The sequence below is a fragment of the Oxynema mangrovii CENA135 genome, assembly GCF_016632315.1.
GTDB lineage: Bacteria > Cyanobacteriota > Cyanobacteriia > Cyanobacteriales > Laspinemataceae > Oxynema > Oxynema aestuarii.
In genome coordinates this window covers 1412935-1465536 of record NZ_JAEOXH010000002.1, presented here as the reverse complement: position 1 = coordinate 1465536, position 52602 = coordinate 1412935, and the positions used below count along the sequence as shown (strand labels likewise).

Genomic DNA, 52602 nt, shown 5'->3' with positions numbered 1-52602 from the left:
CATTGGTCGTCTCGTAAAGCGTAACGCCGTTTCATCCCGGTTTTGAGCTATCTTGAGTGAACGGGTAGCAGGCTACACACATTTCACTATTTTTGTCAATTTTCTTAATTGATGACAGACCCTAAGTAAGATAGCCGATCTAAATTGGATGAATATGGACGATAATGTCAAAATAGAGGTAGAAAACTAAAAAAAAGAAATTATTCTTTCAAACTCAAACCTCGATTTTGATGGAGAACCGATCCAAATTACCCATATAAACCGATTACCAATAGAGCAAGCAAGGTGTTTGTCCGTGAACTCCCTCCATTCAGAGCGTTCTAAAATACTAGTCGTCGATGACCATCAAGCCAGTCGCATGACCGCAGTCGCATTATTATCTGTCGAAGGTTATGAAATGCTCGAAGCAGATAGCGGTCCGGCGGCCCTTGAGTGCATCAAAAAAACCAACCCCGATCTGATCCTCTTAGACGTGATGATGCCAGGAATGGACGGGTTTGAAGTTTGTCGTCATCTCAAACAAGACGAATCGACGCGGTTAATTCCAATTATTTTCATTACCGCCCTCAACGATCGCCGATCGCGGATCCGAGGCATCGAAGCAGGCGGCGATGACTTCCTCACCAAACCCTTCGACCACCTCGAACTCTCGGCGCGGGTTAAATCCCTAGTGCGCCAAAAGCGACTCAACGAAGACCTCGACCACGCCGAAAAAGTCCTCTTTTCGATTGCCAAAACCGTCGAAACCCGCGATCCCAACACCGGAGACCACTGCGAACGACTCGTCGCCCTCGGTCGCGCCTTCGGCACGTATCTCAACCTGTCACGACCGCAAATTCGCAATTTAGAATGGGCCGGATACCTGCACGACATCGGTAAAATCGGCATTCCCGATGCAGTGTTGCTCAAAAAAGGCAAATTCGACGCCGAAGAATGGGCGATCATGAAACAACACGTACTCATTGGCGAAAAAATCTGCCAACCCCTGCGAACCATGAGCGGCGTCCGACCGATCGTGCGCCATCACCACGAACGCTGGGACGGAAGCGGCTATCCCGACGGACTCGTAGGCGATGCGATTCCCTATATGGCCCAAGTCTTTCAACTGCTCGATATTTACGACGCCCTCACCAGCGAACGGCCTTATAAACAAGCCTTTTCCCCCGAAAAAGCCTTAGAAATTCTCGACGAAGAAGTCGAACGCGGCTGGCGCAACCCGAAACTAGTTGAAAGTTTTAAAGATTTTATTTGCAATATCCACTTGCAAAACGCCGCCGCAATTCCCGAGTCCGAACGCAGTCCACTGGTTGCCACCGGGTAAAGTATTCGACCCGATTGCCCCTGACGGTCACCCCCACCGGAACCCGCCCAGAATAGTTTAGCTGGGATCCGCCTTGGGCGCGGATGGATCCTAGAGCGCGATCGCCTCGGCAGCGAGAAACATCCTAGAGGCAAGAAATTCTTGGGGAGAGGAAACCGCTACGGTTGTTGGCGAAAACCTGCTTCACTAGGTTCTATCGTAGAACTAAGAATCCCCCGTACTTGAGGCGGGGGAGTGTCAATCATAAGTAGATCGGCTCAGAAAAGAATGGTAGCAGTAGCGATTTTAGCCGCCGGACGCGGAACTCGTATGAAGTCTAACTTACCTAAAGTCTTGCATTCTTTAGGTGGGCGATCGCTAGTCGAACGAGTGCTAGACAGCTTATCCCAAATCCAACCTTCCCGGCGATTAATCGTAGTCGGTTATCGTAGCGAGTCCATCCAAAGCGCCCTCGCACCGATTGCCAACCTCGAATTTGTCGAACAACGAGAACAGTTGGGAACGGGTCACGCCATCCAACAAATCATTCCCCATTTACAAGACTTTCAAGGCGACTTACTCGTCTTGAACGGCGACGTACCCCTATTGCGACCGAGTACGATCGCCTCGTTACTCGCCACCCACAAACAGCAGAAAAACGCCTGTACCCTGCTGACCGCCCAAATGCCCGATCCCCAAGGATACGGGCGCGTTTTTTGCGACAGCCAAAATCACCTGCAGCAAATCGTCGAAGATCGAGACTGTACCGACGCGCAAAAGCAAAATCGGCGGATTAACGCTGGAGTGTACTGTTTCCACTGGCCCGATTTGGCCGACGTACTGCCCAAACTGAAAGCAGAAAACGACCAACAGGAATATTATTTAACCGATGCGGTCAATTACTTAAAGCCCGTGCGCGTCGTCGAAGTCGAAGACTATCAAGAAATTCTCGGGATTAACAACCGCAAACAACTCGCCACCGCTTACGAAATCCTGCAAACCCGGATTAAAGATAAGTGGATGGCGGCTGGCGTCACCCTCGTCGATCCCCACAGCATCACCATTGACGATCCCGTAGAAATCGGCACCGACGTCACCATCGAACCGCAAACCCACTTGCGCGGTCAGACCAAAATCGGTTCCGGGAGTCGCATCGGTCCGGGCAGTTTAATCGAAAACAGCACCATCGGCGAAAACGTTACCGTTCTCTATTCCGTAATTGCCGACAGCGAGGTCGGCGATGGAACGCGGGTCGGTCCTTACGGACACTTGCGCGGTCGCGCCCAAATCGGGGGCGAATGTCGGGTCGGCAATTTTGTCGAGATTAAAAATACCACCCTCGGAGATCGCAGTAACGTCGCCCACCTGTCCTATCTCGGGGATACCACGACGGGCGATCGCGTCAACGTCGGCGCCGGAACGATTACCGCCAACTACGACGGCTATCAAAAACACCGAACCGAAATCGGAAGCGGCACCAAAACAGGCTCCAACAGCGTCTTAGTCGCCCCGGTTCGCATCGGCGAAAACGTAACGATCGCCGCCGGATCCACCATCGTCGAAGACGTTCCCGACGATTCCCTCGTCATCGCCCGTCCCCGTCAAATCGTCAAACCGGACTGGCAGCCCAAATCCGCCCAACCTCAAGGGGAATAAGCTGCCGAACCCGGCATTTAACGGGCACTCGACTGCCAAAACGTTTCCACAGTCCCGTCCGGCTTGAGAACCAGGCGCAACTGCCCGCTTGGGGCGCCCTCCCACGGCGATACAAATGGTTCTCCGAGTAAGGGAATCCCGGTAATATCGATATGAGTTTTCGAGGCTTCCCCCAGGGGGTCGATCGCCGCGATCGAGCCGTCGGCATTGAGCTTGAGCCGATATTCTAACGTCGGCTCGAACCCGGACGGCGGTTGCCAGCGTTCTTGAAAATACTGCTGGGCTTCGCGGACGGAAGAGGGTTCGTTAAAGACCGGGGGCGGCCCCGAGGGCGATCGCGCCGGAGGGAAAGCGGCGGCGTCATTCGGGGCATTTTCCTCCGCAGACCCAGCCTCACTCGTCGCTTCAAACTCTTCCGGCGGAACCGCCGCCACATCCTCGCTCAAATCGGGGACGGGAGGAGGCTCCTCCCGGACTGGTGACGGCGAGGCGCTGGTGGGCGTTGGCGGCGCACTGCCGATCTGGTCTACCGTCGGGTCCCCTGAAATTCGAGGGGGATTGGGAGGCGAACTTTGCCCCTGGCTTTGCCCTTGGCGCGATTCCGAGGTCGAGGCATTCCCCCTGTCGGACTCCGGTGCGGGTTCGATGCGTAACTCCACCCCCCCGCCATTTTGAGGCGTTCCCGTAGCGTCTGGAGGCGGTGTAGGCGATCCTCCTGGGGAGTCGCTGCGCGAACGCCCTTCCCGAGGAGCCGGACGGGTGGCCAAGTTTTCCGGCGGTGCTGCCGCTTCTGGGGTTCTCTCCAGTTGGGGCGCGGGTTGAGGCATGGCGATCGGCGGAGGCGGTGGGGCGCTCGGTTGCTCCGAAGGCACCGGAATCGGACTGGAAAAGGTCGTCGGCGGTTGAGTCTGCTCGGGTGTCGTCCCCGGGGACGCGGGAGGTGAGGGCAGGGAAGAAATCGTTTCCGAACTCGCGGGTTCTTCGGCGTCCTGGACGGGAGATCCGGCGGTTTCCCCGACGGGATCGAAGGGACGTTCGATCGCGTACCACGTCGCGGAGCCGACGCCGACCGTTAGTAAGGCGATCGCCGCGACCCTCAACCAGACGGGGGACGGGCGCCGTCGGCTCGTGTCTCCCCAGTCCGGTAGCGCCGTTAATTCGCTGGCATAACTGTCTAAAGCACTGGCTAAATCGAATAGTTGTAAGGTGCCGAGATGAACCACCGCACCGGATTCTTCCGTCGCCAATTCTCCCAAATGCAATTCGTGGGCGACCAAGCCCTTGGGATGTAAGGAAATCTGCGATCGCTCGGCCACTCCAAAGGAGGATCGCCGCTCCTCCGGGAGTTCGCTCGGGGACTGCAAAGGAGGATCGCCGCTCCCTGACCCCTCCGGGACGAGTTCCAAATGGCGATCGGCGGCTTCCTCCTCGGTCGGGGGCGCCGCACTCCCCTGGGCGATCGCCTCTCGTGAGGGATCTTCTCCCGCATCCCCCCGCACTAAATCCGCAATCCCATCGCCACCTTGGGCGGGGACGGGCGATCGCCCTATGAAGTCGCGCACGTAAGTCGATACTGCTTCATAAAGATCTTGGAGACTGTCGCCGTCGCCGCGCAAGGTGACTTGTTGCTCTTCGGGGATTTGCGGGGCGTCGAAGCGCAATTGAAAGTGCACATTCTTGACAACAGGTTGACCGACCCACCGCGACAACGGCGAACTCGTCGCCCGAATTTCCAACGTACACGTCGGGGGGGTGTACCGTCGCAAGACCGAATTAAACGAAGGCATAAATTAGGATAGGTTGGAGAACGAATAACGAATCGATCGGGGAACTAGACTCAAGACTCGTTCGATGTTTAGGGAGGCACGACTTTCTACGGTAAAAAACAGGTCAGTCATCTCTTGAAGGTTGTTATAGCAATTCTCACTCGCGATCGGGGACGCCCCTCAAGCTCTCAAGTCCCCCCTGCCAACCCCGGATACAGCCCTCGGGGACGGTCTTGGCCGCCATTGAGGGCGGAGATATTCTCGAAATCCAAGGAAGAATTGCAAAGGAACTGGGGATAAAAACACGCTCGGTTAACTGTTATCTCGATCGTCGATTTGAGAAGGTTTTTGATATTTTTGATTCTCAAAATTCTCAAAATTTTCAAGATTTTCAAGATTTTCAAGATTTTTAATCTGTTATTTCGATCGCGATCGAAAATCGCCTTGTTTTAAAAGAAAAAAACACAAAAGACACCCAACCCACACGAAACCCACTTATTTGACGGGCAACGAGGGATCGATCAAGGCCAGCCAAAGATGGCGATGGCCGTTAGAGCCACTGTAAAACAGCAGGTCGATTAATAATTTTAAAGCTAAATGACTTAAATAATCCGGGGAAGTTTCTTCTCCATCTTCCATCCGTTCTTGATAGGTATTGCAAAACTTATCGAGATAGTCACCGAGCAGGGAAGCTTCGTGGGGTTCACGGTTGAGCTCGGTGAGTTGTTCGAGTAAGGCAACGGCGCGGCGGATCAATTCTTGATGTTCCCGGGCCAGATGGCAGATCGCCAAAACGAGCGATCGCGCCTCCTCGACATCTAATTTCTTGCGTCCTCCCTGACTTTTGCGTAAGGGATTGGACTGGCGCAGCCGCCACAGGGAAACCCGATCCATCAACATCGCTTCGAGTTTTAATTCCACGGCGGCACGCAGGATCGCCTCGGACCCGATCCCGGCCAAAGATTCCAACGTCAGCAGGATCAGGTCTAAATGGGTTTTAATATTGTCGAGTTCGGAGGCGGACGGAGGCTGGGCGTGCGCCAATTCCTCCCGTTGGATCGCGGAAGTTGCAGACAATTGACCGGGCGTTTTCTGGCCGTTTTTGCCGTTCGCCGCCCCTTTTAAAATTGAGCGCATCGCGTCTAACTCCCCTCAAAACAGTCTCCAGCACCCTCGCACTTCCTCTATCTTCCTCGGCTCGCCTCTCATTTGAGATAAGCCACCGTCACCCCACTGCCGCCTTCTTTTTGGTCGGCCAACTCGTAGCGATCGATCGCGCCGTGTTGTTTCAAGAACTCGTGGACTCCCTGACGGAGTTTGCCCGTCCCTTTGCCGTGGACGATCCACAATGCTCCGCCGATAGGGATCTGTTCGGCGATCGCCCGTTCGAGTTCGAGTTCGGCGTCGGCGACCCGAGATCCGCGCAGATCGAGGGTATTGCGACTCGTTCTCACCGTCGGGGCGCTCGGCGACGGTGCGGGCGGCGCCGAGCGGGTGCGATCTGCGGGGGGTTTCGTTTTTGGCGGGGCTTCTACCTTTTCTCCGTCCAGAGATTCGATTTCCGCAAAGGAAACATTCATTTTCATGATCCCAAAGCGAACGCTCACTTCGCGATCGCCCTCTTCGACTGCGAGCACTTCTCCGGTTTGCCCGATTTGGGGAATGCGGACGCGATCGCCCACTTGGGGACGAAATCCCGGTTTCGGACGGCGGGCGCTCTGCTGTCGCGACGGCAAATAGCGCCGCGCCACCTCATCGACTTCCGCAGTAGCGGCGTTCGCCTCTTGTCCGGTCGGGGTGCCTTGTTGCAGGCGGCGGATCGTGCGGGCGATCTGAGCTTTTGCTTCGGCGATCGCCGCTCGTACGGCCTCTTCTTGCGACTGTTGCAATTGTCGTTCCCGATCTTGGAGCGACTGGGCCCGGGCGGACACTTCGCGATAGAGACGCTCGGTTTCGGCGAGCAGTTCCCCAGCTTCTTCCGCTTTGGTTTCCTGGCGTCGCCGTTCGTCTTCCAACCCGGCGATCGCCCGGTCGATCTCTTGGCTGCCCGTCGGCGCGATCCGGGCCGAAGCGCGATCGATAATCTCTGCGGCGAGTCCCAAGCGGCGGGCGACGGAGAGCGCGTTCGAGCGTCCCGGAATCCCCCATAACAAGCGGTAGGTCGGCTGCAAGGTGCGATCGTCGAATTCCACCGAGGCATTCTCGAAGCGCTCGTCTTCGTATTTGAGAACTTTGAGTTCGCCGTAGTGGGTCGTGGCGACGCACAGACGGACGCGATCGGCCAGGGACTGGAGTAAGGCGATCGCCAAGGCACTCCCTTCCGACGGATCCGTACCCGCCCCCACTTCATCGAGCAACACCAGGGAGCGATCGCTCATCGCTTCCCAAATACGAGTAATCCGACGGATGTGACCGGAAAAGGTGGATAAACTCTGTTCCAGGGATTGCTCGTCTCCGATATCGGCGAGAACTGCATCGAACCACGGCAATTCTACAGGTTCGCGCGCGGGGACGAATAGCCCCACTTTCGCCATCAGCGCCACCAGTCCCAGGGTTTTCAAGGTCACCGTTTTCCCCCCGGTATTCGGTCCGGTAATGGCGACGACGCGCACCTTCGGGTCAATTTTGACATCGATCGCCACCACCGGATCCCCGTGTTCGTGTCGGTGTTGCCAGACGAGCAAGGGATGGCGCAGTTGGCGCAGCACGATCGCCTCCCCCGCTTCCGGGCCGTCTTCGTCGATAAAGCGCGGCGGATTGCCTTCCAGCCATAAAGAATAACGCGCCCGGGCGCTGGCTAAATCGATCGCCGTCACCACGGCGAGCAACCGTTCGAGATCTTCTTGGACTTCGCCGACTCGTTCGGTCAGATGGCGCAAGATTTTTTCTTCTTCCGCTTGTTCCTGGCGGCGCAGTTGTCGTGCTTGGTTGTTCAGTTCTACGGTGGCGTGGGGTTCCACGTAGAGGGTCGCGCCACTGGTGGAACTGTCGTGAACGATGCCGGGAATTGCATCTTTTTGCGGTGCTTTGACGGGAATCACGAAGCGATCGCCCCGTTGGGTGACGATCGACTCTTGCACCGCATGACTTTGCCGTTGCAAAATCCTTTGCAAGGTTTCGTAAATTCGGTTGCGAACTTGCCGCGCCGCGCTGCGAATTCCCGCCAGTTTGGGGCTGGCGCGATCGGCCACGGTGCCGCGTTCGTCGATACAGTGGTTGATCTCTTGTTCGATTTCCGGATAAGTCCGCAACGGTGCCACCAAGGCTTGCAAAAGCGGCACCTCATCCGCACTCTCGATCGCCCGTCGCAGTTGTCTGGCCCCGGATAGGGTCGTGGCGATCTCCAGCAACTCTTCTCCAGAGAGCATTCCGTGAATAGCGGCGCGTTCTAACGATTCGCCGATATCCTCGATGCCCTCAAAAGACAAGCCATTACCGAGGCGACTTTCGAGGTCGTAAACTTCTTGGGTTTGGGCGAGCAGTTCTCGGGAACGCTCTCGATTATCGGGTATGGGTAACTGTTTGGCCGCCAGCGCGCCCAGTTTGGTCGCCGCAAAGGTTGCCAAATGCTGGCACAGGCGCGCCCACCCCAACAGTTCTAAGGTCTCGGACTGAATCAAAGCTAAAAGACTGAATTGCAGTTGAATGAACTGACCCACTTCGCGATCGGCGATCGAACTCGACCTGGGCGATCGCAAGAGTGGCTTCCTACTCTCAGACCAGGACTGAGATCTGGGCGATCGGCTCGCCCCGGGGTCGCGCAGGTCAAGCGTCTTAGTCCCTCTTCTCTGAGGTGGCCCGAACAATATTGCTCAACCCACTTGGCCGATCGCTTCGGACAGATTGCAATTCCTTAATATAGCAGAAGTCCCTGCTGCGAGAATCGGGCAAACGAAGGGATGCGGACACCCCGTCCTCAGTTGAGGCGTCTGTCCGCATCCCTTCGGCGATCGAAACTTTCCAACTCGATGCCACGGTAAATGACGCTTTACCGTGGCGTCGATGCTCTTCAGTTCCCGCGATTATGGCTCTGGCACGTTACAGCCTTCGATTTCGACCGAGGCTGACTCGATCCTCTCCCCTGAATTAACCTGCACGAATCGTGCAAGTGACGTGCGTCCGACTCCCCTGGATGCCCTGTCGCCCTAGGTGATTTGGCCTTAGTGTTAAGGCTTGACCGTTCCTGTAAAGGCTTTGTGGCGAGGAGCGACGTAACGGTGTAGGAAGGCTTCAATTTCTCCAATTTCGCGCCCGTCACATTCGGCAAACATTGCTTCGAGGGCTTGAGTGTCTCGCTCGTTGAATGATGCAACGAGTGGGTTTGAAGACTGGCAGGTCATGGTAGACATACTCGATTTCCTCGCAGACGGACATGAAGTTTTCGTGAAATATGAGCCGACCTTTTTTAAAGATAAGGTAAAGCAGACGGCGATCGCCTCAGTGTAAGCACCCAAGTTTGTGCGATCGGTAAAATTGCTCAAAATCTCCGAGATAATACGGATGTCGCTAAAAAATAAGCCGTTTTCCGGGTGGACAGCCTTGGGAGCGGGGGCGATCGCCCCGGCGCGGGTCGAGAGAGCGGAGCGGGGAGGGGTGATTCTCCTGGGGAGACCCGACGCGATCGCAGCGTGGCAGCGCTCAACTCCTTTGTGGGTCTGCTTTTGGCGATCCGTTCCCCCGCCCTTGTCTCCAACTCTATTTGCCTTCCCGGCAATTTTGTTGCAAATTTGATAGTCTAGCTTAAATAGTCTTGGGAAAGCGAGTAGAAGCAGTGGATATTCAAATTGGTCGGGGCAAAACAGCTCGCAGAGCATACGGAATTGATGAAATTGCCCTGGTTCCCGGCAACCGAACCCTCGATCCGGCGTTGGCAGAAACGACCTGGGAAATTGGCGGTATCCGCCGGGAAATTCCCATCATCGCCAGTGCGATGGATGGTGTCGTTGACGTCCGCATGGCGGTTCGACTCTCGCAACTGGGCGCCCTGGGGGTACTCAATCTCGAAGGCATTCAAACCCGCTACGCCGATCCCAACCCGGTTCTCGATCGCATTGCCTCGGTGAGCAAAGACGAGTTTGTCACCCTGATGCAAGAACTCTACGCCGAACCGATTAAGCCGGAGTTAATCGAGAAGCGCATTCACGAAATCAAAAGCCAAGGCGCCATCGCTGCGGTCAGTGCCACCCCGGCTGGAGCGATTCAATACGGGTCGGCGGTCGCCAAAGCCGGAGCGGATTTATTTTTCGTACAAGCGACGGTGGTTTCGACGGCGCACCTCTCTCCGGAATCGGTCGATCCCCTCGATTTAGGCAAATTCTGCCAAGATATGCCCGTTCCGGTGATTTTAGGCAACTGCGTCACTTATGAGGTTGCCCTTAATTTAATGAAAGCCGGAGCCTCCGGTATCCTCGTCGGCATCGGACCGGGAGCAGCCTGCACCTCTCGCGGGGTCTTGGGAATTGGCGTTCCCCAAGCGACCGCCGTCGCGGACTGCGCGGCAGCACGAGAAGATTTCCATCGCGAAACGGGTCGCTACGTCCCGGTGATCGCCGACGGCGGCTTGATTACTGGGGGCGATATTTGCAAATGTATTGCTTCCGGCGCCGATGGCGTCATGATCGGCTCTCCCTTTGCTAGAGCGGCTGAAGCCCCCGGACGCGGCTATCACTGGGGGATGGCCACCCCGAGTCCGGTTCTGCCTCGCGGGACGCGAATTCGGGTCGGAACCACCGGAACCCTCGAAGAAATCTTGCGCGGTCCGGCGCGACTCGACGACGGCACCCACAATCTCCTCGGCGCCCTCAAAACGAGCATGGGAACCTTGGGTGCGAAAAACTTGCGGGAAATGCAGCAAGTTGAAGTTGCGATCGCCCCTTCGCTACTCACGGAAGGGAAGGTCTATCAGAAAGCCCAACAATTAGGAATGGGTAAATAAATGTCGGGCAAATGTCGGGCAAATGTCAAGCAAATGTCAGGCAAATGTCAGGCGATCGCCGATTCTTTCAAAAAGTTTAAGGCGAATTCCAAGCATGACAGCGATCTGTAGCTTAGAATAGAATATAGCGGAGACGCATGTTTCCGTTCACTCCTCACACCACACTCCGCCCGGACTTTTGTTCGGGCGGTTCCTTTTGTGGCCGTCGGCGATCGCCGTGTCCGACGACTCGCCGCCATTTTGGAAGCCAATGCCTGATATCAGAAGGCTTTGCTCGCAGAGATGGTAAAATTACGAAGTGCAGGCGTAAAGCCCTCGTTTAGAAAACGGGGGATGTCAGCGCGAGACTGAATCAATTCAGTCGCCCGATGGCACTATAGTTCTTATCAAGGCGGTTGGGGCATCAACCGCCGGACCGGGAGGCAACGTAAGACGGGCTTTGCCTGCGGTTGCTGTTTGACCGGAGAGTCCCCCGTTTTCTAAGCGGGGGAATATGTCAAGGGAGAAAGAACGGGAGCTTGAAGTCCTTGTAGCGCCAGCTCGCGGATGGAAGGCAAAACCGGGGGGTAGTTCGACCTGCCGATTGTCAAAGCTCGTATCCGTCACGGTAGTATCGAGATCTCAACCGCGCCCGTCTGCGGTGGGTTGAAGCTAGACCCGAACCCTTCCTCGCAGAAGAACCTTTCGGGCGATCGCGTGCGACCCACCCCCTCATAAGGAAGTAGGGCCGGGATTCGTCTACATTCACCCGGGGTGAGATCTCGCCTCAACGGCGGTCAGACATCACCCGTCCGAGCTAGTGAAATCCGCGAACCCACAATCCCCGTCTCTTGAGGCCAGGGAGTGTCAATCTCTTAGAAACCCTATAGTAAAGGATTCAAAGGCATGTCAGCAGCCGCACAAGTTACAGACTCTACTTTTAAACAAGAAGTGCTTGAGAGCAACGTACCTGTTTTGGTCGATTTTTGGGCGCCCTGGTGCGGTCCGTGTAGGATGGTAGCTCCAGTGGTCGATGAAATCGCCCAACAGTACGACGGTCAGGTGAAGGTTGTCAAAGTCAATACCGATGAAAATCCCAATGTCGCCAGTCAGTACGGGATCCGGAGTATTCCGACCCTGATGATTTTCAAAGGCGGTCAACGGGTCGATATGGTCGTCGGTGCCGTTCCAAAAACCACGCTGGCCAATACTCTAGAAAAATATCTCGATAAATAGAGTTCTATCCCTGTTTGTCAATGAGTACACTCTACCCAACTCAGCCTGTCGGGCGTATTGGCGAGCCATTTAAGTTTCCAGGGATCGCTCGCCCCACGGACATTCCCCTTCTCAGGAAGATTTTCCTGTAGACCCCGGCTCAGTTTGGTATGGTGGGCGTCTCCTCGGGGATCGCCATTGGTTCTCCCGCCCTGGCGTGCGTGCTAGGACGGGATTTTTTATGGACGACAGCGAGGCGATCGCCCGCTCCCAAGCCGACCGATCCCCGTTGGGGATCGCTTTTCGCTAAAATCAAAATGCAGCCTCGGACAGGTTTATGGCTCAATCGCTTTATTTTGACGAACTCGACACCCTTGAGGCAGATCTCAAACGCTTAATCGAAGATCTGCCCAGTTTGAAGCATAAAAAATGGATCGGGCGATCGCTCGCCAGCCTCGTCCGCATCGCCTCGGAAGACATCGATCGCCTCGACTGGAAAATTCTGAGTGCTTCGATCCAAGACCTCGAAAGCGGTTTCCAGATTTTTTACCCCTACCGTCACGTTCGTAAAATCACCGTATTCGGATCGGCTCGCATCGAACCAAATACCCCGGAATACCAGATGGCTCGCGATTTTGCCCGCCGTCTGGTCGGACAGGGATTCATGGTGATGACCGGAGCCGGAGGCGGCATCATGCAAGCGGGGAACGAAGGGGCCGGAAAAGGTCACTCCTTCGGACTCAACATCCAATTACCCTTCGAGCAAGATGCCAATCCTTATATCGACACGGACAACAAACTGATCGAATTCAAGTATTTCTTTACCCGCAAGCTCTTTTTCCTGCGCGAGAGCGACGCGATCGCCCTGTTTCCCGGCGGGTTCGGCACCCAAGACGAAGCCTTTGAATGCTTGACGTTGGGGCAAACCGGACGCTACGGCCCTTCTCCCATCTTACTGATCGACGCCCCCGGCGGGGACTATTGGAAAGATTGGGATGCCTATATCCGCAAGCACCTCTTAAAACGGGGCTTGATCGGCTCCGAAGACTGCAACATCTACACCGTCACCGACGATTTAGACGTGGCGTGCGACACGATTCGCAAGTTTTACCGCGTCTACCATTCCAGTCGCTACGTTAAAGATTTATTCGTGATCCGTCTCAAATCCGAACTCTCCGACGAAGCCGTCGAACAGCTCAATGCGGAATTTAGCGATATTTTAGTCAAGGGCAAAATTGAGAAAACGGGCGCCTTACCCGCAGAAATGGGAGACGAAACCTCCGAATTGCCCCGCCTGAGTTTGTATTTCAACCGCCGTGACGCCGGACGACTCTACCAATTCATCCACCGCATCGACGAACTCGCCATCGCCGATTCCGACGAGTTACTCCATCCGGAGCGCAAGTAAAGCCCGATTGATGAGAGAATAGGTCAACGTGTCCTTTACAAAACTTTATCTGAAAGATGGCTGAAATTCAGTTTTCCCAAGGCGTGAAAGAGGAAATCGTCCCCGAAGTCCGTTTGACCCGTTCTAAAGATGGTTCCCAAGGGACGGCAACCTTTTACTTTCAAAACCCCAATGCTTTAGCTCAGGACAGCACCGATGAAATTACCGGGATGTACCTGATCGACGAAGAAGGCGAAATTACCACCCGGGAAGTGAAAGCAAAATTTGTCAACGGTCAACCGGAAGCGCTCGAAGCGATTCACGTGATGAAATCGGAACAAGAATGGGAGCGGTTCATGCGCTTTATGGAACGCTACGCCCAAGAAAATGGTTTGGGCTTTAGCAAATCGTGAATCTGGCTCCCTTTCCCGTCGTCGCTCGCGATCGCCCGCACTCATGACTTCCATTCCCCACCCCGATTCCGAACCGATCGCCGTTCGTTGTGCGGCGATTACGGTCAGCGACACGCGCACCCCCGACACCGATCGCAGTGGTCGGATCGTCCGAAACCGACTGGTCGAAGCGGGACACGCGATCGCCGCTTATGAAATTCTCAAAGACGACCCGGTGGCGATCCGCGATCGCTTGATGACGTTGGCGTCCAGGGACGATCTCGACGCGATCGTTTTCAACGGGGGGACAGGGATTGCCCCGCGAGATACCACTTACGACGCGATCGCCTCCCTGTTAGAAAAAACCCTGCCCGGGTTTGGGGAGATCTTTCGCTCGTTGAGCTATCACGAGATCGGGTCGCGGGCGATCGCCTCGCGGGCGATCGCCGGGGTGTACCATTCCAAACTCATTTTTTCGATTCCCGGCTCTACAGGAGCCGTCAGCCTCGCCTTAGAGCGCTTGATCTTGCCGGAACTGGTGCATTTGGTCTCCCAGTTGACCCGTTCTCCCGCTTAGGAAATAGGGGCGATCGCCCTCGGTCGGAGTGGAACTACTGGGCCAGTCGGTCTAATTTTTCCTTAATTGCCAACCGCAATAACGAACGCAGCAACAGCAAGAAGGCGATCGCCGAGATCGCGAAGGCGACGATCGCCCCCGAACCATAGGGACCGAGCAACAACACCGCCCCGGCGAGAAACGTAAAGCCCGACAGACAAGCATAAATTAAACTTTTGACCGATAAATTCAAGCGATTTAAGGCGCGATCGCTCTCAATCGATCTCACTTGCAATTGCAACTCTCCCGATTCTAACCGCTTTTCCAAGCGGGTCAGCAACACTTCCGCCGCACTCGGTTTTTGAAAGCGCTCCTTGATAAAATGGCGCGTCTGTTGCGCCAACTCCGAAATCGCACCCACCTTTCCCCGTTCCAGAGTAATACTTTTCACGAAAGGCTGCATACAAGCCCTCAAATTATATTGCGGGTCGAGGGTTCGCGCGATCCCGTCGAGGGTCGTCAGGGATTTAATAATAAACGTCATTTGAGCGGGCAACCGGAACGGCTGCTGCTGGAACATCGAATAGATCTCGCTGCGGATTTCCCCAAATGCCTTGACGTCGATCGGTTTTTCTGTAAAGTTTTCTAGCAAAAAATTTAACAAGCGACGTACCGGACGCATATCGCTGACAGGAACGATCAAGCCCATTTCAATTAAAGCTTTCAACACCGCATCGGTGTCCTTTTTCAACACGGCGAAAAACGTGCGAATCATTCGATCTTTGGCTAAGGGCTTGAGTTCGGCCATCATGCCGAAATCGTAGAAAATCAAGCGTCCGTCCGGGGTAACCGCCATGTTACCCGGATGGGGGTCGGCTTGGAAAAAACCGTCGAGCAAGAGTTGTTTTAAATAACAAGAAATTCCCAGTCGATTAATTTCGCAAACATCCAAGCCCATCGCCTCGATCGCGTGGCGATCGTCAATTTTCGTCCCCGGCAGATATTCCATCGTTAAAATGCGTTTGGTGGTATAGCGCCAGTAGATTTTAGGGACGAGAACTTGACTGTTGCCTTCAAAGTTTTCTCGGAAGCGATCGGCATTTTTCCCTTCGATTAAATAATCGATTTCTTGGGACAGAAAGCCGATAAATTCTCGGTAGATCTCCTTGAGTTCGTACTTTCTCGCCCAGGGAAAAAAGCGATTGGCGAGTTGGACTAAATCGTAAAGAACTTTGAAATCTAAGGCGAATAATTGTTCGAGACCGGGACGTTGAACTTTGACGATCGCCTCTTCCCCGGTATGCAGGCGAGCTTTGTGGACTTGACCCAAACTGGCGGCGGCGATCGGGAAGGGGTCGAAATCCCGATAGAGGGCGTGCAAGGAATGGCCCAATTCCGACTCGATCGCGGCGATCGCCTCTTCAGAGCTGAATTCGGGAACCCGGTCTTGTAACGTCGCCAGGGCTTTGACGTATTCGAGGGGGAGCAAGTCGGCCCGAGTCGAAAGGGCCTGACCGATTTTGATAAACGTCGGTCCCAAGTCGATCAAGGTCGCGACCAGCCACCGGGCGCGGCGATCGCGCCGTCCGGCATCGCGAGGAGCGACTTTGTTATCCCACCACGTATAAAAGAGTAATTTACCCGCCGCCGTAAAAATATCGATTTGGCGCTGGAACAGCGAGTATTTAGAGCGCTGCCACCGTAATGGCTTGTTTGAATTGACCTTTTGGAGCATATCTTAGCGTTGTCGAGGGGGAAGTCGCGCCTGCAAGCGACCCAAAATTCCCGGAGAAGATACGATCTAGATTATCGATCGGATCGGGGATTCGCAAACGCCGTGGACGAAGATTGACGGGCCGAGGCGATCTCGGACGGGTTCAGGTCGGCGGCGTTTCCGTCATTTGCGGTAAGGTCAGGGTAAAACAGGTTTTCCAGGCGGAATCCTCGGCTAAGGGAACGCTGGAAACCTCGATCGTGCCATTGAGGTGTTGGACCAAGCATTTCACCAGGGCCAGACCCAACCCCGTACCGCCGATCGCTTGTTGGGTGACCCCCTGACCGCGCCGGAATTTTTCAAAAATATGGGGCAGGTCTTCGGGAGAAATCCCGGCGCCGATATTGGTCAGGGAGAGGATCGCCCGATTGCCATCCGGTTCGATCTGGTGGGTGGCCCTCAGGTAGACCGTGGTGTTGGGGTTGGAGTATTTGCCCGCATTGGTGAGCAACTCGACGAGAATGCGATCGAGGCTGTCCGCATCGGTTTTGAGTTTGAAATAGGTTTTGGCCAAGCCTTTAGGCGCCCGTCGCGGCAGGTCGATTTTGAGGCGCAAGCCTTTATCGGCCCATTTTTGCTCGAAGGGTTCGACCAACGCCGCCAAGATCCGTTTGAGGTCGAGCAGTTCGAGTTTGATGGTGGCGCGATCGGATTCTAACTCTTGCAGTTTGAGTAAGTCTTTAACGAGATTGCTTTCCCGGGACCATTCGGTTTCTAAGATATCTAAATATTTGGCTTGTTTTTCGGGAGGAATCCCCGGCTGACGCAGCATTTGGATGGCGACTTTCATGCTGGTGAGGGGGGTGTTGAGTTCGTGAGAGAGGGTGCTGAGAAACTCATCTTTCATTTGATTGAGTTTTCGCAGTTGTTCGATTTGCTGGCGGGTTTTTTCGTAGAGTTTGCCTTGGACGTCGAGAGAGCGCTGCAATTGGGCGGTTCGTTCTTCGACGAGGGCTTGTACTTGTTGAATGGTTTGGTTTTGGAGAATGGCGGTACTCAGTTGGGCGGCGATCAGTTCGGCTAATTTGAGTTCTTGGGGCAGCCAATCACGGGGGGTGTCGTGTTCGAGGGCGATCGAGCCTAAAATGCGACCGTGACCGAGACTGCCGCCACTAGAAGCGACTAACGGCACGATACACAGGGCCGGAAACCGTTCGGGATCGAAGATCGGCGCCCAGGTCAAATCGGGATGGCGGGCGATCGCGTCGGTGCGATCGGCGATCGTCAGAGGGATCGGGCTTTGGGCGAAGGCTTGCTGGCACCAGAAACAATCGGACAGCCAAAAGGAGCCGACGTTGGGGGTGTAGTTCGGCTCCTCTTCGTCGGAATGGTCCGGTTCCGAGCTTTGACAGGCGACGGTGACTTTGGCGCGCGGCAACGGCGGTAGGGAAATTTCGCCGTCCTGGGGGGAGACCGAGGCACTTTCGCTACCGCGTAGGGAACTGCGCGCGAACGAGCGACTTTTGAAAAAGGGGTCGGTGTATTTCAGCATCAAAATCGAACCCCTGCGGATCTTAAAGGTGCCGATCAAACTGTCGAGGGCTTGCTGTAGGATTCGATCGACGTCCGTCCCGCGATGGATGGCGAGGGTCAGTTCGTGAATCGAGTTTTGATAATGAGTTAACACGTTGACTTGCTGCTGGTAGGCGGCGAGTTCGCGGTTGCGAATGGCTTGTTCGAGTAAAGCCGCCATCGGTTCGGAAACCGCACTGAGTTTTTGCATGTCCGATGCACTCCAAGCAAAAGAAAGGCCGCGCGTTGACGGGTTCATGTCGTCTGCCGATTTTGTGGATATGGGGAGGGAGGAGGCGCAGCGATCGGGCGATCGCAACACCAGCAGGACTCCAGCGATCGCCCCGCGCAACCGAACCCCCATCCCGGACAGTTGCCGGATCGAGTGCGCCGCGACTCCCAGGCGCGCGTCCGTCGTGACGTAGAGATCGCTTTCTCCGATCGCCCGTTCCCAAGGGGTGCGCTCGATCGCCGCGCGCTCCCGTGCCGACAGTCGTCTTGACGAATCGGAGGAATACCAGTAGGTCGCCGTCGGCACGACCTGCTCTCCTGCGCCCGTCGATTGAGGCTCGGCGCCGCCGACGATCAGGGCGGTACAATCCGCATCAAAGGCTTCTCCTACGGTCCGTGCGATGCCATCGAGCGAACTCGGCGGGTCGTGCAGGTCGAGAAGTATTCGGTTAATCAGTTTTCCTAATGGGTCAGACTGAAACTGCTGCATGAATTGAGCTGGAACTTCGGGCGTCACGACGGCGGACACGAAAGGTATGGAAAATGACTCGGCCATTACGTTTAGGCTCTCGATTTCCTCGCTTGACATCTTCCTATTCGGAGTTGGCCCCTACACCCCCGATCCGGCGGGTGACTTCGGCAGCTTTCAACTCCCTGGCGAACCGTCAATGCTTTCCCCTCAATGGCCGTCTCGATTCGCCGATCTGTTCGAGTCCCTCTGGATTGGAAAGGGAATGGGGGAGGCACGGAGGATCCTGATGTCAACCCTATCGGAGAATCTGGGGAGTTTCCATTTTGTCTCAATCTTCCCCTGAATGACGAGTTCCGGACAATGGCGACGCAGAAATGAGCAGTGGCTTGTTGCGAAATGGGATGAGCCGGATGTCCGTCGAAGATTCAATTGGTTTTAGGTTACCCACCACACAGGTCAAGTAACAGGGGGAGGGAAGGGCGGGGGGATACGCCGGAGGCGTCGCTAAGCGCAAGGCGCACGCTGCGCGAACGCGAATGCGCGATCGCTCGTGGGGAATCTCTAGTCTACCCAACTCCGTGCCAATAAGGCACAATTGAGGGCAGAATCTGCTTTTCGTTCGGTAGAAACTCCTTTTGCTCGAATGCCAAACCCATGTTAGCCTCACCACCTTTTGATTATCCTCAAGAATCGAGTGCGATTGTTTTTGCTTGTAAGGGAATTATCTAAATGGGACGAATTTTTATTTCCGCAGGTCATGGTGGCTACGAGAATGGCTCGATCGATCCGGGGGCGATCGCCGGAGGGACGACAGAAGCCCGCGAGATGATTCTCTTGCGGGATTTGATCGTAACCGAACTGCGCTCGAAAGGGGTCGAAGTGCTGGCGGTTCCCGACGACTTGAGCATGATGCAGTCGATTTATTGGATTAACGCGCGCGGCACTCAAAACGATGTGGCGATCGAAATCCACGCCGATGCCTTTGCCAATCCCGCCGGACGCGGCGCCAGCGTTTACTACATTGCCAATAACACCGAACGCAAGAGCCATGCCGAACAACTGTTGATGGCCCTGTTGCGTCGCGTTCCCCAACTTCCCAATCGGGGCGCGAAAGCGGATACCACCACCAGTCTCGGCAGTTTGGCTTTCTGTCGTTCGGTGGCGATCCCTTCCCTGTTGATGGAAGTGTGCTTTTTAACCAATCCCGACGATCGCTATTTACTCCTCAACCGCCGTCGCGATTTTGCGATCGGCATCGCCGAAGGACTCGTCAGCATCTTACGCGGTACGCCGCTTCCGACCCCTTCGCCGCCGACGCCGCCACCCCAGCCCGTCGTCTATCCGCCGATTAATATCAGTATTAACGGTCAAAATTATGGCGAGCAAGGGGTCATTATCAACGGGAACGCCTACATCCCGATCGACTTAGCCGATAGTTTTGGGGTCAATTTATCTCAACTCTCGTCAATTCGACGGGTAACGTATAAAAACATTGTATATATCAAGGCGATCGAGCTGCGCGAATATCAAATTTCCGTCGGTTGGGAAAACGAAACCCGCACGGTGGTCTTGCGATCGATTTTGCAACTGTGTCCGGGATATCTCGATCGGATTATGGGACATGGCAATACCTCGGAAGTCCAACTGCTGATGTTCCTCAAGTCCAATAACGAACAGGCGATCGTCGATTTCCCCGACTTGCCCAACCTCTATCGAGAAGAAGCCAGCATCGAAGGAGTCAACTACGATATCGCCTTCTGTCAAATGTGTCTCGAAACGAACTTCCTCCGCTTTGGCGGCGTCGTCAAACCGATTCAAAATAACTTTGCCGGACTCGGCGATGTCGGCGGCGGACCCGAAGGCGCCTCCTTTCCCAGCGCTCGTGTCGGCGTGCGCGCCCACATCCAACACCTCAAAGCCTATGCGAGCAACGAACCCCTCGTGCAAGAACTCGTCGATCCCCGCTTTCGATTCGTGGCGCGCGGGATTGCGCCGTTAGTCGGACAGTTGAGCGGTCGCTGGGCCGCCGATTTAGACTACGGCACCAAAATTATGGCCTTGTTGCGGCGCCTATACGAATCCGCCGGGATGTTTTGAGTGACTTAGGGGCGATCGCCCCCACGCCCATCTCGCGTTGAAATCCAGCGCCGCTTCTCCCTACACTGGAGACTTGCAACGGGACTGCTGGCTGCAAAGCCGTCGGGGATAGCATCGTCATGTCAATAGCACTACCGTCGCTCGGGAGCGACCCATTCCCACGACGACTTTTGTATAGGGGGCCAGTTACGCTATGGGGGATAAAATCAGCGTCAGCGAGTTAATCCAACTCTACTCCTCGGGGCGCAGAAACTTCCGCAATACCGATCTGAGCGGATCGGACTTAAAACGGGTCAATCTGCGCTGGGCTGACTTGCAAGGCTCTAACTTGCGATGGGCCGAACTCCAAGGCGCCAATTTACAAGAAACCAACTTGCCCTGGGCCGACTTACAACGGGCCAATCTCTCCGATGCGACGTTGCAATATGCCATCCTCAAGGAAGCCAATTTGCGCGGGGCTTGCTTGCAATGGGCCGATTTGCTCGAAGCGGACCTCAAAGGTGCCACCCTGATTAAAAGCGAGCTGCCTTGTGCCAACCTGCGAGGCGCCCGCTTGCGCTTGGCCAAACTCCAGGGGGTCAATCTCGACAAAGCCAATCTCTACGGGGTTGACTTGCGAGTGGCCAACCTCGGCGAGGCCCATTTATGCCATGCAGAAATTCAATATGGCAAGTTGCAAGGGGCGCATTTATGCGGGGCGAATTTAACCGGAGCCAATTTACAACAAGCCAATCTTCAAGGGGCAAACTTGCAAGAGGCGAAGTTAATCGGGACGAATTTAACGGGAGCCAATTTACAACAGGCCAATTTTCAACAGGCCAATCTCGAAGATGCTAAGTTAATTGGCGCTAATTTGGAAGGGGCGAACTTGCAAGGAGCGCGCCTCCCGGCGATCGAAAATATGCAGGGCAGTTATTGGAAAGGCGCTCACATCCAAGGGGTACAATTACCCCGAGGCGAAAAACTCAACAGTGCGATCGCCGCCGATGGGTTCATTCCGGACTTGCGCTCCCTGTCTCCGGTCGAATCGGTCGATCCGGCGGCGATCGCGATCGCCCCGGGGGCCGATCCTTCCGATGCTGCCGCCTTTCCCGCCGATCTCGCCCTCCCGCCAGAGGCCGCCCCAGACCCGGAATCTGCCCATTCGCAGCCGATGGAGGCAGATCGGAACTTCTCGGCATCCGATGTCAGTAAAACTGTCGGGGAGGCGATCGCCCTGCGTCGCGGTCCGCTTCTGTTCCGTCAAACCCTGCTCGCCGCTTATAACGGACAATGTGCGATTACCGGATGCAATGCGGAACCCGCCCTGGAAGCGGTCTGTCTGCTGCCCGACTATCCGGACAACTTACAAGATGCTTCCAGGGGCTTGCTGTTGCGGGCGGATTTGCACAATTTACTCGATTTATCTTTACTGGCGATCGAACCGCACACCCATACCGTTCTCGTCGCCCCCCAACTGCGCCAGACCAGTTACGCCCAACTCCACGGTCAACTGTTGCGCCCGCCCCTCGATCCGAGTTCCGTTCCCAATCGAGAAGCCCTGCAATGGCGTTTCGATCGCTGTCCGTGGATTTGAAGCACTGCCGACGATCGCCCCCGCCTTAGATATACCCGGGGGGTTTCACTAAATAGGTCGCCCATTGCTGCTCGTCGGTCTCTTTATTTTTCTCTAACGGAACCGCCAAACGCCAGGTTTTGCCTTCCCGTTGACGTTGAAGATATAAATCGAAGGGATTGTCGCGCTCGCTAAAACGGCGATCGCCCGTTCGCCCGCTTAAATTGTAGGTGCCTTGCACGTGATAGGTCAGTAAATCCCCTACTTTTAACGGATCTTCTCGCCGGATCTCCACCCGTTCGATTTGATAGTCGGGAAGCCGACCGTCGCCGTCGGCATACTGACTTAAATGTTGTCTCAATTGGGCTTGAGTTTGATTTAATTGCAGGGCGATCGCCCGTTGCACTACGTCGCGGGTCGGCTGAAACCCGCCCACACTAAAACTGACCGTGCAAGCATTGAGCAAGCCGATTAAAACGGCAACGATCGCCAGTTTGACTATTGCTTTCATTCTTCGACCTCCCGCGCCCATCGGTTTCAAAATCGCCTATCTAAAATCGCCCATCAATTTGAGCCGTCCGCATTCAATGTTATCGCTAAAAATTAACCTGCCGTTAATAATAACGTCACCCCAAACAAAGCCACGATCGCGCCGAGTGTCGCCCGGGCCGTCACCCGTTCGCCCATCAAGCGCGCCAGGGCGATCGCGAATAAAGGACTCGTGGCGCTCAAGGTTTGTGCAATGCCTGCGGGAGCAAATTTTAACGACATTTGTTGTAGCCAGATTCCCAAATACGTCCCTAAAAAGGCGGCGATCGCGATCGCGCCGAACAGCCGTGGTGACGTTAACTCAAGCAACGATTGCCGGGTTCGGCGTTCGCGAAGCGGCTCCCTTGGAGCATCGCCGCAACTCAACCATGCCAGCAACACCAGCATCCCCGCACACAAGCGCAATAAACTACTCACCAACGGATCGATCGCCGTTTCCGCTAACGCCCCCCGGGACAGGATCGCCCCGGTCGCTTGCGCCAACGCCGAGATCGCGCCCCAAAGGATCCCGCGTCGGGCCCCTTGACGGTCGGCGGGACTGACCCCGACTCGTTCGGCGATCGCCCAAGCGATCCCCAACATTGTCAGGACAATGCCGAACCACGCCCGAGGACTGAGGGTTTCTCGAAGAACGGCGATCGCCAGTAGCGCACTCAGAGGCGGCGCCAGGGTTTGCAATAACAACGCCCGCCGGGGATCGAGGGCATTGAGTGAGCGAAAAAATGCCGTATCCCCCACGCCAATCCCGATGGCGCCACTGAGTAACAGGGATCCGACGGCGAGGCGATCGAGGTCGGCAACCCAAACCCCTCGGTCTGCGTCGATAGCGCCAAGGGCGATCGCCGTCCCCAAGGTCAGGACGATCGCGATCGCCCCTTTGGCTAAATTCAAAACAAGCGGTGCAATTTGCGCCCCAACTTTGCTGTAAATAACGGACGCTACGGTCCACACCATCGCCGCGCCGAGGGCGGCGAATTCGCCTTGAAATCTCAATTCATCCCTCGCTGCGCCGTTGACTGCATACTCGAACCGGGAACCGAATCGCGATATGGCGGAGCCGTCGCCCGGCGAACGGGGTCGAAATTTTCCGCGATTCGGTCAAATATTGTAAAACAATCTCCAATTCTTTTACAGTTTTTGAAGAACGGTAACAGATGCAACCGTTGGCCCTTTGACAAACTGCTATGAAATATTCACAATCATAAAAAAGACGATTTGTAGGAGGTGGAAATGACCTACACCTTTGACATTTTGGGCATTTCTCCTGTTATTTCTTTCTTTAACCAACAACAAGTGATTGCCGATCGCCCTTCTCCTTGTGGAGTTGAATATCTGGCGACCAATAAATGTACTTTAGATGCGTTTCTCGAATCGGTAGAAACGGTTTCGTCCCAAGCCGAATGGAATTTAGATCGGGTCGTCGAAACGGTGATCGAATTTTGGATGAACAATCCCGATAGTATTTGGTATTGGAAAGAGCGCTTGGAAGATGCGGGCGATCGCAATCTGCTCGTCGGTCGGGTGGCTGAAATGGATTCGTTGCGACATACATTTGAATCTCTGTTTCACGAATAAGATCGATACTTGAAAGTAGAAAAAAGCGATTGAAATCGGTGTCTAAACGAGCTTTTTTCCATGATTTTATCTAACTTTTTTATTCTCTAAGAAATCATCATTCCTGAAACGGCGATCGATTCTAGGCACCCTAGAATCGATCTTTTTTTCGCTCATTTGGCGCGGCGGTTACGGGCGATCGCCCCCCCGATCGGCGATCGTGCCGTCGGGTAACAGTGCGCCTCTCACATCCGTCCCGGCGAGGGCGTCGCGATCGAGGTGCGCCCCGAGCAGATCCGCCCCCAACAACCGGGCGCCTTGGAGGATCGCCCCTTTCAAGCTCGCCCCGCGCAATTGGGCGCGCCGCAAATCCGCATGGCGCAAATCCGCCCCGCGTAAGTCCGCCCGAGTCAGATCCACCCCCGCCAGTCGGGCGCGCTGGAGTCGGGCGCCGAGCAAGCGCACCTCGGGACCGAGCACGTAAACTCCGGCGGCGATCGCGTCGCACCCTTCGGGAAACCGTGTTTCCGCATCGACCAACGCCGCACTCAACTCGGCGTCCTCCAGGTCGCTAGCGCTCAAATCGGCCCCGCGCAGGTCGGCGCGCACCAAATAAGCGCCGTTTAACTCCGTTTCGGTTAATGTCGTCCAGCGCAAGTCCGCCCCCGCCAAATAGGCATCCCGCAAGTTCGCGCGCGCGGCGATCGCGTAAGCCCGCCTCGACTGCGGATCGAAATCCTTGGGAAAGCGAGTCTGCACGTCATAAAGCGCTTCGGCGATTTCCGTCCCGCCGAGATCGGCCCAGCGCAAATCCGCCCCGCGCAAGTCGGCCCCGCGCAGATAAGCCCCGCGCAAATCCGCCCCTTTGAAGTCGGCCCCGCGCAGGTCGGCCCCGCGCAAGTAGGCGGCGCTGAGGTTCGCCTCGCCGAAATGGGCATCGCTCAACTCGGCGCGGGCCAGGTTGACCCCACTCAGGTGAACGCCACTGAGGTTGACTTTGGGGAAGTGGCGATCGCCTTGGGCGTAGCGTCCCAGCAATTCGTTGGGATCGAGGGGAACGGGGACAGCCAGTACGGCGAAGGGGTCGGCGCTGGAGTCGGTCTCTTGGGTTTTGGAATCTATCTGTGTCATCGTTCTCTAAAACTTAAAAGCGATCGCTCATCGTCAAGTGAGCTTTGGCATCGCCATCATCGTTCAAAGCAAATTCCAAGCGCACCGGACCGAAACGAGTTAAAGCGCGCACGCCGACGCCAAAACCGAACCCGTTACCCGGTTTGTTGCGCACTTCGGCGGGTTCGCCCACAACGGTATCGCCGGAACCGAGATCGGTGGCGTAGTCTACGAAGACGGTGCCCCCCAAACGCGACACCAGGGGCACGTTGAGATCTTCGACAATCGGAAAGCGATATTCGGCGGTTCCTTGCACGAAACTGCGCCCGGATCCGACTTCGCCACCGCCGTAACCGCGCACGGAGTTGGTTCCGCCCAAACTAAAAGCGTCGTAGGGGGGAACGTCGCCGATAAAGGTGCCGCCTTGCAGGTTGAAGGCCAAGGTATGGGAACCGAGGGGGACGAATTGGCTGTAACTGGCGCTAATGCGGTTAAAGAGGATTTCTTCTTCGCCGATGGGAACGGACTGCTCGGTTCCCAACCGGAAGCGGTAGCCTTGGGTGGGCCACCAGCGATCGTCTACGCGGTCTTGAGAGGCGGCGAGGCTGACGGTGAGGATGTTGTCGATCCCTTCCTCGTTGAGGGTGAGGCGATTGCCGAATTCGTCTCGGGAAAAGACTTTATCGGTGGCGGCGGCGTTGCGAATGGCGACGCGCTGGTAACCGACTCCGGCGGAGAGGGTGAGTCCGTTTTCGGAGATCGGACGAAAGAGTTCGATTTTACCGCCGAGGCGATCGACGAAGGGGTCGTGGTCGTGAATCAGTTCGGCTTCCGGGTCGCCTTCGCGAAAGACATCTTCGGGTTCGCGGGTGTTGAAGATTTGGACTTGGAAGCCGGGATCGAAGGGATTGCCTTCGGTCCAGGGGTCGGTATAGGTCAATTTGCCGCCGAGGGTGCGTTCGCCGCCTTCGAGGTCGAGTTCGACGCTGTGATGGTTGTCGCCGATCTGGGAAATGTCGAGGTCTAATTTGCCGTAGATGCCTTTGCGAGAACTATATTGCGGCAGGACGAGAAAGGAGACTTGGGGGCCGGGTTCTTCTTCGGTGGCGATTTGGGATTCGTCGATTTGGGCGATCGCCCCACCACGATCGCGCTGCTGGGGAGGGCGATGTTCTCCGGCGACATCGGGGAAACGAGGGCGCAGTGGCAGGCTGACGGATAACCCTTGGGGGTCGTCTCCGGTCAGATCCCGGGCGGAAGGGGATCGGTCGATCGCGGGGGCTTGAGAGACCCTCCCCGAGAGGGGGGGCGCGATCGACCGTCGGCTCTCTCCCAAAGGATCGGCGCTTTGCGATCGCCCTGCTAAGGGACAAGCTAAAACTAAAGCACTGGTGCTGGCGGTCAACGCAAGCCATTCGATCGCGCGACCCACTCCGTTCTTGACGCTCATGCCGTTCACTCCCTCGATGTGTGCTAGATGCGCTTAGCGAATTGATGAGGATACCAAGACTAAGGTTAGCCCACCCCGTCCCTAACTCCTAGCACCCCACGCACAAAATGGAAGCGACCCCTCGCGATCGGGTTCTTAATTCCCCGGGTTGGCTGCCGCTTTCTGTTGCAATTGCAACAGCGATCGCCAATCTTGCACCGCTTGTTCCGGCCACATCCAATTTTTCCCGAGAGCGTCCGGCTGGAAGGCCGTAGGCTGTGTAAGCAGGATATATTGACGCTGTTCTATAGCCCGACTCAACAGCTTCTCTTGCTGGGGTAGCGATTGAGTTCGGGCTAATTTCATCTCTACTAACGCCAACCCGGCATAAGCGGTGAGGGCTTCGGGACTTTCTAAGGGAGTGGTTATCGCCCCGGTTGCGGTTAAAGCGGCGATCGGCTGACCCCCTTGGTTAACCGGAGAGGTGTCCACGGGTAAGTTTTCAAGGGACTTGAGCGCTTTGAACCAATTGATCTGCGCCTGTTCGAGTTGGCCGTCGGCATAGTACGCGAAGGCTAAAGCATTGCGATAAGCCGGGTATTGAGGTTGTTGTTCCACGGCCCGTTGCCAATAACGGCGCACGTCGTCCAAGCTGTATTTGGGATCGCCCACGTGCAAGGACTGCCACGCCAGACGACCGCGCAGGAAGTTGATCCTCGGTTCGTCTTGTTGCTGGGGCGGTACTGCGGCTAAGGCGGCGCTGGCATGAACGAGGGCGCTGCGTTCGGGTTTGAGCAGTTCCTCGATCGCCGCTTGAGCCTCCAACAGTTGGCCTCGATTGAACTGTTCGATCGCCAATCCGGCAATGTCCCGACTCGGTGCGGTAGAAAGGTTGGTTTGCACCAATTCCGGGGAGAAGTGTTGGGGTAAGTCGAGCGGTTCGTAGGGGAGGAACTCGCCCGGTTGCGGTTCGTTGTCGTTGCCTTGTTTGTAGGCAGTCCAGCCCCCGAGCAGGGCGATCGCCAGCACCCCCAACGAGGCGATCGTGGCGACCCCTTTCGACTTCCAAAACGAGGACTGGCACCAGCGTAAAGAGAGTGCGGGACGCGGGCGCTTTGGCTCCGGTTCCTTCGGCGTTGGCGCCGGGGCGACGGCGGCGGCAGCTTTCCCCTCACTGCCCGACACGACGACAATTTCCCGAAATAAATTCTGGATGTCGGCGGCGGATTCGTCGTCCTCTTTGGCCAGATCCCGACACACCGCGTCTAAATCTTCCTCTTCTTCCGGTTCGAGATCGGCCTCGCCGTATTCTAGAGGTGCCAGTTCGTGGCGATCGTCCTTGTCTTTCAAGGCCAGCCCGGACATCGGTGGTGAGGTTGCCTCCTCGGGCGCCTTTCCTACTGCCGTTGGCCGTTTTTGGAGGGGCACATCCCTTCCCGTGGTCTCGCTGCCATTTTGGGACACCAGATAGCCGTCAAACTCGGGATGCAGGTACAGTACGGGCAAGGCCCAATACAGTTGGCCGGAACCGTAGGTCGAGATCAACCCCTGTCGCGCCCGATTCAGACTCAAATCGACGGGATAACCTTGTTTGATATTGCGATAGAACAAGCGGGTCAAAATCAGGGCAACGTCGTCGGGAATCCGTTCCGCCATCGCCAAGACGCCGGGAATGCCGCGCCGGACGAGGACTTCGGCGAGGGTGCGCCCTTCGCTGCCGTTGCCGAGTTCTAAGTCAGTGGCACTGTGGGATCCCCGACAGGAGTTGAAGACGGCCATGCGAATGCCGTTGTTGACCAGCAATCCGGCTAAGTCGTCCCCGGTTAAAAATTCGGTCAAGCCCGTTTTGTCGTTGACGAGGTAAAGTTGTCCCCCACCTGCGGCAACGGTGCTATGTCCGGAGTAGTGAAAGACTTGATATTGGTTTTGTTCTAAAGCTTGGGTGAGTTTTTCGCGATTCGGTTGTTCTAATAGGGTCAGTTCGATTTTCGGCGGTTTGCCCCGTCCGGGGGTACCGCCGCGCCACTGTTTTTGCAATTCCTCACGCAGGTGCATGGCTTCTTGTTTGAGCGCGAGGTTGTCGCGGTCCGTCGGCGCCGAGAGCACCATTAAGATTCTCAAGGGTTCTCCCGTGGGATGGGGAAGATTGAGAGAGGCGCAGTTGGGTTGATAGCGGGAAAAGACGATATCTTTCCCGGTGGCGATCGGTCGGAGGTCTTCGTGGAGGACTTCCCACGGCAGCCGTGGCAGTTTGTCCCCTTTGACGCCCAAGCGCAATCGCAACAGGTTGCCTCGGTTGTGAGCGATCGCCTGGGCGTTACTGAGGCGATCGCGCAAGCTCCCTTGAAACAATTGCTCGTACAATTGCTGCCCGAAATCGACGAGGTTGGGCGATACTCCTGGGGAGTCGCCGTGCGAACGCCCCATCCCGGGAATCGAGGTGTATCCCTCTGATTGTCCCCCTCGGACGTTTCGCGTCGATCGCTTTTCCCTCACCGGACCGACGACCCCGCGCCGCAGCAAGCCGACGAGGGGATCGTCCATCAGGTAGGCGGCTTCTTGCAACCATTGTTCTACAGGCCAGATCACTTGTTCTTCAGCCGGAAGGACGCCTTTAGGCGAGTGTTCCGTGCGGACTAAAAATCGATCCTCCCCGAACGGGGTTACGGAAATATGTAATTCCTCAAATTGATGGGTCACAGCTTCACTGCACTCCTGCTCGCTCCTCAAATGGTCTTGGGTTCGTTCGCACCCCGAATCGATATTCACCCCGAAATCTGTTGCTCGACGCCGATCGTGACCTGTCCGATCTCTGTATTAATTATTGTCTACACCCCGAACGTGAGAATTTTCTGAGTCGGCCAGTTCTCAAACAGACCTCTGGTGCGTTCGCACGGCGACGCCGGAGGCGTGTCGCGGGATCGTCGCTCCAGTTCTGTCCTTTTCCATTCGTAGATGTTTTTTTAGCAAGGGGTTCGACTGAGCCGTCGATCGCCCGGGTTTGAAGTTTTAAATCGTCCTATCCCCGACGACAATTTTACCCTCGTCTCCCTGAATTTCTCTTCTCGAAGGACGGCCATTCGATGACTTGGTATTTAAGAGGCTCATTGCCTCTTTTTCTCCCTCCAAAATTTGGGAAATTCGCGGGTTTACTTCTTCTTCCTTTGTAAGAAGATTCGGTGACCTTTTGCTCCCTTTGGAGGAGTGAAGTTGGCGAGGTGCTGGGTTTTTAAGAACCGCGATTGCACCTCCTGGATCTTCAGACGCATTCGGGCTGAAAAAGTTACCGAGAAAGGAAAAAATTTTCACTATAACCTTATTCACGAACGGCTTGCCTGACGATCCGGATGGCAACAGATCTCGATTGAATTGTCTGATTTCTTGAAGTTTTTGCGATCGCCCCTTTCGGGTCATGGTTTCGGGAAATAGCAAATCAGTTGGCGAACTTTCCGGATTGAGCGATGAGTTATCGAAAGGTGAAATGGTAGATGCACCCTGATTGACGTTCCCCGGCTCCTCCGAGTCGGGTTTTTTTTTGCCCTCTCGGATGCGGTTCGGGTGCGATCGCCGTTCGTTTTCCTCTCGATCTTGGAAAATATCAACGATCGCTAACGGACTTAAAAATTTTTTCGATACTCCGGATCGAGTCCTCTTTTAAAAGAACTCTGTAGTGGTAGATGCACCTTGATTCATCTTCCCGGCTCCTGGGGTGCCGGGTTTTTTTTTGCCCTATCAAAAGCCCGATGTCAGGCTGTGTTCCTACGCGAGGGCTCATTCACCCTAACTGACGTTTCCCAGCTTCCATGCACCCACGATTTGTTTGAGTTTTAACACACCCTGGGCAGACGCTCCTAGCACCCTTGTATCCACCCCTAGGATTCGATGGCTAGATTCAACTCAGTTCTTTCTTCTCTTGCGGCGCCGACGAGGATCGCTTGCACCCCGCTCTATACCCTTGCTGACGCCTTGCAGAACTGTTTCGAGGAATCTAGCTAGCCGCTATTCTAGCAGCAAATTTTCCGGATCGGGTAGTCCAGTTGCGAAGATTACAGTGGTAGATGCACCCTGATTGACGTTTTCCGGCTCGCGAGAGCCGGATTTTTTTTGCCCGAAATTCTTCATTTTTACTGGGGCTAAAAAGATGGAGAGCATTGTGGCGATCTCGTCCATTTACTCGCTTTCTTTCCGAGCGATCGCCACGCTCTAAGATGAGGCAATTTAAACGCTCTCAATCCGATTGAAACTCTCTCGAATTTAGCAAAAATTTAATGCTTTTTCCCGGTCGAGATTGCCGTCGTCGCCGCCACTCTTTTGAACGGCATGTTAGGGCGTCCTGACGAGATGAAAAGATTTCCCCACGCCGGATCGCGTTTCTCGTTGTCGAAGCGAACTCTGCCCCTTTACAGAGATTTTTAAAGTCCTCGATCGGAACAATTTTGACGGAAATAAACTCGGGCGATCGCGTGCCACTCTCCAATTTGGCTACCTTCTTTCGCAACGCGATCGCGATCGTGGCGGTCAACTCACAAACCGAGGGATTTCCGGGTGGTTTGTTCGCCCGGTCGTTGGGGGGTCGAACCCCTCTGCGACCGCCGATCTAAAATGGCTGAAAAATGAGGAAAGGCGATGAAACTTTGGATGTCCCAAAATTTAACAAAACTACTGCGCTGGTTCCTCACGATCCTCGCTGTCGGACTGCTGGCGTGGCTGTGGATTTTACTGGGCGCCACTCCGGCGATCGCCTGCGGTTGAACGCTGGAAAGCGTCCCAATGAAGGACTTCTTCGAGCAAATCTTGATAGCCGCAAACGTTGGGATGCAGTCCGTCCTCGCCGATGCGGGAGCTGTACCAGTCACAACCGCGATCGTGCCAGCGCTCAAAAATATCTAAATAGGGAATTTGACGCGCCGCACAAGCCTGACGGGTTCGCTCTTTGTAGCGATATTGATCGTCGTGATTGAAGAACAAGCAGTCGGAAAAGGGCATTTTTCCTTCGTCTACGGGAACCATGCCGACGACTAACACCGGGCAGAGACTGGAGGCGCGATCGAGTAAGCGCTCGATATCATGACTGAATCGGTCAAAATCGGTGAAGTTTCGCCCGTTAAGATGACCCAGACGGGCAGAATCGTTGACGCCGACGGATAGTAAGATTAAATCCGGGACTTGATTGCGCAGTTCGCCGCGATGGCGAAATTCTTGTTCGAGGCGTTGGGCGACTTGGGCGGCGCGATCGCCGCGAACCCCCAGATTGTACAGCACGTGACCCGCACTCCCCGGTTCCATCCAATGACGGCGCAACCGTTCGACCCAACCCCCGCCGACCGGATCGCCAAAGCCGTAGATAATACTATCTCCAAGCGCGACGATTTTAAGTGGCTGACAGAGTTGGGCGGCAATGACCTGTTTCTCAGAGCGTTCTAAAACCTGCATAGTTGAGTCTTTCTCGGCTCGGATGAATGTAAAGACTTTTTACATAACTATAACAATCGAAATAAAAACTAACAAATATTTTTGAAATACATAAGCAGTTACGTGTATTATGGCGGTCCAACTGGAGAAAGCGCCACGAAATTGTTAGGGGGCGATCGCAGTGCCGCCAATGGGGGATACTGGCTAGCTTTGGTAAACTAGACAGTACCTTGCAAATGGCAAATACTTATGCACAAACGTCCTACAGTTGATACGACTCCGTTGATGCGTCGCGCTGAAGACCTGATCGATGCTGCATCTAACCGCTACCGGATTACGGTGCAAGTGGCCAATCGCGCGAAGCGTCGGCGTTATGAAGATTTTGATATGGACGATCCGACGGTCAAACCCGTGATGCGGGCAATTTTAGAGATGTCGGAAGAGTTAACCCAACCGGAAATTATCGGCGATTGAAGGATCGATAAATTGGGGGGTTGACTCCGACGGCGGGGCGCTCGATCCGGGATCTCGCCGGATCCCAAGAGCGTTCCACCGTGCAGTTTTAAGCGAAAATCGGCGATCGCCACCCCCCCGCGATCGCGGCAATCGTTCGGGAAGGATCGCGATGAACCAACAAAGATCGAATATGCCTGAGATTTGCTCCAATCGGGATCGAATGGCGATCGCCTGGCGCCGACGGACGAAGTGGGCGATCGCGATCGGATTGTTGCTCGGTTTGAGCGCCAGCTTTTTACCCGGATCGATCCCGGTCGCCGTGGCGCAAGAGCCAGAGGCGGACTGGCGCCGCCAGATCAATCCGCGTATCGTGTGGCCCCGCGTTTACGAGCAATTGCCGGAATTTCCCAAGGGGAACGACTATATCGATCGCGAAACCGGGGAAGTCGATGACAACAATACCCTAGTGGGTCGGTTGATTTCCTATCACGTGTTTGTCAAAAATCGGCTGCCGATGTTTCGCCTGGATTGGAAGTTGACCTTAGCGGACTATCTCGGCGCCAACGAGGCGATCGATCCTGAGAACTACCCGGGTCATCTCGATTTAGAGGAAAATCCGTTGGCAGGCGATCGCGACATTCTCAGGCAACTCAACCGCCAAGAACGGGAGCAGTTGATCTCGGTGTTGGTCAATATCTTTAATCCGAATTACAACAAACTGGTGGAAGCCAATTCGCGATCGACTCCCCCTAGCGAGGCGACCTCCACCCCGACTCGTCCTTCCGGTCCGCCACCGCTTCCCAAACCCGGCGATGCAGATTTGCTCAAACTCTAGGGTGGGGCGAACTCCTTTGCTGGCCTGGGTTTGACCGATAATTTCTAAAATTTTCCGAAATAGGGGTTGTTCGATCCTCGACCTTATGATACGATTAGAAATCGCTGACGGGGCGTAGCGCAGTTTGGTAGCGCACTACCTTGGGGTGGTAGGGGTCGTGGGTTCAAATCCCGCCGCTCCGACTTTCAGCTCTAACAAGAAGGGAAGCAGACTTTTATAGTTTGCTTCCCTTCTTCGATCGCGGGGCAATGAGAGTTCGAGGATGGAGCTAGAATCGAACCATGGCGCGATCGTGATGCTGTAGGTGAGGCGCTAGGCATTCAAATGTCGAGTTCAACACAAGCACGAACCTGGACCGTAGACGAATATCATCAGATGTTACAAGCGGGCATTTTGACATCTGACGAGCGGGTTGAGTTGCTGTCTGGATCTATTTTACAAATGAGTCCTCAAGAACCTCCCCATGCAGCAACCACCCGTCGAGCCTCCCGATATCTCGATCGCCTTTTAGACAATCTGGCCGATGTCCGCACCCAACTGCCGATTACGCTTTTACCCAACTCGGAACCCGAGCCAGATATTGCGATCGTTCGCCTCGATGCCAATGCATATGGCGATCGCCATCCCGGAGTTGAGGATATCTTTTGGGCGATCGAAATTGCCGACACCACATTACGTAAAGATCGCGAGATTAAGGCATTGGTGTACGCTCGGGTTCGAATCCGCGAATATTGGATTTTAGATGTAAACCGCCAACAAGCCTATATTTTACGAAACCCCAACGATCGCGGCTACAGTTCTGAGGCAATTTTAACTGCTAGCGATTCGGTTTGTTCTCTGGCGTTCCCATGGCTCGATATTTCACTGTCAGAACTGTTTTTACCGCAATAGGCGGCGAGATCGCGCCTACCAGGGATTGCCAATGGTCGTGAACGCCGACCAATAATAAGGATGGGACAAGAGGCGATCGCCCCGGTTGGCAATTTCTTCGGGTAACGGGAACTGACCCGATTCCCCAGTCCCGACTAACTGACCGTTTTCGATGCGAACCTCGCCGCGAATCATCGCCAATTGGGCGCGCCGCAGGGCTTCTGCTTTAATCGGCGCCAAGTCTAACTGACGGTAAAACTCCGTCATCAATCCTAACGTGCCTTCATCGCTGACGTACCAGAGGGAGGCCACGGCGGTTTTAACCCCGGCTTGGAATGCCAACCCCGCAAAACCCAATTCTGCCCGTTCGTCGCCGAGAGCGGTGCGACAGGCACTGAGGACGAGCAGTTCGACTGGGGGATCGTTCCATCCCAATTCCCGTAATTGGTCTAAGCCTAATTTGGTATCCCACAATTGGAGATAAGAATCCCCCGGTTCTCCGGCAGAAAATTGACCGTGGGTGGACAGGTGAATGGCGCCGAAACGTCCTTGTTGTCGTTTGTTCTTGAGATTTTCCAGGGTAAATTGTTCGTTGAGGTAATAGTGACCGGACCATAACTCGGTGGCGATCGCCCGTAACTCCGTAGGAACTGCTGGTAGGGCGTTTTGATCGGCGAAAATAGATGCCCCCATCGCCAACACTTGCGTCCCTTTGACCGTTCCGTAGCGGGTATCGGTCAAGCTCAAACTGGGCATCAGTCCGACGCTGTACCGTTCCAGGATAAAGTTATTGCCGTCGTGTAAAGCGGCAACCGGGAGCGATCGCAAACCGGAATCCATAATAAAAACTAAGTTATCGATCGCCCGTGCGTCTAATTCCGGCGTTAACGGATCGATAATCCAGTTGTAGAGTTGTCGCGCGGGTTCTAAATAACTGTTACTCTGACGCTTGCGGACGTTGGTAATTTCCCCTTGCAAGCGTTCAGTTGTCGCCAGAACTTGCGATCGCGTCACGCCAACGCGCGATCGCACGGCTTTTCCGTCGGTGGTGACTAATACCAAATCTAACTCGTCCGTCCCCGGATCGGCCCCGACGTAGGACGGGACGAAGTTAACGTAGATTAACGCAGGTTTAACCCCGGTGGCGTCTTCGATACGGTGCAGAATATTACGCGCTTGCGGCAAACTGACCGTGGGAGTTTGGGTACTGCTGGCTTGAGGATAGCCGAAATATTGCATCACTTCTGCACTAAAGGCGCGATCGATTTCGGCCATTCCCGGATCGACTTCAACCTCTGACGATGCTTGTGGGATTAGCAGTTCGGAAGGTTCCTCGTCTGAGGATTGCTGGTTCGGGGTTTCTCCTTGCAACACTAGGGTCACTTCGCTAGCTTGGGGAAAGGCGATCGGCGATGAGTTGTTCGTGACCCCAGTGAGGATTTTATTGACGATTTCGGGGGTTGGATCCTGTGGCGGATCTTCGATCGCGGCTGGAGAGATTATGGTAGGACTGACTGACGGTTCGATCGTTGTTTGAGGAATATCCGGACGGTTGGTACGGTCTGGTGGGGCCGTGGGGGGGATCGGTGAATCTGGATCGGTGGGACTGAGATTATCCGTTGAGAACTCGAGAAACGGTGTAGGTTGGAAAATTTCCCCAGTTGGCGCGATCGCGATCGGTTCTAAGGTTTTCGGTTCTTCTGGTTTGACGTCTTGCGCTTCTACAGGAGGACTTGGGGGAACGATTTCCCCGGTGGGCGCGATCGCGATCGGTTGAATTTCGGGTTGCGGTTGGGGTTGCGGTTGGGGTTCCGGTTCCGGTTCCGGTTCCGGTTGCGGTTGGGGTTGCGGTTGGGGTTCCGGTTGCGGTTCCGGTTGCGGTTGCGGTTGCGGTTGCGGTTCCGGTTGTGGTTCGGGTTCGGGTTCGGGTTCCGGTTCCGGTTCCGGTTCCGGAGGAAGTAGCGCCGAACTGGTTATCCCAATTTGACCGCGTGTAAAGTTGGCGGGCGGGAAAGGAATCGAGAACGGCGGTAAAATGCGATCGCCCGGGTCAGATCCGGCTAAAATTGCTCCGACTGTTCCATTTTGGCTGGCATCGCCAATGATAAACGGTCGGTTGGCGTCGCCGCCGTGAGCGATCGCGATCGCGCCACTCGCCGCCCCCCCTTGAGAGGACAGACTGGCGATCGTCCCGTCAATGGCGGTAAAGGTTCCGGTCACTTGCAACGAATCGGACGCCACAATTTCAATATTGCCACCACGTCCGGTGTGACTTTCCGCCCGAATCGATTCGACTCTCACATTTTCCGGATCGATCGTCACCGATCCCGCATCCCCGGACACGGAATGGGTATCGATCGCCCCGGTTGCAATCGCGATTTGGGCCGTGAGATCGACATCGCCGCCATCGCCACTATCCGCACTTGCCGTTAAATCTCCGGTAGCTATCCTGCTACTTTCTCCCGTCGCCGTCAGGGTTATCCCCCCGGCGTTTCCGGGCGATCCGCTTGAGGCGCGGGTGTCGATCGCCCCGGTCGAAATGCTCTCGGAAGCGGTCATCGTGACGTTGCCGCCGTCGCCCTCGCGACTGGATGTTATCACCTCACGAGTGATAATTTCCGAACCTGCGGCGATCGCCACGACCCCGCCGCCGCTTGGATTGCGGGTATCGATCGCCCCGGAGACGGACACCGCATCGCCGCGACTGTTTAAACTGACCGAACCCCCATCGGTGGCAATTTCAGCGATCGCGATCGCGCCTTCGGTATCGATGGCGAGGCGATCGGCGGTGGCGATCGCATTGAATTGACTGTTGCCCGTTCCGGCTTGTTGTATAAACGTGTCGGCGGCGATCGTCTCAAACGCGCTCAGATCCCCGACGCTGGCGACGGTCACCTTGCCCAAAGGTGTACTCGCGCCGACCCGACCTGTAAAGGTAATATTACCGATTCCCGCATCTAGAGTGAGATCGGCGTGACCGTCGAGATTGCGTGCAAAGCGCAGGTCGCCCCCAGAGGTTTGTAAGATCGTATTTCCGGTTAAGTCCACGCGATCGTTATAGGTTTGTCCGGCGGTTCCGGTCGTGGCGATCGTTGCGGCGAGTTCGGTTTGTCCCGGACTGTCGGTACTGAATTCGGTGGCGCGAATCTCGCCGTTTAAGCGGGTGGTTCCGCTACTGTAGGCGCGCAACATGCCTAATGGCGAATTGCCGGAAGTGGTGGCGAGGGAAAGATCCCCCGTTCCCGCTTGTAAGGTCAAATTGTGAGATCCTTGCAACGCTCCCGTTAGCTCGATGTTGCCGTTTCCGCTTCCGGTGGCGATCGTGATGTTATTTTGTAAGGTTATTGTTGCATCGGATCGTCCGAGGGTGATATTTTGGTCTTCCGTGCGAAGATTGCTATTGAGGGTAATTTCAGCCGCGTTTAAGCTCAAGCTGGCGTCGTCGATTCCTGCGAGAAATCCATCGATCGAAATTGTCCCCGAGGGAGATTGCAAGCGAGTCGGATCGCCGAAGGTCGCGCCATTGAGGGCGATCGCGATCGCGCCGCTTCCGTCGCTGCGTCCCACGGTCAGATTGGCAAAACCATCGGCGATCGCCTCTAAATCTGCGGTCGTCAACGTGAGAGCATCGGGAAGGTTGGCAGTAGGGTTGATGTGGATGGCACGATCGCCGTCGTGGGGTTGAATTAACAGGGTTCCACCCGCACTTTGTATGGAAGCCATACCGCCGTTGAGGTCGATTTCGTTGCCCGTCAGGGTAAGATTGGCGTTATTGTTAGCGGCGATCGGACCGTCAATGCTTAAAGTATTGGCTGCGTCTAGGGCGATCGCCCCTCCGGTTCCTGAAGACCAGGAAGAGGTATCAATTTCGCCTGTTGTCAGATTGCCCCGATCGCTGGTTATTGTAATCGAACCACTGCCGATTTCTCCAGAAGTAGAAAGATAATCGGTTTGTAAATTGTTGGCAGAATTAATAATGAGATTGCCGCCCGTTCCTGCCACTGAAAATGTTTCAATCCATCCAGTATTTACCGTGCCATTATCACTAGTCATTTCGACATTGCCACCGCTTATTTCTCCATAGGCGGCAATATTTTCGGTTGCCATATCTCCATAGGCGGTTAAGGAGATCGCCCCTCCGGTTCCCGAGTTAGAAAACGATTCGATTAAAAGGGTTGTTAGCGTGCCATTATCGCTATCAATTTCGACAGTCCCACCGCTTGTTTCGCCGTAACTTGCGATTTGTTCGGTTAAAATATCTCCATAGGCGGTTAAGGCGATCGCCCCTCCGGTTCCTGACTCAGAAAAAGCATCGATCCAAGTCGTGGTAATCCCGCCATTATTGCTAGTAATTTTAACATCTCCCGCTTCTGCTGGGCTGTAGGTTAACAGTTCTTGGGTTGAAATATCTGCGTTAGCGCTTAAAGCGATCGCCCCTCCGGTTCCGGTCGTTGAAGAACTATCGATCTTGTCGATATTTATTGCTCCCGCGATCGCCTCTAAATTAATATTTCCTCCCGAACCTGTCGTACTATCCGTACTCACTGCCGAACTATTTAAACTTCCATCAATCGTAATTCCATCGGTCGCCGTAATGTCGATATTTCCCCCATTATTCGCTATTCCTAAAAAACTTTCTGCATGACTGTCGATCCCTCTGAGACGGACAACTCCATTCGTGGCAGAAATTGTAATATTGCCGCCGTCGAACGCATCGCCTTCAGCAAAAACTGAGGAATCTACTTGTTTGTCTGGAGGAAACTCCGACAGGTTGATAATACTGCTATTGCTTGCAGTTAAGGCGATCGCGCCCCCACTTCCCGCCATTCCTTCCGAGTCGGAAGTCGATCGAATCGATGACCAAAGATTAATATCACCGTCAACCGTAGTTAACGTTATATCTCCTCCATTTCCTGCTTCGAGTGGTCCGTGAGAAAAAGATTCGAGATCGGCCATAAGATTCAAGCCATTGGTAGCACTGATGCGAATTTCTCCCCCATTTCCAGCATTTTGATAAGCTTCAGAACTAGAATCGAGACCCATCACCGCGATCGCCCCATTCGTAGCTGTCAGCTCGATCTGGCCACCATTTCCTGAATTCACACCCCCATAAGAAGATGCATTCAGATCTCCTAGGCTGGTTGTAATCTCGCCATTATCGACAGTTAAAGTAATATTTCCAGCATTATTGGCATCTCCTTCCGACTCGGACATCGAGGTAATATTTCTCGTGTCAATATTGCCAGCGATCGCCGTTAAAACGATGTCACCACCGTTTCCCGCTTCTTCATATTGATTACTAGAACTGGAATCGAGATCGCCAACGTTTAAATTGCCATTAGTTGCCGTAATTTCGATATTTCCCCCATCAGTTAGGAAGGATAACGTAGAAGTATCGATCGCCCCCGTGGTGACATTTGCACCAGAAATATCAATATCGACAGCTTCAGCTTGAATCTCATCTCCTTGAGTGGAAAAATTACCCACTCCGTCACCATCGCTGTCGGCATTTATAGATAGCAACCCTTCCGGAATTCCACCATTTGGGGTGACAATTCGTAAGGCGATATCGTCAGAACCATCCAGGATAATTCCCTCTGTCGCTTCGAGACGAACTTCTCTGTTCAGATCTAATGGCCCAGTTTCAATTAAACCGCTAGAAATGCTACCATTATTGGCACTCAAACGAATCGAACCACCAAAACCATCTACCGATGTAGCATCGAGACGGAGGGTTTCAATATTGCCATTTTTCGATGTAATATTGATATCCCCAGCATCGGTTTGTTCGTTCCACCACATCGCGGTTTCAATGAGACCTGTGGTGACATTTGCACCAGAAATTGTCAGGTCAAATCCCTCGACCCCAATGCGATCGCCTTCTGTGGAAAAATCACCGACTCCATCACGATCGCGATCGGCATCAATCCAAATTGAACCGTCTGACGGTGCCTGTTCTGGAACGATCCATAAAGCTCTATCTTCAGAACCATCGAGGGTAATTCCGTCTGTCGCTTCGAGACGAACTTCTCCATTCAGATCTAATGGCCCAGTTTCAATTAAACCGCTAGAAATGCTGCCATTATTTGCACTCACATTAATCGAACCGCCCAGACCATCGGAGGTGGTTGTATTGAAGCTACCCAGGGAAATATCCCCATTATTACTGGTGATTTCAATATTTCCCGCCCCAGTTGAACCAGAAGTATCTAGATATTCTATTGCCGTAATATTACCGTTTGCTGTCAGGGCGATCGCGCCACCCGTTCCGGACAGGGATGATGCCTCAATCGAGGTTATCGTAACAGTTCCATCACTGGTGATTTCAATCGTTCCGCCACTATTTTTTCCTACAGTCAAAAGCTGTTCTATAACAATATCCTGAGTAGCATATAGGGAAATTGCCCCACCATTTCCCACCGATCCAGAAGATGCATCAATTGTAGCTGTTGTGATTTTGCCGTTATTACTAGTAACTGTAAGATTTCCACCCCCAGTTTCACTAGAACTATCAAGATTACCCGTTACCGTAATATCCCCCGTTTGACTCAACAAACGAATATCGCCCCCAATTCCGATGGTTGCAGGCGTTTGAATTCCCGCAGGATCTGCTACGGAACCGATCGCAATTCCATTGCGCGCGTCCAAAGTTACCCCACCTTGACCCGCCGTAATTTGTCCGGTCGAAATCGACCCGCCGGGAAGGGAAAGATCGGGAAAATATTGATTGGTTAAAAACGCTTGTCCCCCATTGTTAATCGTAATATCCCCGATCGCGATATTCGCACTCGTTCCCGTTCCCCCCGTTCCCGGAGGTCCCGGCGTAAACCCGGGTGGAGTGGCGGGGGTCAGACCCGGGGTTCCATAAGCGGTGGTTCCGGCGCGAATGTCGAGGGTCGCTTCCGTACTCCCATCGATGGCGACGACGGTGGTTCCGTCGGAGAGGGTGACGTTTTCCTGAAGGGAGTTGGCGGCGGTATCGGTTCCGTTAATCGTGACGCCTCCGGGAATGGTCACGCTTCCCCCGGCCAAAATATGTAAAGATGCACCCGTATAACTCTCGAAACTTACGTCTCCACTCGCCCGCAGAATCGGGTCTTGAGGACTGAATAAGCTGCCTAAACTACCGTCGGGGCGTTCGATGCGGAAATTGCCGCCCGTCGAGTAATGGGCGTCCCCTCCCACGGGATTGGGCGATCGCACGATGAAATCGCTGCCGGAAAATAAGCCACTGTCGGGATGATTCAAAATCGCCAGGTCGATCGCGCGATCGCCTTGCAGTAAAAGCACTCCGCCACTTTGCACGATCGCCGGATCCGTGGCGCGATCGCGCATTCGCAGGGTATCCCCCGCCTTCAAGCTCAGATCTCCCGTACTTTGTAGGTTCGCACTCTCTAAAACCAAGTGATGACGGGCATCGAGAAGGCTATTGTGAGATATAATGGTGACCGACTCGCGATTGGCCGAAGCGGGGGCGATCGCCAGATCGCCGCGATCGATCGTGATTCCCGATCCGGTTAAGGCGATCGTTCCGTCGGGATTGACCGTCATTTGACTGGCGTGACTCCCACCGCCACTCAACAATTTCGGGACATCCGTCACCCCTAACTCGCTTAACCCATTTCCGTCTATTTCTAAACTGAGTAAATGTCCCGGTTGAGTCAGTCGAATCGTACTTTCTCCGGGAACGGCGACTAGGGTAATTTCTCCCCCGGGCGCCGACAAAACCCCTGTATTGACTATTGCACCCGCCAATAAACCGAGTTGGTGACCTTCTGGAACGCTCAACTGTCCAAAATTGGCGATCGCCTGAGGAAATGCGTCGAAAGAAAACGCTGTGGGCGTACCGACTAAATCCGTGTAATTATTGGCGCCCCAAACGTCAAACCAACCCGTTTCAAAACCAATTTTGCTCGCCGTCGTCGCCGTAAAGTCTCCGGGAACGTTTAAACGGGCGTCGGATCCGAAAACGATCCCGGCGGGATTGGTTAAAAATAGGTTGGACGACCCCCCAGAAACTTGGATTAAACCGTCAATGAGAGAGACTTGTCCCCCGGTGACTCGTCCTAAAATGTTTTCAATTTCTGGTAGAGTTTGAAAGTTGGCAATTTCGCCCGTATCGAGTCCGAAGTTTTGGAAAGAGTGAAATAAGTTACTGCCATCCCCCGATCGCCGTCCTCCCGTAATTTCGTAGCGGTTTCCCTCTGGTGTTACGGCGGTTCCCGTACCATCTGCCGCCGGGACGATCGACTGGGCGATCGCTGGCGAACTCGCTATCAAAATGGTAAAGCTTGGATAAAATAAGCTAAAAAGAATTAAAAAGCGTAAAAAAGTGTTATTTTTTGTTTTTTTTATTCTTTTTTCAGTTAAAGCGCGATCGCCGATCGTTTTAAATGAGGTCAATGACTCGTCTAAATCCCCACAAGCCATTGATGGAAAACTCCGAGCGTTCATTGCCGTTCCCCCCTGCTGGCATGGCTTTATTCGCTCCGATCGAAAAATGTTAAAGTTATTCAATTTTTATCTTTCTTTTCCAGTATCTCATCGAGAGTTGAATTTTTCGCGCGATCGCAATGTTTTTTTACAGGTCAATCCCGTCTTACTCTTGCTCAAATTAGGGGGATCGAAATCAAGGACGAACTAGGCCATTTGAGCAGAGATCTGTCAGCGATCGCGCCCTCGGCGATCGTGGGGTTCTCTCCTGCCTCGAATCTTCTCAAGAATATGAAGTTTTTTAAACATAAAGCTACAATTTATGACTAAAAAAGATAGCAAATTTTACGCATTGTAAATTTAGCAAAAATCCAGATCGCAATCCTTTTAAACTGTCCGGAAAGTTAGTGACTTATTCTGAAAATAAACAAATAATCAATCACTTCTATTGAAAGATGGATCCAAAAACCTATCAATTCGACTTACCGGGCGATCGCCGTCCGCAAAATGCGACCGTTCCCGAACGCTGGTATCCGGGAATTCGGGACTATTGGAGTCAATGTACCTCACAACGGGAGTACCACCCGATCGAAGGGATTCGGGCGATCGTCATTCACGCCACGGCGGGATCGAGTTCGGAAGGCGCCGTCTCGGTCATGCGCGACGGACGGGCCAGTTTTCACTGGCTAGTACCCGACGAAGACGAAGCGCAACACGGTAAAATCGTGTGGGCGTGTGCGCCGGAAACCCTTGCTGCGTGGCACGTTCGCAATGCTTGCTCCCATCCCGACGTTTGGGGCGGCCATACAAAAGTCAACCACTGGTCTCTCGGGATCGAAGTGGTCAACACCCAACGCAGCAGCGATCGCTTTTCCGATTGGCAGGTGGAAGCCACGGCGCAGATCGTGCGCTATTGCTGGGCGAAATATCCCAACCTCAAGCACGTTGTTTCTCACGCCAAGCTCGACCCCGAGCGCCGCTACGATCCCGGCGAACTCTTTCCCTGGGATCGGTTTAAAGAATTGGTCTTGAATGGGAAAGAAGAAGCGGTCGATCCGGTAGTCGAGGAAGCGACCCCCGCCGATCGGATCGCAAATCCGACCACGGCGGGCTGTTGTACCGTCGAAAACGGCGATCGCGGGGCGAAAGCGATCGCTAATGTGCCGTATTTCTCCCAACTCGACAACGAACTCGAACCTTATGCATCGTGTAATGTCACGTCGTTAGCGATGTGCTTGGCGGCGTTCGGAGTGCGATCGCCCGTAGCTCACCAACAGCTCGAAGATTGGCTGTTTCGGCGCGCTCAAACCCTCGGGTGCAGCCGCTTCTCGACCGCCGGACTCAAACAACTCGCCGAAGACCGTCCCGGGATTCGCGACGATTTCACCAGCGAAGGGAGTCTCGCCGATATCCGACGGGCGATCGACGAGGGTAAACTCTGTATCGTCCACGGCTATTTTACCGCGCCGGGACATATTATCGTGATTAAGGGATACGACCAAAAAGGGTTTATCGTCAACGACCCTTACGGCGAATGGTTCCCCTGGTATTACAAAACTAACGATCGCTCGACCCCCAAACGCGGCGAAAACCAGCATTATTCCTGCAAGGCGATCGCCTCGTGTTGCGACAGTTGGAGCTTTGGCGAAGCGCAAGTATGCTACCGTAGCATGACGCCGGAAGAGGCGGAAAGCAGTCGCACGATTTGGTTACACCGCATCTACAAAGTGTAAATTAAGTCTGCGATCGAGAACCGCGAGCCGTTCCTAACTCCTCGTCCAACATTTCCCAGTAAATTTCAAACAGGTAGGGAGTCATCGAATTGCGCTCGATCCCGTAACTGAGACTCGTCCAGGTTCCCGAGAGCAACCAAAACACCTCGTCTAAGTTCCCTTGGCGCAACAGGGCCGGAATATCCGCCCCCCACGCCGCGCGATCGCTCAACCAGCGATGAACTACCCGGTCTTGATATTCCGCTTCAAAACTGTACGAGCTCCAGAACAAAAAGTGGGACGGATCCGGGTGATAGCGATCGGCCACCTCTAACCACGTCGTGGTAATGAACTGATAGCGTCCGGCGGCGGTGGTACAGTTCCCCCAGTTCGGTCCGGAGACGATCGGAATACATCGATCCGGATGTTCGCTGAGGTCGTCGATGTACTCGCCGCCGTAGAGAACCGCGTAGGGGCGCCTGACATTCGATTCGCTGGCGGAAATGGTTCGCATGAGGGCGCGCACGTAAGGATCGCCCCCCTCCATGACTAGGGGGGCGATTTCGCCGTCAAAGGGTTCGAGGCGATCGCGACGATCGCCATGGCAGTATTGCAAAGCTAAGAGTAAGGCGCTGGCGGCTATGCCTAACAGCGCCATTTGCTTGAATTTTTGCCAATTGAGGGTTTTTTCCACCCGTGGGACTTCCTCCGTCAAGATTACTCAGAAGCGGCTACCCCAGCAAATAACTCGGCCAACGGGCGATCGGGCGCCTCCAAGCGAGTGACAATTTCCACGATCTTATTGTAAGATTCCACCTGAAACAGCGCTTCAACACAAGTTTCGGCGACTTTTTGGCGCGGGATGCTCCCTTCAAACAAAGTATCCGCCGACGACATGACGATCGCCTCGGGGGTTTCGTCGTTACGCAAGCCTCCCGGACGGACGATCGTGTAGGTCAGACCGCTTTGCTGTAGGTACTGCTCCGCTTGTTTTTTCCAGACGAGAATTAACCAGAAAAGGTTCAACGGGTGAAAGAGGCGCGACACGCACAGGGAAGAAACGAGGATGAAATGCTCGATCCCTTGAGTTTTGGCGACATCGACGAGGTTTTTCGTCCCTTCGTAATCGACCAGATACGGTTCGGTAAAATTCAAACTGGGTTTGGCCCCCGTAGCGCACAACAGTACGGTAGAATCGGCGATCGCCTCGGCTAACTTATCCCGATTTAAAACATCGCCGACGACCAATTCCGCTTGGGGGGGTAACAGTTGGCGACCGATTTCGAGATTGCGGACTAAAGCGCGCACGGGGATGTCGCGATCGACCAATTGTTGGACGATCCGACGTCCGGTTTCTCCGGTGGCTCCGGCTACAAATGCTTTCACGGATTTATGGTTCCTGACCGATTGAGTGGGTTACTATCCAAAATACGGCGTCAAGCCGGAGCGATCGACCCCTGACTCGATCTTAATCAAGTTCGATATCCTCATTTCGCCGTTGCTACGTTGATCTCGATCGCCAAACTCGGGATAGCTCGAACACAGTAGGCTTGCCGATTTCGGTTTACGATCGCAGTTAAATCCATCTTGTCGGATTTTACCAAACGCGCGATCGTCAAGTTTTTGCCACAAATTATCGCGAAATTACGGAGATCCGAGCCGATGGCAACAAGTTAAGGTAGAAACATGTAGGGTTAGGTGAAATCTGTCGAGCGGGTTTGCCACGATTCATTTAAGGTAGGGAATAGGGTTTATGCAGTCGAATTTTGCCAATGCAATGCCAAATGCCATCGACGCCGATCGCACTGAGGCAGCGACTGAAATAGCGAGCGAACCGACTTGGTTTCAAGTTCATTTTGTCGGTTGCATGGAAATGTATGCCGATGCGTCGGTGGTCGCGGACTATTTCGACGCCCACCAAGACTGGTTTCCACGCTGCGCCAAACCGATGAGCGCCGATCGCATTGGGGAAAACGGTTACGCACTGACGATCGGGCGTTTTGGCTCGTTTGGCTACGAAGTCGAGCCGAAAGTCGGTCTGCACCTGTTACCGCAACACGAAGGACTCTACCTGATCGAAACGATCCCCGTTCCGGACTACACCCCGCCGGGTTACGACGTCGATTTTAAAGCGGCCCAACAGTTGATCGAAGCGATGCCGGACTATAGCGACTACAAGCTCGATGGCGTTGACGCTTTGCCCGATCGCATGACCCAGGTGGAATGGAATTTAGACCTGAAAGTGGCCGTCTTTTTCCCGAAATTCATCCAAGCTTTACCGCAATCGCTGATTCAGAAAACGGGCGATCGCCTCCTCGCTCAAATCGTCAAGCAAGTGTCGCGACGCTTGACTTATAAAGTGCAAGAAGATTTCCATCAATCCCAAGGAGAGGCGACGTTCGAGTTATTTAAAAAGATCTGGTCGAAAAACCGCCGTCGGGAGGTCTGTCACGAATGCACCCGCGTTGACGAAAGTAACGGCGCGATCGCTCCAGAGGCGATCGAGTCGGTCAATGAGGCTTGAGCTCGCGATCGATTCTGTTCTCACCCCCCTCAGAAGCCTCCTTGTGGAGGCTTCGTCAGTTCGGGCGCTATTTTCATTCCCCCTAGTTCGAGCCACGTTTAAGCGAACGAACCGCTCGTGCGCCACCACGCGGCTCTAGCGACTACATATTGCTGAGAATCTTTTGAACGATTTGCATTCCGGTGAACGCCTGCCAGCCAAACAGGAGTAACAAACTCATATTGAGGCCGATGTGACCGAAGCGCGCCCAGTCTTTGCCTTGTTGCATCAGAGGTGCAAGGGCGGCAGAAGCGGCAATCAAACCCGTCATTCCCAGTCCGACTAGCAAATGAGGGCCGACGAACAGTTTGCCATTGGTAATATAGGTGACGGCCATCCCGCCAATGGTGCCGAAGACCATAAAGGCTAAGAGCACGGAACCGACTTGGTAATGCTTGATGTTGTATTTGCCCTTAATCAGTTCTTTTTTGGCGTCACCCGTGGCTTGGCGGGTCCGCTTGACTTTGATCCCGAGAAACAGGGCATATACTGAGGTGGCGAACAGCACCCACATGATCAGGGGGTGAAAGAACGGTAAGACCGTTTGTAGGGGGGCAGGAAGTTCGATCGTCATCGGGTTCTCCTAGGATCTCAAGGTTTCAGAATCTTAATAAAACTTAGCACGATCGCGACCCGACCTCGGTTTGCAAAGGTTTCATTTGGGGGTAAGTTGACAGTGCTATTTTTATGTGAAATGGGGCGTGGGTGATGGCCTCGAACCAGGATATTTTACTGTTGCAGGCGGCTGAAAAGGGTCAAATTAACGAGGTGAGACGGGCGATCGCCGAGGGAGCGGATCCGAACGCGAGCGATCGCGACGGCACCACGGCGTTAATGGTCGCCGCACAACGGGGGTTTGCAGAAATCGTTCGGGCGATCGTGGCGGCGGGGGGCGAGGTGAACCGGACGCGCCACCAACACGCCACCACGGCGTTAATGTTTGCCAGTGCCAGCCATCAAGCGGATGTGGTGCGGATCTTGCTCGACAACGGAGCCGATGTTAATGCGACCAATGACGACGGCAGCACGGCGTTGATGGTGGCGGCGTTGAAGGGCAATCCGTTTATCGTGCAACGGTTGCTCGACCGTGGAGCCGATGCCACGATTCAAGACCGGGATGGGGATACGGCGTTGCGACTGGCGATCGCCCAAGGTCATACCCCGATCGCGCGGATGTTATTGGAAGCGGGGGCGGCGTTAGAGGCGATCGCCGACCGCGATCGCTTGTTCGAGCAGGCGGTCGAACGGGGTAATAGTGCGATGGTCGAACTGTTGTTAACGCGCGGGATCGACTGCCAGCAGGTCGATTGCAACGCCGCCGTACTGAGGGCCTGCGAAGCCGGACAAACGGCGATCGTGCGGGCGTTACTGGCGGCAGGAGCGGATCCCAATTACGGCGATCGCGACGGCGAAACCCCCGCGATCGTGGCGGCAGATCTCGGCTATCTCGATGTCACCACCGCCTTACTCGATGCAGGAGCGGATCCCAACAGGGCGAACCCGGATGGGGTGACGCCGTTGATGGCGGCAGCCTCCGGGGGTCATGTGGAGATCGCGATCGCCTTACTCGATCGCGGCGCCGAGATCGATCGCCGCGATCGCGATGGGGAAACGGCGTTAAATTTGGCCGTGGTCGAAGGCTATACCGATATGGTGCAACTGCTGCTCGATCGCGGCGCCGAGTGCCGAACTCGCAACCACTTGGGCGATACTCCCCTGTTAGTGGCGGCGCTCCACAACCGGGCGGAGATCGTCGCCGCCTTGCTCGACCGACAAGCAGATCCGAATGTCAGTAACTTGGGACAAACGCCGTTATTGCTAGCAGTCGCCCAAGGCGGTCAGGAAACTGTGGCCCGACTGCTCGAAGCGGGGGCCGATCCGAACCGTCCCAGCGAGGAAGGGAAAACCGCGTTGATGATGGCGGGCGATCGCAATGCGATCGCGATCGTCGAACGGCTGATCGCGGCGGGGGCCGATGTCAACCAACGCGATCGCTCGGGGGCCACGGCCCTGATGTGGGCGGGACATCGCGGTCATCTGGCGATCGTCAAGCGGCTGATCGAAGCGGGGGCCGATGTCAATTTGAGGAATCAAGGGGGTTATACGGCTCTGGCGATCGCCGAATACAACGGGTTTAACAGTGTGGTTCGCGCGCTCCGAGACGCAGGCGCCTTGGAGTGAGGCGATCGCGCGTCCTGCCAATCCGGCAACATTGTAATTTTAAAACCCGCTTTCTAGCAGAAAACGGGTTGCAAACGATCGATATTTGAACTCATTGAAGGATCCGAGCATTACAGTTAAACGGTGCGGGAACGAGAGGACTGGCTAGGGAGAACGCCTTACTCGGCGATCTTGAGCCAGCCGCGCCGCACTGCATAAATCATGCGATCGATCGCCGTGCGCTCTTCATAGGGCAATGTTTCTTGGAGGAGAAACATTTTTAGGAACTGACGTTGTTCTTTAGTAATTTGCCCGTAGCGATAGACCTGGAAAAATAGCTCGGCAATTTGGGATTGGGGGAGAAGGGCGGTATCTATCATCATTTTTTATAAATTCTTCTATTCTTAGTATGGAGGAGAATTGACGATCGACTTGCGATCGATGCGGGAATCAGTTTGTGAATTCGATCGGTCAAATACGGCGATCGCGATCGCCTTTGCACGCGATCGCGATCGCACCCCCGATTCCCCTCCCGACTTTCGATCCAGAGCCTTTAGGGATCCCGTCCGCCTCCGATTTTAAAGGTTTGACAAGGGCGATCGACGGTTCCATTTACGATCGAAATCACCGATAATCTTCGCTATAAAAACAGTAGATAATCCCTAAGAATGAAAAAATCAGTAATTAAAATACAGGGATTTATTGGTTTTTTAAAATTATAAAATTCGTGGCGATCGCGATCGCAATTGTCCCTTAAAAAACGGGTGTTCAATAACGATTTAGCTCCTGGGTGGGGATGGCGATCGCCAAAAAGAACATTGGCAGGACCTACAGATTTGCGGATAGCATAAGTATCGATCGCGGAATTGTTCGAGATCGCACCTGCAACCTCAACCCCATTTCCGGCTCGCTACCCCCTTCGATCGACGATTCGCTCTCGATGTCAAAAGTGCCGCTTTTTGGTAACACTGCCCTTATTTTTGGGCAAAATCAGGGGAAATTTAATGGGTAGGACGGGAGGCTTCTTGATATAGGGAAGCCCCATTGCTTGCAGTGACAGACAACAAAGCGAAATCTTACGGATCTCTCAACAACCGCCGTGTTTGCTCGATCCGTAACCCCAAGCCTAGTGGAGTGCGAACCCACGCCAACACGAAGGTTTCGAGAAAATGTTCCTGACTGCTCGGCTGAAAACTTTATGATGGGAAAGACGACATTGGGGGAGCGTTAGCGAAACTAGAGAATCGCCTTTGTCTGTGCTCGTTGGAAACAGTCTATTTGTTCACGAAAGCAGGTTATGATTGCAAGCCAGACACGGTACGGGCAATACTTGACCCGCATAGCAGCTCTCGCCGCGAGCTACTTTGGCAGCGCCATTCTAGCCACTTGGATTCCCGGACTCGATCGCTACGTCTTACCCTTCGGCCCGCCGACGGGGATAGCTCTAGCAGCTCTCGTGTTATTCGGGGAAAAGTTGTGGCCCGGGATTGCGATCGCGGCGTTTGTGTTCGTTCAAAGTCAAACGATGTCCCTCAGTTTGGCACTCGGCGCGGTATTTAGCAGCGTCGTGCAAGCATTAATCGCCGTCAAACTGCTCAAACGGTGCAAATTCAATCCGGCCCTGGAAAACCTGCGCGATGTAGTTTTACTCTTAAGTTTGGGGGGATTATTGTCCACCGCGATCGGATCCGGTTTGGGAGCGAGCTATCTTTACTGGGGCGGATCGATCGCCCCCGAGGAACTCTCCAGCACGTGGCAGATTTGGTGGATCGAAGACTTCATGGGGATTTTGCTAATTTCGCCCCTGTTGCTCTCCTGGCGAGAATTACCGCCGATCTCAACCCGCCACAACTGGAAAAAACTACTTTTACGGATTCTCGAAGCGACCACCTTAGTCACGGTCCTATTACCGATCAGTTGGATCGTCTTTTGTTCGCGTACCCGGGTTTACGTCGCCGAATACCCGCTCGAATATCTACCCTTTCCCTTCATGGTGTGGGCGGCCCTGCGGTTCGGACAACGGGGTACCGCCGTGGTCAACTTGATGGTGGCGGGGATGGCAATTTGGGGAGTGGCGCGCGATAGCGGACCGTTTCTGAAACATGCCGACAATATTACCCAGGCGATCGTTTCCTTACAAGTTTTTATGGCGGTGGTGGCGGGAACCGCCTTAGTTTTGGGCGCCGTGGTCGAACAACGGCGACATTTCGAGCGCTTGCTGCAACAGAGAGAAGCGAGTTTGACGAACGCCCAACGGATAGCCAAAGTCGGCAACTGGGATTTAGACCTCAAAGAACAACAACTGAAATGGTCTGACGAGCTCTATCGACTTCTCGGAGTCGAACCGCAGGCATTTGAACCGAGTTTGGAGAAGTTTTTAAAATACGTCCATGTCGAAGATCGCCCCTTAGTCGAGCGTTCCTTTGACGATGCGGTCCGAGGTTACCAACCTTACGCGATCGAATATCGGATCGTCCCGCCGTCGTGCGACGAGCAAATTGTTTACGAACAGTGCGAAATTAAAGGCTCGAACGTGACGGGAACGGTACAAAACATTACCGAACGCAAAAAATCGGAAGCGGCGTTGCGATCGAGTGAAGAGCGCTTTTCTAAAGCTTTCGATGCCAGTCCCCTCGGCATTGCCATCAGTACCTTAATGGACGGCAAGTTTGTCGATGTCAATAATAGTTTTTTGCGCTTGTTCGGTTACCCGCGCGACGAATTAATCGGTCAGACTTCTTTCTCCTTGGGGGTTTGGCTCGACGATAACGAGCAACGGGCGAAACTGCTCGAAGTGCTCGAAACTTACGGTTCGGTGAGCAATTATGAAATTAAATTTTGTACTAAATCCGGGGAAGTGCGCGATGGGTTGCTGTCGATGGAGGCGATCGATCTTGGGGCGGAACGCTGCATTCTGACGATGATTAGCGATATTACCGAACGCAAGCGGGCGGAGGAGCTGCGGCAGGCGAAAGAAGCGGCGGAAGCGGCGAATTATGCTAAAAGTGCCTTTCTGGCGAATATGAGCCACGAATTACGCACGCCCCTGAATGCGATTATCGGTTACAGTGAAATTTTACAGGAAGATGCGGAAGATTTGGGACAGGAAGAGTTCGTCCCGGATCTAAAAAAAATTCACGGCGCGGGGAGACAGTTGCTCGCCTTGATTAGCGATATTTTGGATTTATCTAAAATCGAAGCGGGTCGGATGAGTTTGGATTTAGAAAAGATCGAGATCGACAAGTTAGTGTGGGAAGTGGTCAATACGATCCAGCCCGCGATCGATAAAAATGGCAATCAGTTAATCATCGATACTGCCGATGACATTGGGGAATTTTATGCGGATGTGGCTAAAGTCCGCCAAGGATTGCTCAATTTGCTCAGTAATGCGGCGAAGTTTACGGAAAATGGCGAGGTTAAACTGTCGATCCGCCGTGTCGAAAACGGGCATTGTTTGGGGGAAGAGTTTGTGGAAGACCTACCCCGCCTCGATTGCGAGTTGGTGGTGTTCGAGGTGAGCGATACGGGAATTGGGATGAGTCCGAAACATCTGGCACAGGTGTTTCAGCCGTTCACTCAGGCGGACGTTTCGACGACGCGCAAATATGGGGGAACGGGGTTGGGACTGACGATTACTCAAAAGTTCTGTCAGATGATGGGGGGGACGATTCAGGTCGGCAGCGAGTTGGGGA

At 54.4% G+C, this 52602-nt stretch carries 40 protein-coding genes and 1 tRNA gene (1 of these 41 only partly in view); 22 read left to right on the top strand and 19 right to left on the bottom strand.

Going from position 1 to position 52602, the window contains the following annotated elements; genetic code table 11:
• Nucleotides 1–295: 295 nt before the first annotated feature.
• Both JJD41_RS19905 and glmU read left to right on the top strand, forming a co-directional pair.
• A complete protein-coding gene (locus JJD41_RS19905; RefSeq protein WP_370583896.1) occupies nucleotides 296–1321 on the top strand; it encodes a response regulator in 1026 nt (341 codons plus the stop codon).
• Between the two features lie 267 nt (nucleotides 1322–1588).
• Complete coding sequence (gene glmU / locus JJD41_RS19900) at nucleotides 1589–2956, top strand: bifunctional UDP-N-acetylglucosamine diphosphorylase/glucosamine-1-phosphate N-acetyltransferase GlmU (RefSeq protein ID WP_200669197.1); 1368 nt, start codon at nucleotides 1589–1591, stop codon at nucleotides 2954–2956.
• A 17-nt stretch (nucleotides 2957–2973) separates the two neighbouring features.
• Here glmU and JJD41_RS19895 read toward each other — a convergent pair whose 3' ends face one another.
• Nucleotides 2974–4743: a DUF4335 domain-containing protein gene (locus JJD41_RS19895; RefSeq protein WP_200669196.1), complete on the bottom strand. Its 1770-nt coding sequence runs from the start codon at nucleotides 4741–4743 to the stop codon at nucleotides 2974–2976.
• A gap of 212 nt (nucleotides 4744–4955) precedes the next feature.
• Here JJD41_RS19895 and JJD41_RS19890 point away from each other — a divergent pair, with 212 nt between their 5' ends.
• The gene (locus JJD41_RS19890; protein ID WP_200669195.1) at nucleotides 4956–5135 is read left to right on the top strand and encodes a hypothetical protein; all 180 of its coding nucleotides are present in this window, start codon (nucleotides 4956–4958) and stop codon (nucleotides 5133–5135) included.
• 82 nt (nucleotides 5136–5217) lie between these two features.
• On the opposite strand, the gene JJD41_RS19885 is transcribed toward JJD41_RS19890, so the two are convergent.
• The 3 genes from JJD41_RS19885 to JJD41_RS19875 form a co-directional block, all read right to left on the bottom strand.
• Entirely contained in the window at nucleotides 5218–5859 is a 642-nt protein-coding gene (locus JJD41_RS19885; RefSeq protein WP_200669194.1) for a DUF3038 domain-containing protein, read from the bottom strand.
• 68 nt (nucleotides 5860–5927) lie between these two features.
• On the bottom strand, nucleotides 5928–8342 hold the full coding sequence (locus JJD41_RS19880) for an endonuclease MutS2 (RefSeq protein WP_200669284.1): 2415 nt from the start codon (nucleotides 8340–8342) through the stop codon (nucleotides 5928–5930).
• Between the two features lie 546 nt (nucleotides 8343–8888).
• Nucleotides 8889–9071, bottom strand: coding sequence for a hypothetical protein (locus JJD41_RS19875; protein WP_200669193.1), 183 nt, complete (start codon nucleotides 9069–9071; stop codon nucleotides 8889–8891).
• 151 nt (nucleotides 9072–9222) lie between these two features.
• Between JJD41_RS19875 and JJD41_RS19870 the strand changes: the two genes are divergently transcribed.
• The 6 genes from JJD41_RS19870 to JJD41_RS19845 all read left to right on the top strand — a co-directional run bounded on the left by JJD41_RS19870 (nucleotide 9223) and on the right by JJD41_RS19845 (nucleotide 14207).
• Nucleotides 9223–9453: a hypothetical protein gene (locus tag JJD41_RS19870; RefSeq protein WP_200669192.1), complete on the top strand. Its 231-nt coding sequence runs from the start codon at nucleotides 9223–9225 to the stop codon at nucleotides 9451–9453.
• A 40-nt stretch (nucleotides 9454–9493) separates the two neighbouring features.
• Complete coding sequence (locus JJD41_RS19865) at nucleotides 9494–10657, top strand: GuaB3 family IMP dehydrogenase-related protein (protein WP_200669191.1); 1164 nt, start codon at nucleotides 9494–9496, stop codon at nucleotides 10655–10657.
• An 885-nt stretch (nucleotides 10658–11542) separates the two neighbouring features.
• Nucleotides 11543–11872 (top strand): thioredoxin, encoded by a 330-nt coding sequence (gene trxA / locus JJD41_RS19860; protein ID WP_200669190.1) that lies wholly within the window; start codon nucleotides 11543–11545, stop codon nucleotides 11870–11872.
• 316 nt (nucleotides 11873–12188) lie between these two features.
• Nucleotides 12189–13259, top strand: coding sequence for an LOG family protein (locus tag JJD41_RS19855; protein ID WP_200669189.1), 1071 nt, complete (start codon nucleotides 12189–12191; stop codon nucleotides 13257–13259).
• Between the two features lie 56 nt (nucleotides 13260–13315).
• Entirely contained in the window at nucleotides 13316–13651 is a 336-nt protein-coding gene (psb28, locus tag JJD41_RS19850; protein WP_200669188.1) for a photosystem II reaction center protein Psb28, read from the top strand.
• 43 nt (nucleotides 13652–13694) lie between these two features.
• Nucleotides 13695–14207, top strand: coding sequence for a MogA/MoaB family molybdenum cofactor biosynthesis protein (locus tag JJD41_RS19845; RefSeq protein ID WP_200669187.1), 513 nt, complete (start codon nucleotides 13695–13697; stop codon nucleotides 14205–14207).
• A 34-nt stretch (nucleotides 14208–14241) separates the two neighbouring features.
• On the opposite strand, the gene JJD41_RS19840 is transcribed toward JJD41_RS19845, so the two are convergent.
• Both JJD41_RS19840 and JJD41_RS19835 read right to left on the bottom strand, forming a co-directional pair.
• Nucleotides 14242–15921: an ABC1 kinase family protein gene (locus JJD41_RS19840; RefSeq protein ID WP_200669186.1), complete on the bottom strand. Its 1680-nt coding sequence runs from the start codon at nucleotides 15919–15921 to the stop codon at nucleotides 14242–14244.
• Between the two features lie 142 nt (nucleotides 15922–16063).
• Nucleotides 16064–18259 (bottom strand): GAF domain-containing sensor histidine kinase, encoded by a 2196-nt coding sequence (locus JJD41_RS19835; protein ID WP_200669185.1) that lies wholly within the window; start codon nucleotides 18257–18259, stop codon nucleotides 16064–16066.
• A 645-nt stretch (nucleotides 18260–18904) separates the two neighbouring features.
• On the opposite strand from JJD41_RS19835, the gene tftA reads away from it, so the two are divergent.
• Nucleotides 18905–20272 carry a hormogonium tapered terminus morphoprotein TftA gene (tftA, locus tag JJD41_RS19830; protein WP_200669184.1) on the top strand — a complete coding sequence of 456 codons (1368 nt, stop codon included), beginning with the start codon at nucleotides 18905–18907 and terminating at the stop codon, nucleotides 20270–20272.
• Nucleotides 20273–20465: 193 nt separating this feature from the next.
• The gene (locus tag JJD41_RS19825) at nucleotides 20466–21848 is read left to right on the top strand and encodes a pentapeptide repeat-containing protein (RefSeq protein ID WP_200669183.1); all 1383 of its coding nucleotides are present in this window, start codon (nucleotides 20466–20468) and stop codon (nucleotides 21846–21848) included.
• 25 nt (nucleotides 21849–21873) lie between these two features.
• Here the strand turns inward: JJD41_RS19825 and JJD41_RS19820 are convergent, their stop codons facing one another.
• On the bottom strand, nucleotides 21874–22338 hold the full coding sequence (locus JJD41_RS19820) for a hypothetical protein (protein WP_200669182.1): 465 nt from the start codon (nucleotides 22336–22338) through the stop codon (nucleotides 21874–21876).
• A 92-nt stretch (nucleotides 22339–22430) separates the two neighbouring features.
• Nucleotides 22431–23369, bottom strand: coding sequence for a DMT family transporter (locus JJD41_RS19815; RefSeq protein ID WP_234488930.1), 939 nt, complete (start codon nucleotides 23367–23369; stop codon nucleotides 22431–22433).
• 237 nt (nucleotides 23370–23606) lie between these two features.
• On the opposite strand from JJD41_RS19815, the gene JJD41_RS19810 reads away from it, so the two are divergent.
• Nucleotides 23607–23951: a hypothetical protein gene (locus JJD41_RS19810; RefSeq protein WP_200669181.1), complete on the top strand. Its 345-nt coding sequence runs from the start codon at nucleotides 23607–23609 to the stop codon at nucleotides 23949–23951.
• A 168-nt stretch (nucleotides 23952–24119) separates the two neighbouring features.
• Here the strand turns inward: JJD41_RS19810 and JJD41_RS19805 are convergent, their stop codons facing one another.
• From JJD41_RS19805 to JJD41_RS19785, 5 genes are all read right to left on the bottom strand, one after another.
• Complete coding sequence (locus JJD41_RS19805; protein ID WP_200669180.1) at nucleotides 24120–25061, bottom strand: pentapeptide repeat-containing protein; 942 nt, start codon at nucleotides 25059–25061, stop codon at nucleotides 24120–24122.
• A 13-nt stretch (nucleotides 25062–25074) separates the two neighbouring features.
• Nucleotides 25075–26490 (bottom strand): BamA/TamA family outer membrane protein, encoded by a 1416-nt coding sequence (locus JJD41_RS19800; RefSeq protein WP_200669179.1) that lies wholly within the window; start codon nucleotides 26488–26490, stop codon nucleotides 25075–25077.
• Between the two features lie 135 nt (nucleotides 26491–26625).
• Entirely contained in the window at nucleotides 26626–29238 is a 2613-nt protein-coding gene (locus JJD41_RS19795) for a CHAT domain-containing protein (protein ID WP_370583895.1), read from the bottom strand.
• Nucleotides 29239–29478: 240 nt separating this feature from the next.
• On the bottom strand, nucleotides 29479–29793 hold the full coding sequence (locus JJD41_RS19790) for a hypothetical protein (RefSeq protein ID WP_200669177.1): 315 nt from the start codon (nucleotides 29791–29793) through the stop codon (nucleotides 29479–29481).
• 675 nt (nucleotides 29794–30468) lie between these two features.
• A complete protein-coding gene (locus JJD41_RS19785; protein ID WP_200669176.1) occupies nucleotides 30469–30639 on the bottom strand; it encodes a hypothetical protein in 171 nt (56 codons plus the stop codon).
• 266 nt (nucleotides 30640–30905) lie between these two features.
• Here JJD41_RS19785 and JJD41_RS19780 point away from each other — a divergent pair, with 266 nt between their 5' ends.
• Nucleotides 30906–31070 (top strand): hypothetical protein, encoded by a 165-nt coding sequence (locus JJD41_RS19780; RefSeq protein ID WP_200669175.1) that lies wholly within the window; start codon nucleotides 30906–30908, stop codon nucleotides 31068–31070.
• A gap of 115 nt (nucleotides 31071–31185) precedes the next feature.
• Here JJD41_RS19780 and JJD41_RS19775 read toward each other — a convergent pair whose 3' ends face one another.
• On the bottom strand, nucleotides 31186–31902 hold the full coding sequence (locus JJD41_RS19775) for a GDSL-type esterase/lipase family protein (RefSeq protein ID WP_200669174.1): 717 nt from the start codon (nucleotides 31900–31902) through the stop codon (nucleotides 31186–31188).
• Nucleotides 31903–32130: 228 nt separating this feature from the next.
• Here JJD41_RS19775 and JJD41_RS19770 point away from each other — a divergent pair, with 228 nt between their 5' ends.
• From JJD41_RS19770 to JJD41_RS19755, 4 genes are all read left to right on the top strand, one after another.
• Nucleotides 32131–32355, top strand: coding sequence for a DNA-directed RNA polymerase subunit omega (locus JJD41_RS19770; RefSeq protein ID WP_168567437.1), 225 nt, complete (start codon nucleotides 32131–32133; stop codon nucleotides 32353–32355).
• 172 nt (nucleotides 32356–32527) lie between these two features.
• Nucleotides 32528–33172, top strand: coding sequence for a hypothetical protein (locus tag JJD41_RS19765; protein ID WP_200669173.1), 645 nt, complete (start codon nucleotides 32528–32530; stop codon nucleotides 33170–33172).
• A 108-nt stretch (nucleotides 33173–33280) separates the two neighbouring features.
• Nucleotides 33281–33354, top strand: a tRNA-Pro gene (locus JJD41_RS19760).
• 142 nt (nucleotides 33355–33496) lie between these two features.
• Nucleotides 33497–34063 (top strand): Uma2 family endonuclease, encoded by a 567-nt coding sequence (locus JJD41_RS19755; protein WP_200669172.1) that lies wholly within the window; start codon nucleotides 33497–33499, stop codon nucleotides 34061–34063.
• A gap of 15 nt (nucleotides 34064–34078) precedes the next feature.
• Here JJD41_RS19755 and JJD41_RS19750 read toward each other — a convergent pair whose 3' ends face one another.
• Nucleotides 34079–42496 carry a CHAT domain-containing protein gene (locus JJD41_RS19750; RefSeq protein ID WP_200669171.1) on the bottom strand — a complete coding sequence of 2806 codons (8418 nt, stop codon included), beginning with the start codon at nucleotides 42494–42496 and terminating at the stop codon, nucleotides 34079–34081.
• A 434-nt stretch (nucleotides 42497–42930) separates the two neighbouring features.
• On the opposite strand from JJD41_RS19750, the gene JJD41_RS19745 reads away from it, so the two are divergent.
• Complete coding sequence (locus JJD41_RS19745) at nucleotides 42931–44208, top strand: N-acetylmuramoyl-L-alanine amidase (RefSeq protein WP_200669170.1); 1278 nt, start codon at nucleotides 42931–42933, stop codon at nucleotides 44206–44208.
• A gap of 1 nt (nucleotide 44209) precedes the next feature.
• Here JJD41_RS19745 and JJD41_RS19740 read toward each other — a convergent pair whose 3' ends face one another.
• Nucleotides 44210–44881, bottom strand: a complete 672-nt coding sequence (locus JJD41_RS19740; protein WP_370583894.1) for a glycoside hydrolase family 24 protein — start codon at nucleotides 44879–44881, stop codon at nucleotides 44210–44212.
• A gap of 23 nt (nucleotides 44882–44904) precedes the next feature.
• Nucleotides 44905–45573, bottom strand: a complete 669-nt coding sequence (locus JJD41_RS19735) for an NAD(P)H-binding protein (protein ID WP_200669169.1) — start codon at nucleotides 45571–45573, stop codon at nucleotides 44905–44907.
• A gap of 367 nt (nucleotides 45574–45940) precedes the next feature.
• Between JJD41_RS19735 and JJD41_RS19730 the strand changes: the two genes are divergently transcribed.
• Nucleotides 45941–46711 (top strand): DUF1997 domain-containing protein, encoded by a 771-nt coding sequence (locus tag JJD41_RS19730; protein WP_234488929.1) that lies wholly within the window; start codon nucleotides 45941–45943, stop codon nucleotides 46709–46711.
• Nucleotides 46712–46853: 142 nt separating this feature from the next.
• Here JJD41_RS19730 and JJD41_RS19725 read toward each other — a convergent pair whose 3' ends face one another.
• Nucleotides 46854–47324 carry a DUF4079 domain-containing protein gene (locus JJD41_RS19725; RefSeq protein ID WP_200669168.1) on the bottom strand — a complete coding sequence of 157 codons (471 nt, stop codon included), beginning with the start codon at nucleotides 47322–47324 and terminating at the stop codon, nucleotides 46854–46856.
• A gap of 134 nt (nucleotides 47325–47458) precedes the next feature.
• Here JJD41_RS19725 and JJD41_RS19720 point away from each other — a divergent pair, with 134 nt between their 5' ends.
• Nucleotides 47459–48931, top strand: a complete 1473-nt coding sequence (locus JJD41_RS19720) for an ankyrin repeat domain-containing protein (protein WP_200669167.1) — start codon at nucleotides 47459–47461, stop codon at nucleotides 48929–48931.
• Nucleotides 48932–49089: 158 nt separating this feature from the next.
• Here the strand turns inward: JJD41_RS19720 and JJD41_RS19715 are convergent, their stop codons facing one another.
• Nucleotides 49090–49293, bottom strand: coding sequence for a hypothetical protein (locus tag JJD41_RS19715; RefSeq protein WP_234488928.1), 204 nt, complete (start codon nucleotides 49291–49293; stop codon nucleotides 49090–49092).
• Between the two features lie 74 nt (nucleotides 49294–49367).
• On the opposite strand from JJD41_RS19715, the gene JJD41_RS19710 reads away from it, so the two are divergent.
• Together JJD41_RS19710 and JJD41_RS19705 are read left to right on the top strand one after the other, a co-directional pair.
• The gene (locus JJD41_RS19710) at nucleotides 49368–49544 is read left to right on the top strand and encodes a hypothetical protein (protein ID WP_200669166.1); all 177 of its coding nucleotides are present in this window, start codon (nucleotides 49368–49370) and stop codon (nucleotides 49542–49544) included.
• Nucleotides 49545–50207: 663 nt separating this feature from the next.
• Nucleotides 50208–52602: the 5' portion of an MASE1 domain-containing protein gene (locus JJD41_RS19705; RefSeq protein ID WP_200669165.1), read on the top strand. The gene runs 80 nt beyond the window's last position; only the first 2395 of its 2475 coding nucleotides appear in the window; the start codon lies at nucleotides 50208–50210; its stop codon lies beyond the right edge, outside the window.

Bases quoted from the DNA above. Each gene is read 5' to 3' on its own strand.
- glmU (WP_200669197.1), top strand. From the start codon at position 1,589: ATGGTAGCAGTAGCGATTTTAGCCGCCGGACGCGGAACTCGTATGAAG.
- JJD41_RS19895 (WP_200669196.1), bottom strand. From the start codon at position 4,743: ATGCCTTCGTTTAATTCGGTCTTGCGACGGTACACCCCCCCGACGTGT.
- JJD41_RS19885 (WP_200669194.1), bottom strand. From the start codon at position 5,859: ATGCGCTCAATTTTAAAAGGGGCGGCGAACGGCAAAAACGGCCAGAAA.
- JJD41_RS19875 (WP_200669193.1), bottom strand. From the start codon at position 9,071: ATGTCTACCATGACCTGCCAGTCTTCAAACCCACTCGTTGCATCATTC.
- JJD41_RS19870 (WP_200669192.1), top strand. From the start codon at position 9,223: ATGTCGCTAAAAAATAAGCCGTTTTCCGGGTGGACAGCCTTGGGAGCG.
- trxA (WP_200669190.1), top strand. From the start codon at position 11,543: ATGTCAGCAGCCGCACAAGTTACAGACTCTACTTTTAAACAAGAAGTG.
- JJD41_RS19855 (WP_200669189.1), top strand. From the start codon at position 12,189: ATGGCTCAATCGCTTTATTTTGACGAACTCGACACCCTTGAGGCAGAT.
- psb28 (WP_200669188.1), top strand. From the start codon at position 13,316: ATGGCTGAAATTCAGTTTTCCCAAGGCGTGAAAGAGGAAATCGTCCCC.
- JJD41_RS19845 (WP_200669187.1), top strand. From the start codon at position 13,695: ATGACTTCCATTCCCCACCCCGATTCCGAACCGATCGCCGTTCGTTGT.
- JJD41_RS19840 (WP_200669186.1), bottom strand. From the start codon at position 15,921: ATGCTCCAAAAGGTCAATTCAAACAAGCCATTACGGTGGCAGCGCTCT.
- JJD41_RS19835 (WP_200669185.1), bottom strand. From the start codon at position 18,259: ATGGCCGAGTCATTTTCCATACCTTTCGTGTCCGCCGTCGTGACGCCC.
- tftA (WP_200669184.1), top strand. From the start codon at position 18,905: ATGGGACGAATTTTTATTTCCGCAGGTCATGGTGGCTACGAGAATGGC.
- JJD41_RS19825 (WP_200669183.1), top strand. From the start codon at position 20,466: ATGGGGGATAAAATCAGCGTCAGCGAGTTAATCCAACTCTACTCCTCG.
- JJD41_RS19820 (WP_200669182.1), bottom strand. From the start codon at position 22,338: ATGAAAGCAATAGTCAAACTGGCGATCGTTGCCGTTTTAATCGGCTTG.
- JJD41_RS19810 (WP_200669181.1), top strand. From the start codon at position 23,607: ATGACCTACACCTTTGACATTTTGGGCATTTCTCCTGTTATTTCTTTC.
- JJD41_RS19805 (WP_200669180.1), bottom strand. From the start codon at position 25,061: ATGACACAGATAGATTCCAAAACCCAAGAGACCGACTCCAGCGCCGAC.
- JJD41_RS19800 (WP_200669179.1), bottom strand. From the start codon at position 26,490: ATGAGCGTCAAGAACGGAGTGGGTCGCGCGATCGAATGGCTTGCGTTG.
- JJD41_RS19785 (WP_200669176.1), bottom strand. From the start codon at position 30,639: ATGGACGAGATCGCCACAATGCTCTCCATCTTTTTAGCCCCAGTAAAA.
- JJD41_RS19775 (WP_200669174.1), bottom strand. From the start codon at position 31,902: ATGCAGGTTTTAGAACGCTCTGAGAAACAGGTCATTGCCGCCCAACTC.
- JJD41_RS19770 (WP_168567437.1), top strand. From the start codon at position 32,131: ATGCACAAACGTCCTACAGTTGATACGACTCCGTTGATGCGTCGCGCT.
- JJD41_RS19765 (WP_200669173.1), top strand. From the start codon at position 32,528: ATGCCTGAGATTTGCTCCAATCGGGATCGAATGGCGATCGCCTGGCGC.
- JJD41_RS19755 (WP_200669172.1), top strand. From the start codon at position 33,497: ATGTCGAGTTCAACACAAGCACGAACCTGGACCGTAGACGAATATCAT.
- JJD41_RS19750 (WP_200669171.1), bottom strand. From the start codon at position 42,496: ATGAACGCTCGGAGTTTTCCATCAATGGCTTGTGGGGATTTAGACGAG.
- JJD41_RS19745 (WP_200669170.1), top strand. From the start codon at position 42,931: ATGGATCCAAAAACCTATCAATTCGACTTACCGGGCGATCGCCGTCCG.
- JJD41_RS19730 (WP_234488929.1), top strand. From the start codon at position 45,941: ATGCAGTCGAATTTTGCCAATGCAATGCCAAATGCCATCGACGCCGAT.
- JJD41_RS19725 (WP_200669168.1), bottom strand. From the start codon at position 47,324: ATGACGATCGAACTTCCTGCCCCCCTACAAACGGTCTTACCGTTCTTT.
- JJD41_RS19720 (WP_200669167.1), top strand. From the start codon at position 47,459: ATGGCCTCGAACCAGGATATTTTACTGTTGCAGGCGGCTGAAAAGGGT.
- JJD41_RS19715 (WP_234488928.1), bottom strand. From the start codon at position 49,293: ATGATGATAGATACCGCCCTTCTCCCCCAATCCCAAATTGCCGAGCTA.